Source organism: Alkalibacterium subtropicum, from assembly GCF_900112455.1.
Classification (GTDB): Bacteria; Bacillota; Bacilli; order Lactobacillales; family Carnobacteriaceae_A; genus Alkalibacterium; species Alkalibacterium subtropicum.
The window spans coordinates 1-49,895 of record NZ_FOLT01000012.1; the positions used below are offsets into that span (position 1 = coordinate 1).

Here is a 49,895-nt window from a genome sequence, read left to right on the forward strand (position 1 = left end):
GTATTGGTTGAGTGAACACTTTTGGTGCCAAGATGTCGCACTCATATAAGAAAGTTCACTCGAGTGAACACTTTCTCTACTTCCCCTGAAAAACACTCATCCAATTTCATATCAAAAAAATGTTGTCGATACTGCAGAATAATCATTACTGCTGACCAAACGTTGAGCCACATTTAAAACTTGCGTGCCCGAATGTTTAACTGCATCTTCAAATAGTTCTCATTTTTGACTTCTTGGCTGACAGTGCTTGATGTTCAGTGAGGGGGATCCCGCTGGCACCAAAATAAAACAGGGTCTGTAGAGCCCTGTATGGGATGATCGTTCTTTCAGTTAATCTGCCGCTCTCCCGATTTTTTTGTATATCTCTAATTAGAAATAATTACATTTTTGGTAAACACTAACGAGGTAGGGGTTTTTAAAGAAATGAGCAGCATAAAAAAGACCTCAGACTGTTTACAGTCTGAGGTCTTATCTGCCTAAAGGTTTGGAGTTGAATTAGGATCGACTGGATCCGATTCATCGGAGTCTGATTCTTCTTTATTTTTACGGATCTTTTCAGAAGCGTCTTCAACTTCGATAGCTACATCAACGTAGGCATCTTCAGCTGTTTCTTTCACTTCATCTTTCAGCGTACGGGCTTCATTTTTGATTTCTTCTGAAGCGTGATGCAGCTGGTCGCGTAACTCCTTAGCTGTTTTAGTTATGGTCAGTTTGATATTTTCTGTGGCTGTACCAGCTGTCTGAGACATTTCACCCGATTTTACTTTGGCTTTGTCGGCATATTCACCAGCTGACTTTTTTGAGTCATCCATTCTTCTTCGTAAGTCTTCACGTGTTTCTTTACCGCTCTTAGGCGCCAGCAATAAACCTAAAGCCGCACCGAATAAAGCACCTTTAATAAATCCCATAATAGTTCCTCCTTGGTTGATAAATGGTTAATGTTCTGTGTTTATTATAGACCAAATATGATTTTTTTTAAATTAGAACCACTTATAGCGGGGAAGTGGCACAGTAAGCAGACAGGAAATCGTTCCAATATTGAGTGTGATCGTTTCATGTTATACTGAAAATAATGAACCGGAAAGAACTGCAGCAGAAACTGTCAATGGATGAATGCTTAGGAGGAATAGCGATGAAATTTAAAAATCGTCTAGATGCCGGGAAGCAATTAGCTGATAGACTTGATGTGACTGATGCTGAAAATACCGTTGTGCTAGCTCTACCGCGTGGTGGCATCCCTTTGGGTATCGAAATAGCAGAAAGACATCGGCTTCCTTTTGATATCATACTGTCGAAAAAAATTGGTCATCCCACCCATTCTGAATATGCTATCGGTGCGCTATCCGAACATGGCGATCCGATATTAGATGAGACATCAGCGACCCTGCTTGATCCCGAATGGCTGACGACAGAACTCAAACGCATCCGCAATGAAATGGCCCGGCGTCAGCGGACATATTCAAAAGCACTGACAAAACAGCCGCTGAAGGGGAAAACGGTCATACTCGTCGATGACGGAATCGCTACAGGTATGACGATGAAAGCCGCAATCAAAGCGGTCGAGGCACAAGAAGCTGAAAAAATCATCGTGGCTGTACCGGTCATCCCAAAAGACACGTACCACGAGCTGGAGAAACTGGTGGATGAGGTGTCAGTCGTCGAGGTCCCTGACATGTTTCGTGGGGCTGTCGGCGCCTATTATATGAGTTTTCCGCAGGTCGAGGATGAGGAAGTAATGGACATGCTCCGTTCTTTTCACGATCCGTCTGAATGAACCTGGGAAGGTAGAGTAAGCTGACTGATCGTAACAACGCGAGCATCTTTTGGATCCTTAGTTTATTTTTGCAGAAAAGCCGGCATGAGAAGCAGTAAAAAGTCACTCCTGAAGTAGAATGAGAGTGGAGTGACGGAGGCACTAAAGGAGGATAAGTGATGAAAGCGATAGTGATCGAAAGATTTGGTGGAGTCAACGAATTAAATATGAAAGAGATCGACAAACCTGAATTAAAACCCGACCGTCTGCTGGTGGAAGTATTCGCAACGAGTGTCAATCCCGTGGATACAAAACGGCGTAGCGGCTCGTTCGGTGGGAAACTTCCGATGATCGTGGGAAATGATGTGGCTGGCAAGGTCATGGAAGTCGGTGAAGAAGTCACAGGTTTTGAAGTCGGAGACCGTGTCATGGCTAACGGATCTAAAACGTATGCCGAAATCGTATCCGTCCGCCCGGACAGAACGGTAAAACTGGATGACTCTGTCTCTTTTGAAGAAGCGGCAGCAGTACCCCTGACAGGACAAACGGCATATGAAGCGCTCGTTAGACGCGGGGATATAAAAAGCGGCGAGAAAGTGCTGATCCATGCCGGGTCTGGAGGTGTCGGCTCTCTTGCCGTGCAGATCGCCAAGATCAAAGGCGCATGGGTAGCTGCCACCGCCAGCGGAAGCAATCAGGAGCTGCTGGAGTCTTTAGGTGCCGATCGTCCTGTCAACTATGAAAAGGAAGATTTTGAAACAGCCTTAGAAGATATTGACCTTGTGCTGGATACATTAGGTGGAAAAGTACTGGAGAAAAGCCTTTCGCTTATTGATAAACAAGGTCGACTGTTGTCTATTGCCGGAGATCCCAGTGAATACGTCGATACAGAGGACTATGATGCAACATCATTCTCGATGAAGCCCACGCAAGCAGCCCTCAGTCAGCTGCATGAGTGGCTGGCCGAAGGAAAGCTTGAACCGGTCATCGCTGACGTCTTACCATTTACAGAAGCAGCTGTTAGGAAAGCCCACGAAAAAAGTGAAACGGGTCATGTCCGGGGGAAGCTGATCATTAAAATGAAAGAATAAAGGATTTCTTAATTCTTTTTTAAAGAAGCTTGGGTATACTGAAAAAGAATGAATAGATGAAAGCTGCAAATAGGAGGATAAGCGATTGAATATCGGAATAGATAAAATAGGTTTTTATACACCTGATCAATATGTAGATATGGAAAAACTGGCTGAAAAAAGGGGGGTCGAACCCGCCAAATACACTATAGGGATCGGACAGGAAAGAATGGCCGTTGCTCCTCTTCATGAAGATGCAGTCAGCATGGCCGCAAATGCAGCCCTGTCGATTCTGGACGATGACGATAGGGAAAAGATCGATTTTGTGCTGTTTGGCTCGGAGTCTGGTGTCGACCATTCTAAATCTGGGGCAGTCTGGGTACACCACTTGACCGATATCCAGGAAAATGCACGTTCGATCGAACTGAAGCAGGCATGTTACGGTGCGACGGCCGGACTGAAAATGGCGATGGGTCATGTGGCTTTAAATCCCGACAGTAAAGCGCTGGTCCTCGGTTCTGATATTGCGAAATACGGACTGAATACACCCGGAGAACCTACTCAGGGTGCCGGTGCGGTCGCAATGGTCATCTCCTCAAACCCTCGGCTGATGGCCCTGGATAACGACAGTGCCGCAATGACTAAAGACATCTCAGATTTCTGGAGACCCCTGTATTCAGACTATGCCTTCGTTGACGGAAAATTTTCCAATGAATCCTACCTTTCTTTCCTGAAAGAGGTCTGGGAAAAGTATAAAGAAAAAACAGACAGAGAGTTAAACGATTTTGAAGCGATCTGTTTCCATCTGCCGTACACAAAAATGGCGAAAAAAGCACTGCTCAGTCTGACTGAAAACGCACCTGAAGAGGATGCAGAACGCTTGATGGGTCATTATCAGAACAGTATTACCTATAATAAACAAGTCGGTAACGTATATACCGGCTCCTTGTACTTGAGCATGCTGTCCCTGCTTGAACAGTCTGAGGAACTGCCTGAAGGGTCACGTATCGGCCTGTTCAGTTATGGTTCAGGCGCCGTTGGCGAGTTTTTCAGTGGCGTTATCCAGCCGGGGTACAAGGCCTATCTCAATAAAGACACACATGAATCCCTCTTGAATTCCCGTCAGGAGCTGTCGCTCGATGAATATGAAGAACTGCTGGAAAAATCTTTACCTAAAGACGGTTCCGATATTGAAACCAACAGCGAAAAAATGAACAAGGGTAAAGCCTATTTGACCGCTATCCAGGATAATATCAGAAAATACGAAGTAAAGTGACCGTGTAGAAGGAATAGCGGATCCTATGTTTTCAAGTCGCCTCTTTTTATAAGAAATACCATACAAAAAAGGTATCAGCACTGTACTGATACCTTTTTTTGTTTGAAATTAAACCTTGATGGAATACAGGCCAGTATAAGAAAATTTGAGGAGAGGCTCAACGAAAAAGTAAGATACCTTTGCCTGGTGACGCCTGATCATTCAGCTGAACAGACTATAATTCCTCCATAATGTCCAGTATCTGGTGTTTGGCAACCTCGATCATACCTAAGGCCAGTTGGGAGTCTGAAGTTTGGAAAGTGCGGATAGTACGGATAGTACTGTGTTTGTCGAAACTGAGCACCCAAAGATTTCACGCTTTACCAACTCACAATGATGGACAGCCAGCAAATTAAATCACTCATTCCGCGTCTTTTTTTCGTGCTTCTGCCCCCCATAAAAGCATTCCTTTCATCGTGATAAAACGTAATGATGATGTTTAAAAGAATACATATAAACTAAGCCTAATTAGTCCAAGTGTAATATTATTGGAATAAACCTATTGACTTAGAATGAAGTATATAGTAAAGTTGTAAAACGTAATGATTACGATTTAGATGTTTGCTGAAAAAGTGAGTATAATGGCAGTCCCTAAGAAACGCACATCAAAAGCGAAACAGAAAAAAAGACGAACGCATAAAGGATTGAATACACCGGGAGGCCTTTCGCTGGATCCTTCTTCAGGTGAATACAGAATGAGTCATCGGATATCAAAAGACGGTTATTATAATGGAATAAAGTGGTCGACAAGTAAATCGAGTAAGTTGTCAGCGCTAAAATAAAAAGGGGAGTGTGACTTTTGGCTAAAAAGAGCAAAATAGAAAAGCTGAAGCGTCAGCAGAGAACAGTAGAAAAATATGCGGCATTACGTCAGAAACTAAAAGAAGAGGGAGATTACCAGGCTTTAGCCAAACTGCCTAGGGATGCGTCGCCCACGCGTTTGCAGAACCGCGACGAAACAGACGGGAGACCACGGGGCTACATGCGTAAATTTGGGATGTCCCGCATCACGTTCCGTCAGCTGGCTCACGAAGGTAAAATCCCCGGAGTCATAAAAGCCAGCTGGTGATCCTGAAGGACAGCCTGGCAGTAACTGGAAGAGGAGAAAATGAAAATGAGTGCGAAAATACCCGTAACGATTATTACAGGCTTTTTAGGTGCCGGAAAAACAACATTGATCAATGAACTCCTCCGGCAACCCTATGATGAGAAAGTTGCAGTCATCGTCAACGAATACGGTGATGCAGGAGTGGATCACAATCTCGTCGTTAACGTGGAGGAAGAAGTTTACCAAATGAATAACGGCTGTCTGTGCTGCACATTGCGTACAGACCTGTCGGATACTCTGCGGACGATCTATAACTTAATAGAAAAGCAGACGGTTCTGATCGATCGTATCGTCATAGAGACTACCGGTTTAGCGGCACCCGGGCCCATTGTGCAGACATTTATGCGTACAGCATTCTTGCAGGATCATTTTGAGATCGATTCTGTACTGACGTTAGTGGATGCCGGAAACGGCTTGTATCAAATGGCCCATTATGAGGAGTCGATCGCTCAGATTGCCTTCGCAGATAAGCTGTTTATGACAAAAGCAGAACAGGAAGACGATCATACTGTTCACCTAGTGAAACAGAAACTGCGGTCACTCAATCCTTTTGCAGACATCGACAGATTGAATCTGGATGGTGTTTCGGTAAATGACGTCCTCGGGTTGGCTCTTTTTAAAGAGCAGACAGTTAAAGCGGATGATGGTCCGCAGGTGGAAGAAACCCATCACAGTCATGAACACCATGATGGACACCATCACGAAAACGGCGGACATGAACATCATCACGGTCCCCACTCGGAAGGTATTGTGACGCTGTCGTTGAAATCCAGAAATCCGATCCACCCGACACTTTTCGATATGTGGATGAATGAACTGATCATGACATATGGGATGGACTTGTTAAGATATAAGGGGGTACTGCAGATGTACGGGGAGGCAAATCAGGTCATCTACCAGGGCGTGAATATGACGCTGAGAACTGCACGCAGTGAACCTTGGGGTGAGAAAGAACGTGAATCTGTTTTCGTATTTATAGGGAAAAATTTACCTCTGGAAGAAATGAAAGAGTCTTTCCAAAAGTGTCTTGTAACTGAAGATTTGATGGAAGAATTGGCAATGGAAGTGAAAAATTAATATAAGGAGTGGCTGATAATGGCTGAAAAAAAAGATGTATCGACAGCACGTCGAATGATGAAAAGTCCGAATAAGAAAACGGCGCGACGCGGACTTAAAGTGATTAAACAACTTAAAAAAATCAAGCGTGGAGTAAAATAGATCATGAAAAACAGTAACTTAGGCGTGGGGCTGCAATGAACACTTTTACTTAGGGGGCATATATACATGCAAAATCCTTTCTCGGTCCCGCATAAAAATCGTGGTCGGGCACTGTAGAATAGCTTTATCAAAGAATAACAGCTCTGAAGGACAGCAGGGAACAACTGCCGTCAATGGGTGGTGACGCCTGAGATGATGATAAGGACAAGCGAATCAACACATGGCAGGAGACTGATCAGTTCTGAATATTGACTATCTTCATGTGCTGGTGTAGAATAGGTACGTTTAGATTATTATGAAATGAAAAGGTTGTGACGTATGAAAACATTCAAAGGATTGAGTGTTCTTCTGGCAGCACTAGTTGTCCTAGTGGGCTGTACCGCAGATGAAACAGAAACAAATGAAGAAACTGAAACGACGGAACCAGAGATCGACGAACTGGTTCTTGGCTTCTTCCCGTCAGCTGATGTAGAAAATATGGCTGAAACTGCGGAGCCTTTCGGGACATATCTGTCTGAAGAACTCGATATTCCCGTGTCGACAGAAGTACTGACCGATTATTCCGGTTTGATCGAAGCCATGCGCAACCAGCATGTCGACATTGCCTTCCTGCCACCCTTTGCCTATGTACAGGCAGAAGAACGGGCAGAGGCCGAAGTTCTGCTGAAAGCTATACGTAACGGTTCGGCTACTTACAGGTCCCAGTATAGTGTGCCCGCAGACTCTGATATTGAGACAGTCGATGATCTGGTGGAAACAGAGGGTTTGGTATGGGCCTTTACCGACTATGCCTCCACCTCGGGCTATCTTTTCCCGGCCCAGCAGCTGATGGATAAAGGGGTCGAGGATCTGGACGAGCATTTCATGCTGCGCGAAGTCGGGGCGCATGACCGAGCCATTCTTGCTTTAGTCGATGGGCAGGCAGACTTCGCCACAACGTTCCAGGATGCACGCGTCCGACTCGAAGAGGAGATTCCCGATATCAATGAACAGGTGAGAGTCATCGGAACGACTGACGAAATACCGAATGCGACGTTGTCAGTCAGAAGTGAACTGCCTGAAGACGTCAAAGCAGCTATCGAAGAAGCTTTCCTGGCGATCAATGATAATGAGGAGATGCTGGGAGTTCTTGATGCGGTCTACAACTGGGAAGGCTTTGCTCCAGCTGAATCAGAGGACTACGATATCGTACGAGAGGTTTACGAAGAATTCCAGGATTCGATCGAATAAAAAAGAACTGTCAGTCAATTTCTTCAGTCCCATGTAATGGGGACAAAAGAAATCTTTGACTGACAGTTTTTTAATAGAAAAGAAAGAATAAAATAGGGATGAAGATCGCCGGCACAAAATTCATGACTTTGATCCGGGTAATCTCGAGTATATTTAGTCCGAGAGCCAGAATGATCAGTGAACCGACCGCATTGATGTCATTGATCATCGGATCAGTCAGAATACTGTCGAGCCCGCTGGCGAACAGGGTGATCACGCCCTGATACACAAAGACGATAACCCCGGAAAAGAGGACCCCTATCCCCATACTTGAAGCAAGGATGATACTGGTCAACCCGTCCATAACGGATTTTGTCAAGAGGATAGTATGTGTACCCGTGAGGCCGCTTTCCAGCGGTCCGACGATCGACATGGCACCAACTGCCATGATCAGACTGCTCATGACAAAACCTTTAGATATAGAGGCGGATCCGTTCTTACCGGGGAAACGACTCTCCAGCCTGTCTCCCATCTGATTGATTTTCTTATCTAAATCAATGATCTCGCCGATCGTCACACCGATAACCATGGATAGGATGATATAGATCGTATTCTCTCCAGACGAGAGACCCGTGATCCCGATATACAGCGCAGAAAGAGCCAACGCTTTCATCAGCGCCTTTTCAATGTGCATGGGAATCCCCTTATTAACAAATAAACCGATGATACTGCCTGTAAAAATAGCCAGGGTATTGATAATTACACCGAAAAACATAACATGTACTCCTTTAGCTAAACCGATAGTCTATGTGTTTATATTATAAATGGGATGGGTGGACTATACAAATTAAAATCAAAGGTGAGCATATGAGAGAATGTTTATTATAGTAGCAGAGGAAACTGACTATGCGTCAGTTTCACCACTTTTATACATACTTTATGCACTTTGGGAACGCGGAGCTCACTCTTCTTTAATAACGTGCGTGCCTTTCGGGGAAGAGGAAGCCAGCTGGAGGACACGCAGCGATACACTTCTTCTCTGTGATAAGTAAAAAACGATCACCCCTATTAGAATAGGAAAGATCGTTTTTGTCTAAAGCATATTGTAAAAAGAATCATACTGAACTCAACAATATATGTCCTATCTCATATCTGTTTCTGACCCTTTTGTCGAGGCGTCTGACTGCTCTGCAAGTAAGTCGCGTATTTCTGCCAAGTAAGATTCGACAGTCGGGGCTTTGACTTCCGGTTCGGGCTCTGCTTCTTCTTTACGCGCCAGTTGATTGATGATTTTGATCATAATAAAGAGCACGACAGCAATGATCAGGAAATCTAAGACAGCCTGTAAAAACAAACCGTATGTCAGCGTGGCCTCGCCGACTTGAAAAGACAGCTGTTTAACTGTGGCATTACCTGAAAGAGCGACGATGATCGGTGTGATGATATTATCGACGAAGGCAGTGACGATAGCTGTGAATGCAGCCCCAATCACGATACCGACGGCAAGCTCCACCACGTTTCCGCGCATGATAAAAGCCTTGAATTCATTTAACATAAAATCATTCCTCTTAAAATATTTTTTCTTCTTACAGTATAACGTATTTTAATCTTTGAATATAGGTGATGCCTGTCTTATTCCGCTAGCTGATCGACAAGTTTAGGCGTGACAACTGATGAAATAGTTTTGTTTCATGAAAAAATATGAGAGGATTTCTAGAATGCTTTCGTCTAGAGATAACAAAGAAGGATGAATGTCCAGTCAGACATTCATCCTTCTTTGTTGGTAATTTTCCATCTATGACGATGAGTTCATAGCAGCTGAATCAGTGACGATCTGCCACTCGATACCGAAAGGATCTTTCACTTGACCATAGGCAGGACTGAAACTTGTTTCTGCTAAGGGGATGATCACTTCTCCCTCAGCTGAAAGTTTTTTGAACAGACTTTCCGCTTCTGTGACATTTTGTGCATCAAGCATGAGCGTGATAACGGAACCGGGAGCATAGGGCTGATCGGGAAACGTATCGGCTAACATTAAATGTGAATCGCCTACCGCTATGCTGGCATGCATGATTTTATCACCGTAACCTTCCGGGATCGCTCCACCCATTTCCTTCGGCCAGTCTTTGTAAAAGTCCATACTGTCAACGTTCGTGTCAAAAGCAGCTGTATAGAAGGCGATTGCTTCTCTTGCATTTCCATTTAGCATCAAGTAAGGCGATATACTAGTAGTCATAAGATAAAACTTCCTTTCCTTTTTAATCGATAATTATGTCATTTCCAATAGACATGTGGAAATCCAGGGTTTTACTCACTACAGAAACTATACCATGGGACGACTGAGATTTCTTTTCTGATGAATCCGTTCAGTTTGTTGTTGTCCACCTGTCAGAGTGGTGATTTTATAGCGTGAATCGACATGATCAGCAGCAGAAATGTGCGGGAGAGTGGGTGAAGCAGACTGGTATCTTTATAAAAAGCCAGTGAATCACACAATCGATTTTTTAAAGAAGGTTGACTTAAAGGGGCGGACTAAGTAAGCTGGTTTTTTAAGGTAAAATTTTTTGATTAGAAGGTTGAGGTCCGTCATGCAGCGAAGTGTGAAATTATTTATTAAATATGTAAGCTTGAATATGCTTGGGATGCTGGGGATTTCTTTTTATATCCTGGCAGACACCTTCTTTATTGCTCAAGCTTTGGGGCCGAACGGGATCGCCTCTTTAAATCTGAGTATTCCGGTCTTTGGCATCATGCATGGTTTTGGTCTGATGCTGGGTCTGGGAGGAGCGACGCGTTACAAGATCCTGTTATCTCAGGATAAGCAGAAGCAGGCGAAGAAAGTATATAGTCAAACGCTTATGTTCGCGCTGACGCTGGGGCTCGTGTTCTTGCTTGTAGGCCAGTTGGGTGCAGACGGAATCGCCCGTTTTTCAGGCGCCGATGCTGAAACCTTCGGCTCTACGCACGTTTACTTAACGACCATTCTGTCTTTTGCTCCTTTTTTCATTTTAAATAACAGTCTGCTTTCGTTTGTCAGGAACGACGGCGATCCGACACTGACGATGTTCGGGATGGTCATCGGCAGTGTGCTGAACGTGGTGCTGGATTATATTTTTATCTTCCCGCTTCAAATGGGGATGTTCGGCGCAGCCCTGGCGACGAGTCTGTCACCCATCATCAGTTTGAGCGTGCTGAGCATTCACTTTTTCAGACCCTTGAACAAGCTTTCCTTTGCTTTTCAGAAAGTCGAGATGCTTCTGATTCAGGATGTCATGTATCTGGGCTCTTCTGCCTTCGTAAATGAAATATCAGGATCCGTCGTCATGTTCACGTTCAATACGATCATATTTTCGCTCGAAGGAAATGAGGGTCTTGCGGCTTACGGCATTATTGCGAATATCTCTTTTGTTGTCCTGTCATTATTTGCCGGCGTGGCGCAAGGGACCCAGCCGCTGCTCAGTGAAAGCTACGGTCTGAAGGATCTCAAACAGATCAAACAGGTACTGGCTTTGTCTTTGGGGACAGCTTTTGTCTTAAGTGGCCTGATTTATGCCGGAACCCATCTCTTCAGCGACCAGCTGATCCAAGCGTTCAACAGTGAACAGAATGACCATATAGCGGACATGGCCACCACAGGACTGCTGATCTATTTTGCCGGCTTCTTTTTTGCGGGGCTTAATATCGTTTCGACCAGCTACTTTGGGGCGACCGATCAACCGAAACGCTCGCTGTTCTTTTCAATGCTCAGAGGGGGCATCATCATCGTACCTTTAGTTTTAGTGTTAAGCCAGTTCTACGGCATGGTGGGGGTTTGGCTGTCTTTTGTCCTGGCAGAAATGCTTGTTCTGGGACTGATCGCCTGGAAGATGAATCCTGGAAAACGAGTGAAGCGGAAGAAAAGGGTCGGGTAGCTCCCGGTCCTTTTTAATTTCTCTATAAAATAGAAACGGTAATGTGATATACTACGATTAAAGTTAAGCGATTACATAAATTGATGTTTTGACAACAAAAAGGAACAACTTTATTACAGGAGGACTTTAAAAAATGCCTGATAAAACACTTATTCACGTCAACGATGAAAAACTGGAATTCCACCTGACCAATCAGCATGTCAGCTATATTTTCAGAGTCTTTGAGAAAAGCCAGCAGCTGGAACATCTATACTTCGGCAAGCAAATCCATCACCGAGGATCCTTTGATTTTCTGATCGAAAGAGAGCCCCGTTCGTCGATCAATCTGAATGAACGGGACTATACCTCCTCTCTTGAGCACATCAAACAGGAATATCCGGGGTTCGGAACGACAGATTTTCGCTATCCGGCCTATGAACTGGAATATCCGGAAGGCGACCGCATCTCTCATCTGATTTATGATTCCTACACGGTCCATGAAGGGAAACCGAAACTGGACGGACTGCCGGCCACTTACACTGAGTCAGCCGAAGAAGCTCAGACGCTGGAAGTGGTTTTGAAAGATACCCATTCCGATTTAACGATCAGCCTGTTTTATACAGTGTTTGAAGGACGTGCGGTCATTACACGCAGTGCGAAATTCCATAATGCCGGAGACAAAACGATGAAGCTGAATCATGCGATGTCACTGAGCATCGATTTTCCTGACAAAGATTTCGAGATGATCCATTTGAACGGAGCCTGGGCGAGAGAGAATCACATCGAGAGACAGCCCTTGTTCAAAGGGGTCCAGTCGATCTCCAGCGCCCGCGGAGCCAGCAGTCATATGCATAATCCATTCTTTGCGCTGGCCCGGCCGGAAACGACTGAAAGGCAAGGCGAGGTCTATGGCTTCAGTCTAGTCTACAGCGGAAATCACTTGGGTCAGGTGGAAGTGGATACCTACAATGTGACGCGCGTGACGATGGGCATCAACCCTTATCAGTTCCAGTGGAAGCTGAGACCGGATGAAACCTTTCAGACGCCGGAAGTGGTCCTGGTCTATTCAGACACGGGCATCAACGGCATGAGTCAGACGTATCATGACCTGTACCACAATCGTTTGGCCAGAGAACCCTGGAAGAACCAGACCCGTCCGATCCTGATCAACAACTGGGAAGCGACGTACTTTGATTTCAATGAAGAAAAGATCATAGAACTGGCGGAAAAAGCTAAAGATGCCGGTGTGGAACTCTTTGTCCTGGATGACGGCTGGTTCGGTGAGCGAAACGATGATACGAGTTCTTTAGGTAACTGGACAGAAAACAGGTCCAAACTGCCGCGCGGCATTGAAGGTCTGTCTGAAAAGGTCCATGCGCTGGGACTGAAGTTCGGTTTATGGTTTGAACCGGAAATGATCAACAAAGACACGCCGCTTTATCAGGAACATCCTGAGTGGGTGATCCATATGCCGGCCAAGCCGATGTCACATGGACGCAATCAGTTCGTGCTGGACTTTTCCAATCCAGAAGTTGTCGATGCTATATTTAAACAGATGGATGCGGTCCTGACTAAAGGGAATATCGACTACATCAAGTGGGACATGAACCGCTACATTACTGAGCCCTTTTCGACGATCCTTCCGCATGACCAGCAGGGGGAGCTCTATCACCGCTATATTTTAGGAGTGTATGCCTTATATGAGAAACTATTGGACAAGTACCCTGACTTATTGATCGAGTCCTGTGCCGGTGGAGGCGGACGCTTCGACCCGGGCTTATTGTATTATGCACCGCAGGCCTGGACGAGTGATGACACCGATGCGGTCGAAAGGCTGAAGATCCAGTACGGCACGTCCCTGGTCTATCCGCTGTCGAGTATCGGCAGTCATGTGTCTGCCGTTCCGAACCATCAGGTGGGACGCACGACGTCTCTGGATATGCGGAGTGCAGTGGCTTACTTTGGGACATTCGGCTATGAACTGGACGTGACGCAGCTGACTGAGCGGGAAATGGATAAGGTGAAAGCACAGATCGCTTTCTTCAAAGAGAACCGAAGCCTTATCCATGAAGGGACCTTTTACCGTCTTTCGAGTCCGTTTGAAGGCAATGATGCGGCCTGGATGGTCGTTTCAGAAGACAAGAAAGAAGCGCTGGTCGGGTTCTATCAGGTCCTCGCCCAGCCGAATCCGACCTACAGCCGCCTGAAACTGGCTGGATTGGATGAAGATACCGTGTATACGACCCTACCGGACGGAGAAGAACGTTACGGGTCTGACCTAAATACGATCGGTCTGCTTTTCAGTGAAAACGAAAGACAGCGGGGCCACTTCTGGTCGAAAAACGGAAAGACCGACTTTTACAGCTGGATCGTGAAACTGTCGGCCAAAGACTAGCTGCTTTTTAAAGGTGAGCGTGTACCTGAATGCCGGGAGATTTCTGGCGTTCAGGTGTTTTTTTAATGAAACTATTCAAATGGTTTGGTTCCCGCTTGTCATGAGCCGTATAATAACAGTAAGAAGATAATGGTTGACACAGAAGCTGATGAGCGGCAAATTACAGTTAAAGATTACAGATGTAAACAAAAATCTAACCATCAAGGGGATGAGTGAAATGTCAGAGAAACAGCATACTGATCACAATGAAGAGCAAGAGACACAGAATCGCGACCCGTCCAGTCACTCCGATCACGAGGATATGAAACATGAACATCACGACAGCGAGGGTGAAGGCCATCACGGTCATGAAGCTCATGGTGGTCACGAAGGCCATCATGATCATCATGCCCACATGGTCGAGGATTTTAAGAAACGGTTCTGGATATCTCTTGCCGTATCCGTTCCTATCGCCATCCTGGCTCCGATGCTGCAGCATTTATTCGGATTTGAGGTGTCTTTCCCTGGATCTGACTTAGTCCTGTTCGCGCTCGCCACCTTTGTGTTCTTTTACGGCGGAAAACCGTTCCTTACAGGGCTGAAATCAGAAGTCTTAGACGATCATACGCCCGGGATGATGACGCTGATTTCTTTAGCCATCACGACGTCCTATGTTTACAGTACGCTGACCACCTTCTTCATTGAAGGCAGTGATTTCTATTTTGAACTGGCTACACTGATCGTTGTCATGCTTTTAGGACATTGGATCGAGATGCGCTCTCAGATGGGGGCTTCCAAGGCTCTAGAAGAACTGATAAACCTGATGCCCAATGATGCGCATAAACTGGATGAGAACGGCAATACCACAGAGGTATCCGTCGAAGAGCTACATCCGGGAGATAAGATCCTAGTCAAGTCCGGAGAAAAAGTACCTCTAGATGGTGAAATTTTGGAAGGAAATTCGTCGATCGATGAATCGATGCTGACGGGCGAATCTGTTCCGGTCGAGAAGAAGGAAGGACAGAATGTCATCGGCGGATCCATCAACGGTGAAGGGGTATTGACTGTAGAAGTCAGTAAAGTTGGAGAAGAAACCTATCTTGCACAAGTCGTTGATATGGTCAGAAACGCTCAGGCCGCGAAATCACGAGCACAGGGTTTTGCAGACACAGCAGCGAAGTGGCTCTTTTATGTGGCGCTTGGTGCAGGGCTTTTAACCATGCTTTACTGGGTTAATGTCTCCGACTTCGAGTTTGCCCTTGAGAGAACGGTCACCGTCCTGATCATTGCTTGTCCGCATGCGCTGGGTCTGGCGATGCCTCTGGTGAGTTCCGTCTCCACCTCCATTGCCGCACAAAAAGGCCTGCTGATCAGAAACCGCACGCAGTTCGAATCCGCACGCACCATCGACAAGATCGTCTTTGACAAAACCGGGACCTTGACCGAAGGGGCTTTTGGCGTCGATGCTGTGATACCGGCAGACGGTACATCAGAAGAAGACCTGCTTCAGCTGGCTTATTCCGTGGAAAGTCAATCCGACCACCCTATCGCCAAAGGGATCGTGCGCGAAGGTGAAGAGAAAAATGTTCAGCGTCTGGGTGTGACAGATTACAATAATCTGACCGGGAAAGGTCTGGAAGCGAAAATCGATGAAGACACGGTGTCAGTTTTAAGCCCGGGAGCGATGAAAGAAGAAGGGATCGCCTTTGATGAAGACCGTTATAACGAACTCTCCCAGCAGGGGAAAACCGTCATTTTTGTACTGAAAAACAAGAAACTGCAGGGCATGATCGCGCTCAGTGACATCATCCGCGAGTCGTCTTATAAAGTGATCAGGGAACTGACAGAGATGGGGATCGACACGGTCATGATCACTGGGGATAACCAGCGTGTCGCTGACGGTGTCGGGAAAGAACTAGGCTTGACTGAAGTGATCGCAGAAGTGCTGCCTGATCAGAAGTCGGAGCATATCAAACGCCTGCAGGAAGACGGCTCCAAACAAGTTGCCATGGTCGGTGACGGCATCAATGATGCGCCGGCTCTCGCTGCTGCAGACATCGGGATCGCCATCGGAGCCGGAACGGACGTTGCGATCGAAACGGCGGATGTCATTTTAGTCAACAGTGATCCCCGGGACGTGCTGAACGCCTTGAACCTCTCGAAAGCCACCCACCGGAAAAACATCCAGAATCTGTGGTGGGCCGCAGGATACAACATTATTGCGATCCCGCTGGCAGCCGGTATCCTCTACTATCAGGGCATCATCATCACACCGGCGATCGGAGCAGCCGTCATGTCCTTAAGTACGGTCATCGTAGCCATCAATGCCCGCCTGCTCAGTATGGATGATGAATCAGACGACGAGAAAGAAATGAAACCAGCAGCCGAAAGCAAGTAACCTGGATAAAGTGAAAAAGCGCGAAGGATAGGAGACGTCACTCAAAGTGATGTCTCCTATCCTTCGTGCTTTTTTCTGCAGGTTCGAAAGGAAATGACAGCTTTGTCGCTTTTTTACTATGAACCTACTCGCTCCAGGCGAGTAGGACCCTCATTTGATTATGTTGGCGGGTGTATTGCCTGCCTTTGTCTGAATTTTTGTATCAAGCCAGTCATTTTCCGCGGCCAGTTGGTAGAAGAGATTATACATGTGTCCACTGAAGGAAAAGATGATCGGAGTGGTCATTAAATGGTGGAAGTTGTGGCTGCCGGTTTCAAAAGGATACCTGAGCTGGGATAAAAATGCTTTGCTAATGACAACTCCGAGAAGAAATTTAACGGAGTGGTAAACAAATGCCCTTTCATCTTACTACTAAATAGATTCAGTGCTTGAGCAGTTACTACATGGCATTTTTAGTACCAGGCCGGCTTGGAAATCAGGATCGGTGGGTAAAAGAAGAGAGTTATTGTTACTTATCGCTAGACCTGACAAGCTCAGTGGGCACTTTAAAAATCGTTTATACCCACTCAGAGAAAAAGAGGATTTAGTGAGCAGAAATATAAAAAATCAACTGAAAAGATAGAAGAGAACCTTCGGCATGAAGGTTCTCTTCTATTAAATAGTCTTATTTTTCGAATTCTTCCAGTATGTTCAGCAGGATATTTTTGGCACGCTGCAGGTTTTTGTGTTTGGAATGTTTGAGGATGTCAGCGACCTGCTGGACATGATCGCCTTTGGCTCCGGCGCTGATAGCCAGGGAACGGGCATGGAGACCCATGTGGCCTTTTTGGATGCCTTCAGTGACGAGAGCACGGACGGCCGCAAAGTTCTGAGCCAGGCCAACTGAAACGATCACCTGTTCAAGTTTAAGTGCTTGCGGATGATCCATGATCGAGTGAGCCAGCTTGGCTGCAGGGTGGATGGAGATCGAACCGCCGACTGTTCCCACGGGCAGAGGCAAAGTCAGTTCGCCCACCAAATCGCCGGCTTCGTTTTTCGACCAGGATGTTAAAGAGCGATACTGCCCGGACCTGCTGGCATAGGCATGGACACCGGCTTCGATCGCCCGCCAGTCATTGCCAGAGGCCAAGACCACGGCATCCACTCCGTTCATGATCCCTTTGTTATGCGTCACGGCACGGTAGGGATCGATTGTTGCGACCTGTGTAGCTTCAACGATACGGTCCCTGACTTCTTCCCCTGAAAATTCACCGGTCTTCAGCTTGTGTGCCGGGATCACACACTTGGATGTCGCCAGACACTCGGTCGCATAATTCGTCAGGATGCGGAGAAGGGCTGTTCCACCGGTCAGCTCTTCGATGTAAGGCGCGATCCCTTCCATCATGGTGTTGACGATATTCGCCCCCATCGCTTCCTGTGTATCCACGTGAATATGAACGGATAAAAAAGTGGGGATGCCGATGTCCGTGTCATCGTCCAGGAGACGAACTTCCAAATTCTTCGCTCCGCCGCCGCGCTTTACTATGGAAGGATAAGCTTCATTCGCCCGGCTGAGGATCTCCTGCTTCGCTTCTTCAACGTTTTTTGTCGCTGCTTCGATATCCGGCACATTTTTAAGCGTGACCTGGCCAATCATCATTCTCTGGGTAACCGTTGTTTTAAACCCGCCGGCCGAGCCGATGATCTTTGCGGCAAAACTGGAGGCGGCAATGACGGACGGTTCTTCTATGGCCATAGGCACGACCAGTTCTTCCCCATCGATCACATAATTCATCGCCACACCCAAAGGCATGGAATAGTTACCGATATAGTTTTCAATCATATGATTGCCCGTCTCAGGGTCAAGTTCCAGTGTCCGGTCCAGGAGCTTGTCTTTTTCTTTTTTAGAAATCACCCCGGCCAAAAATAAGGAATCAATTTTATCATCATGCTTCTTTTTGTAGAATTTAGTTAAATGTGTCGTATCCATCGTATCGGTCCTTCCTTATTCTGTCTCTTCCATTATGAATGATTTCACGAAAAAAGAAAAGCAGGAGTCCGTATTCTTAAAAAAAGGTTTACTTTTTGCTCAGCCTTTAGTATAATCAAATAGTAATGAATCATAACGGTTGCTTAGCTCAGTTGGGAGAGCACTACCTCGACAAGGTAGGGGTCACTGGTTCGAGCCCAGTAGCGACCATATTTAATAAGCTTATCACTATTGACCAACCCCAATAGTGATAAGCTTATTTTTTTGTATACTATGCATGCCTTCAGCTTAAAATAACAGTGAAAATATATTATCGGTCCTTCCTGTCCGTGTACTTTTCAAGCGATAAGCCAATTATTGAACAGCTGCGGACTGCTTTGAGCTATGATTATGCGACCAGCGGCCTGGATTATTCTGAAGGGACTCTGCATAACGCTGGAGGCACGCTTGAACTACTGGGTACGGATTAAGAAGTGCAAAACTGGTTCAGCAAGTATACGATGAAAGAAATCGTATGTGTCAGTTAATAGAATTAAAATAAGGTGACGGTAGAACCAGTCTGATTCTACTGTCTTTTTCCAATTGAAAGGATCCTTATAGGGTTTGAAAAATTGATTGCATCCCCTCCGTGAGGTAAGAAAAGTTATACCGGGTGCGGAAAGTGGGATTGGGTGCCCTTCATAAGGTTGTAAGAGCTGCGAAGGGCACAAAAGCCTGTGCTTAGATCCCTAGTTATTTATCTCTAACTTCTCCATTTTTTCTAAAAGCTGAGTGATTTTAGTATTCAGTTCTTTTATTTCATTACGCTGACTTTCAATTTCTTTGTCAGGGTCATTCATGAAGAATGAAGTCATCGTACTAGTCAAAGCGCCGAACAATCCTATGCCCGTTAACATCAAAACGATAGCAGTTAACCTGCCAACATGTGTCGAAGGAGAGATATCACCGTATCCGACCGTAGTGGACGTCACGAAAGCCCACCACAATGAATCAATAAAATCCACATTCTCAGCTATCGAATAGAAAGTCGCTCCCGTCAGTAAAATTACAGCACCGATATACATCATATAGATAAATCCGTTTGTTTTGAGGAATGCTTTTACATGCTTCGTCGCTTTACCGATAACACCTAAGATCCTTGTTAAACCAAATAATCGTGACGTTCGACTGAATCGAGAAAGACGGGATGAACGGGTCAGTCTGACAAATCTGGTTATTCTGAATATAGCGAAAGCAGAATGAAAAGGAATGATTGCAACCAGATCAAAAATGTTCGTCTTAAAAAATGACTTTTTGTTCTCCGATAAATATAAGCGGACAAAGTAATCCATAGTAAATATGAGTAAAATCAGTGTATCTACCTCTTTAAAAGGAGATGTATTCAGGTTAACTAAGGATATAATATCTAGTAGAACTAAATTTACTGATATAAGTGCCAGAAATATAATGACTAAATCGTATCTTTTCTTCAGTGTTGTCACATTCATCACATTACCGCTCTCTGTTGTTTAATATTTTAACGAAAAACTCTAAAAATCCTGCGAAGTTAATTATATTTTTTTATTATATATTAATCCAATGTCAAAGGATATAGATAGAGGGAATAAAAGCAGCACCTCAAGTCATCTTAGAACGATGATTTTAAGGCGCTGCTTCTTTGTTATTGATTTCTTTTCAGGCTACTGATTCAATGAAACATCTTTCAGCATCATGATACCTGTTGGGTGGTGCCATAAGCCTTCAACATCTTCACTGACACCAAGCAGGAATTCCGAGTGGTGGATGTATGACATTGGTGCTTCATCAACAAGGATTTCTTGTGCCTGGCTGTATAATTCCTGACGTTCATCCTGATTAGGGTTCTGACGTGCTTCTTCAAGCAGTGAGTCTAACTCATCTGTGGCAAAGAAAGTACGGTTACCTGGTGTTCCGAAGTTAGCAGAATGGAACATTGGGTACATACCATAGTCGGCATCTCCTGTAACTGTTGTCCAGCCAAGAATGAACATGTCGTGTTCGCCGGCTGCGGTGTTTTCCAGATAAGCACCCCACTCAACGATCTCGATTTCAACATCGACGCCGATTTCCTGAAGTTGAGCCTGAACGTTCGTCGCGATATCGATTCGGTCCTGGTTGTCGTTTGTCCATAATGTTGTTGAGAAGCCGTCTTCGTAACCAGCTTCAGCCAGTAATGCTTTCGCTTCTTCAACATCATAGCCTAAACCTGATACATCTTCATCATAACCGAAGACATCCGGAGCAAGGGGTCCGATAGCAGGAATACCGATTCCCTGGTAGATACCATTGATGATCTGGTCTTTGTCGATGGCCAGTGAAAGTGCCTGACGTACAAGTTTGTCATTAAACGGTTCTTTTTCAGCATTGAATCCGATATAAGACAGTGAGACGGACGGCTGCTGGTTGACGCGGATGCCGTCTGTTCCTTCTACACGACTGATGTCAGACGGACTGATAGGGTCAGAAACGTGTACAGCACCAGTTTCCAAGTCAGCTAAACGTGTAGCACCTTCAGGAACGACTCGGAAAGTAACGGAATCAAGTGCAGGTGCACCACCCCAGTATTCTTCGTTCTTTGTCAGTACGATCTCTTCTCCGGAAGTCCAGCTTTCAAAGACAAAAGGTCCTGTACCTACTGGATTCTGGTTGATAACACTTCCTGGTTCTTCGCCATCTTCAAGTGCAGCGTAATCTTCTTCAATGATTTCAGCTGACATGATGCCCCCACCGTTATGCGAGATATGAGCCGGTAATGGTGAGAACGGATACTCTGTAACGAATTCGATCGTGTAATCATCCACGACATTGATCTCTTCTACCATTTCATATAAGAATGAACGGGGTGAGGCAATATCTTCATCTAAGATACGATCAAAGTTCGCTTTGACAACATCAGCATTAAATTCAGATCCGTCATGGAAAGTGACGTCTTCACGTAAAGTGAACTGCCATGTCAAGTCGTCTACAGCTTCCCATTCTGTTGCCAACCCCGGCTGCAGTTCCATATTTTCATCTGTTACAAGTAAAGACTCGTAGATGTTATAGGCTACATTACTAGATGGTGTGTCGTTAGAACCGTGTGGATCCAATGAAACAGCATCTGATAATTGAGCAATGACCAGGTCGCCGCCTTGAGCACCGTCCTGTGCCTGTTCATCGCCTGTCGTTTCAGCGTCTGCTGCTGGCTCGCTGTCATCTGTTCCACAAGCTGCCAATAATAATGCGGTGGCTGTTAATGAAGTCAGCAACAGTGATTTCTTGTTAACTTTTTTCATGTTGTAACACTCCCCTAATTTTTTAATAGTTGTTAACTCTAAAATATAATTCATAATATATATCATATAAATTTAAAAGGCAAGGCTAAAATGTGATTTTGATTAGAGCGTTTAATATAAAACTCATCTAAAATGTCTGTATAAAAGTAATGGAAACGTTTTATGTGTAAAATATTATTTTTTTATTTTTAATTAAAAAACGATGAGAATACTTATCTTTTTAAATAATTCTTACTTTATCATTATATAATAGGTTTTTTGATGTGGAAACTTTGTATTAAAATTAAAAATTACCAGAATTATATTGCAAAGTTCTAATCGATATGTAAGAATGGACCATGTAATTTAATTAGATAACTCTAATTTTCTTATAAAAAAACCGATTATAGATTTACCGGCACAGTAGATAAAAAAATCAATTAAAAGAAAGGGTAAGACTTATGCATGAAGAAATAAGTATGAATACAGTTGATCCAAAGCAAACACAGCAGTTGGATCCTAATATAGTAAGATTCAAGGAATTCTGGAAAAAGTTCTATAGGAACAAGTCCGCTCTGATTGGGCTGACTATGATTACGATTTTAATATTGATTGCTATTTTCGCCCCTTATCTGACTCCTTATGAACCCAATGCTCAAAATTATGATGCATTGCTTGAGAGTCCGTCCTTTGAGCACTGGTTTGGAACAGATCACCATGGACGAGATATTTTCACTCGAATCATTCATGGAATGGGTATTACACTAAGAGTCGGATTCTTTTCAGTACTGATTGGGATGACGATCGGAGTGACCCTGGGTGTTATTTCTGGCTATTACGGGAACTGGGTAGACACGATCATCATGCGTTTGATGGATGTTCTGCTTGCTTTCCCTGGTATCCTGCTTGCTTTGGCTATTGTCAGTGTTTTAGGTGGCAGCATCAATAACGTGATCATCTCAGTTGCCATCTTCTCTATTCCCGTTTTTGCCCGGATCTCCAGAGGATCGACGCTTGAAGTACGTGAACTTGAATATGTAGAGGCCGCACGAGCACTGGGGGCGAATGACCTGCGCATCATCGGCGGACACATTCTGCCCAACATCATGTCGCCAATCATTGTACAGGCCACATTGAATATAGCAACATCCGTACTGACGGCAAGTGGTCTGTCGTTCCTTGGGATGGGTGCACAGCCGCCTACGCCAGAATGGGGAGCTATGCTTAGTGACGGTCGAAACTACATGTGGGATGCCCCGCACGTTGCGACTATTCCCGGTCTGGCTATCGTTGTTGTTGTATTAGCATTTAACATATTCGGTGATGGTCTCCGCGACGCACTGGATCCAAAATCGAAAAATTAGGAAAGAGGGAAATCCATTGTTAAAATTTTTAGGTAAACGTTTTGTACAGATGATTCCCGTTTTAATTGGTGTCACTATTTTGACTTTTAGTATGATGCTGCTTATTCCGGGTGATCCTGCGCAGATTATGGCAGGAGAAAGTGCGTCGCCGGAACAACTTGAATTAGTCCGCGAACGTTTAGGCTTGAATGATCCTATCCCCGTTCAGTACTGGGATTATCTTAAAGGTGTTCTTACCGGAGACCTGGGAGACTCTATCAGGAGCGGACGTCCTGTAGCTGAAGAAGTATTCGGAAGGCTTGCCCCGACAGTGGAACTTGCCTTTTACAGTACATTGCTCGCAGTGTTTATCGGACTGATCGCCGGAGTTATTTCCGCCGTACGCCGTTATTCTGTGACAGATTCAGTCATTATGTTCGGTGCCTTATTCGGCTTGTCGATGCCTAACTTCTGGCTCGGTCTGATGCTGATTCAGTGGCTGGTTATCGGAGCAGGCTGGTTCCAGGCTTCAGGATGGGGAACCCACCAGCAGATGATTCTTCCGGTGATCACCCTGGGAACGGCGGGGTCGGCTATTATTGCACGGATGACCAGGTCAAGCATGCTTGAAGTGATCGATATGGACTATATTCAAACGGCTCGGGCCAAAGGGGTCAGCGAACGTGTCGTTGTTTATCGCCATGCTTTAAAGAACGCCATGATTCCTGTTGTTACAGTCGTGGGTCTGCAGTTTGGTTCACTACTCGGTGGAGCCGTGCTTACAGAAACGGTTTTTGCCATCAACGGGCTGGGAAGACTGATCATCAACGCTATTAGAGCAAGGGATTTCCCGATCGTCCAGGGGGGCGTACTCGTATTCGCATTTCTTTTCGTCTTTGTCAACATTATTGTGGATGTTCTATATCGCTTCCTGAACAAACGTATAAGTTTAAATTAATTTAAGCTTGCTAGGAAGATAAAGACAAAGGACTTATATAGAAATAAAAGATCGATATTTTGAGAGGATTGATTGAGTTGACAGAAAAACTACTTCAAGTGGAAAATTTGAAAATCTCTTTTGATACGGGCGAGTCCCTGACAGAAGTGGTTTCGGATGTTTCCTTTGAGATTTCTCATGGTCAGACCTTGGGAATCGTAGGGGAATCAGGGAGTGGAAAGAGTGTTTCTGCCCGTTCCATCATGCAGCTTTTAGATAAAAATGCTGTAGTAGATAAAAGAAGCAGTATCCGATTCAATGGTGAAGAAATTACAGAAAAATCAGAAAAAGAAATGAGAAAAATAAGAGGAAAAGACATCGGGATGATCTTCCAGGATCCGATGACCTCTTTGAATCCGACGATGAAGATCGGCAGACAGATTTCGGAATCGATTCTTATCCATGAAGAGGTGTCTAAAAAAGAAGCGGCTGTTCGTTCAAAGGAAATCATGCATCTGGTAGGGATACCGGACGTTGATGAAAGATATGAGCAGTATCCGCATGAACTGTCAGGTGGGATGCGTCAGCGTATCGTCATTGCGATCGCGCTGGCGTGCAGCCCGAAACTGCTCATCGCGGATGAGCCAACGACGGCTTTGGACGTAACGATTCAGGCTCAGATTTTAGAATTGCTACAAGAAATACAGGAGAAGACAGGGACGTCCATCCTGCTTATCACCCATGACTTTGGAGTCGTTGCCAATATGTGTGAAAACATCGTTGTCATGAATCAGGGCAGAGTCGTTGAAGCTGGGACGACTAAAGAAATCTTCAGTCATCCAAAAGAAGATTACACGAAACGTCTTCTAGCCGCTATTCCTAATCTGCACGAGGAAAAGACAGCCGAGGCTAAAGCTAAGTTGATGAAAATCTATTCTGGCACACAAGAGAAGATCCTTGAAGTCAATGGATTAGCTAAGCATTTTCCGCTGGGCAGAAAAGCAACACTGAAAGCCGTTGATGACATTTCGTTCGAAATTTATCGCGGGGAAACATTGGGTCTCGTTGGCGAGTCCGGTTCCGGAAAGTCGACCACTGGCCGAGCGATCCTGCGTCTGCATGAACCGACTTATGGTGAGACGATATTCAATGGTCTGGATATCAATAAATTCAAGAGAAGACAAATGAAGAACATGCGCAAAAAAGTCCAGTTCGTCTTCCAGGATCCGTATTCCTCACTGAATCCGCGTAAGAAAGTGGAAGACATCATCGGTGAAGCGCTGGATATTCACAAGCTGGCGAAAAGTAAATTGAAGCGCAAACAGCGCGTTGAAGAACTCCTTGATCTGGTCGGTTTAGACCGCTCGTTCAGCCAGCGGTTCCCGCATGAATTTTCCGGCGGACAGCGTCAGCGTATCGGTATCGCCCGAGCGCTCGCTGTGGAACCTGACTTTATCGTGCTGGATGAACCGTTGTCAGCGCTGGATGCCTCTGTGCAGGCGCAGATCGTTGATTTGCTTGAAGACCTGCAGAGAAAACTGAACCTGACGTATCTTTTTATCGCACACGACCTAGCAACGGTCAAAAAGATTTCCGACCGTGTAGCGGTTATGTATAAAGGAAATATCGTCGAACTGAGTGATTCCGAAGAACTGTTCGAAAACCCGGTCCACAACTATACGAAGAAACTCTTGTCAGCCATTCCGGTTCCTGACCCGCATTACGAAGCAACCGGCGGTCACATTTCTCCTGACGAAGAAGAAGAGATTTCTATCGATGGACAGAAACTCACAGAAATCAGACCGAATCACTGGGTCCTTCAGTAAACAGAAGATTATAATGTTCATACGCGCCCGCAGCGCGTATGCTCCATTTAAAAATCTTTGAATAGTAAAGAGCAACAGCTTCTGCGTCGAAAAGACCGGAAGCTGCTGCTCTTTTCTTTTGTATTCTGATTATCTGACTATGATTGGCGTGCCCGTCATGAGTTGGAAGGTGTGTGAAGGTAACGGAAAAGTGGGATTGCATGCCCTTCACGAGGAAGGAAGAGTTGTGAAGGTAACGGAAAAATGATATATGTACTCTTCACGAAACAGAAGGAGCAGCGAAGGGCACAAAAATACGCTGAGGACAAAAATCTTAAAGAGCTAGAACAAAAGGCTGACAGTAAATAAAAAAAAAACCAAATCAGAAGACTTGGTTTAATTTTGGTGATCCACATCGATAAGTATTGATTATTAATAATTTCTGTTGGTGAGGGTCATTACTTCCCTGGAATAAGTGATAGAATCCATATAGTATTTACTGATTTGTTCTTCGTTAAGATTCATTTGAAGAGATAAAGTATTTACAGAATCCCAATCACCTTTTTCGTAAGCAATAACCAATTCAAGCATAGGGCTGAATACACCTTTTTGACAGATGAGAGCTTTTCTGACATCTTCGGAGATCAAAAGGTTCTGCAAAGCTTCATTGATAGGCTGATCGAGCAAAGCATCTAAGGTTGAAAATAAAAACATGCCGTAAATATCATTACTTTGAGATTTAAATAGACTATTTTTGGCTAATAATTCACCAAAATGTGCTCGGATGAGAGTCAAGTAGAGTAATTCATCGGGTTTATTCGTGGCTAAATCTTGTAACATGAGTATATGTATCCATCTCTTTATTTGGTTCAAACCCATATAAACTAAAGACTGATGAAGCTGATCGATAATATCACCGGATTTTGCTTTGTTTTGCTTTGTACTTAGCAGTAATCTATGCGATAAATTCACATCTTTTTTTATGATGTTCGTCAAGTTGTCAAAAGAGGGTTCAGGTGCCTGGAGTTCATTCATAAGTTCTAGATAACTCAGTTTTGGTGATTTTCTATTACTGGTTTTCCCAATGATATGTGGTTTTGCAAAAAAGTAGCCCTGAAATAAATGAAAGCCCATTTTTTTGGCAGATTCGTATTCCTCTTTCGTTTCTATTTTTTCAGCAACTAATATTTTGCCATCCCTCATAGCGCGTTTCACATCTGTTTTTATAGAATCTAACGGCCTGGCCATGATGTCATATTTAATGATCGTTGAAATATTGATCACAGGTGAAGAGGTATACTTTTCTATAAAATCATCCAAAGCAATTTTATAACCCTTTTTCTTTAATGCTGTGAGCCTATTTATAAGTTTGGTATCAATCTTTGTGTTTTCTAGAACTTCAATAACCAAATTTTCAGGCGCAATCAGCTCGATCGAATCGGAAAAGAGAAAATCATAGCTGAAATTTACAAATGATTTTTTGTTTTGGGTGATGCTATCGGTACCTAGTTCAAATAGTCCACTTACTACAGCAGCAGTAGCTTGTTCGGCAGATACATGATTAAACCGCTTAGCCGTTTCACTATCTCTGTACAATAATTCATAGCCATATACTTTCATGGCTCTGTTAAAGATGGGTTGTCTTGCGATGAACATTTGAGGATTCTCCTTTTGCTAAAAAACGAATAAGGCTGATAGTTCAGAAATATGAATAACAATCAATGGACGTTACGGACATGACATCTTTGAGTGAAAGGCTAAACAGCTGCACGGCCGTCTTGTATGTATTCTCGTTTCATTAATCTTGACTTTTACCGTGCTAACAGTTTCCTTTTAGACTAGTCGGCGGGAGTATAGTTTTGAAAACATTCGATCTCATTATTTTTCTGTCCACTTAAACGCATTCAGATATTAAAAGTCGCAGGCATCTGTGCCAGTTTATAACTTAATACATTTAACTGATTGGCTGTTGGGCGTATCTTTTGCATGGCTGCCTTTTACTTAGACACAGCGGCATTATTTTTAACAGGGCCAGATCTCTATGCCGGCAATTTGTTTTCCTCAGTGGAAACATTTAGCCTGTTTGCTAAAGTTGAATTGCTTTCTGCGATTGTTTGTACTCGAAGGATAACATTTTTTATACGGCCCATAAAGCCGATTATTGCACCAGACAATACTTCTATGCATCTTTGGGTTTGATTTCTAGTGCTTTAGTTAGTTTCTTTAAAAATCTAAGCTCATTAAACTTTTTTAGAAGTGTAGTGAAGGGAGTATATATTTCAGTAGAAAATCTCCAAGTAAATATAGAAATTATAATTAGCCTAATCGATTTTTCTATAAGGTGATGAACAGAATTTACTGAAGTGACTCTGTTATAGTGCATGTGTACTTCGCAGTCATCCAAAATTCATTTATTCTTTCTGCTTCACCAAAAAAATCCTCACTAATCCGTTACGGATCTCTGGTCCTGCTTCTATGTATAAACTAGCTATGTCCTTACCCGTCAAAACCCGGCAACTATAACAGAGATTAACTCTCTCATTCTCCCGTTTAGTTTATATGCTAAATATAATTATCAGCTAGAATCTGGTGAAAATCAAGATATAAATTAATTTAAATAAAAAATATATATTATTATAGATAAGGTGCGTACGGATTGAGGCATGTGTGAAAATACTAACTGATAATCTCTAGATGATTTAGTCTTAAAAATAAGCTGCAATAATAGAAACGAGTTTGCCTTTTTCAAATATAAGAAAAGTTGAAGGGAACGGAAAAAATCTAGTGTGCTATCCAGTACGACACCAGTGATTAAGGTTACGAAATAGTGAATGATATGCCCTTTGCGAGGTGGGCAGAGCTGCGAAGGTAACGGGAAAGCGGATTGTGTGCCCTTCATGACGCTACGAGAACTATGAAGGTCACAAAAAGTCCAAAAATAAAGAATAACTATCTAGAAAGAGCGTTATAAAATATGAAAAAACCAAGTCCCAAGACTTGGTTTTTCTTTATGCAAGCAGGAGAGCATCTTCCGATACGTCGCTGCCGCTATTCTTCTTGAATAAGTTGAGTAAGTCTGGAACGGTCAGGTTTTCTTTCTCTTTACCGGAGACGTCCACGACGATGCGGCCGTTGTTCATCATGATCAGACGGTTGCCGTAGTGAATCGCTTGCTCCATATTATGCGTGATCATTAAGGCGGTCAGTTTCTTCTCTTTAATGATCTGATCCGTCAAGTCCAAAACCATCTGACTGGTTTTTGGATCGAGTGCTGCCGTATGTTCGTCTAAAAGTAACAGTTTAGGAGTGACGAGTGCAGCCATGAGCAGGGTAAGGGCCTGGCGCTGGCCACCGGAAAGGAGTCCCACGTCCATTTTCAAGCGGTCTTCAAGCCCAAGACCCAGTTTTTTCAGCTCATCCCGGTAAACTTCACGATCTTTTTTGCAGATGCCTCGACCGAGTCCGCGTTTTTTTCCGCGCTTCCAAGCGATAGCCAGGTTCTCTTCGATACTCAAGCGGGAAGCCGTCCCCAGCTTGGAATCCTGAAACACGCGGCTGATGTGAGACGCCCGTTTATAGGCAGATTCTTTCGTGATATCTGATCCACCCAGCAGGATCTGTCCTTCATCGACAGGGAAACTTCCGGCGATACTATTTAAGAAGGTGGATTTACCTGCACCGTTCCCCCCGATGACTGTAATAAAGTCACCTTCGTTTACAGTGAAATCGATACCTTTCAGGACATGGTTCTCATTGACCGATCCTGCTTCAAACGTCTTATGAATATTCTTCAGTTCTAACGCTGTAGCCATGATAGAGCGCCGCCTTTCTTATTAATCATTTTTGTCGATTTAACTTTGCTTTTTGGTTTAGACAGGCGATTTTGAACAGCCGGCAAACGTAATGCCAGTGCCAGTAAAATCGCGGAGAATACTTTCAAGTCCTGAGGGTTCACGTTCATTTGTAAAACAATCAGGATGAGCAGGCGGTAAATGACCGAACCTAAAACGACCGTCATCAATCGTTTTGCGATCGACAAGTTACGGAAGAACACTTCCCCGATAATGATGGAAGCCAGCCCGATAACGATGGTTCCGATTCCCATGCTGATGTCCGCGTAGCCGTTATTCTGAGCCAAAAGCGCACCGGACATCGCGATCAGGCCGTTACTCAGCATATAGCCGATCACTTTCATCACATTGGTGCGGATGCCGTTTGCTTCACTCATTTCGTTGTTGTCACCGGTCGAACGAATCGCCAAGCCCACTTCAGTGTGAAAGAACATATGAAGGGCAAGGATAACGAGTCCGACAGCGATCGAGCCGACAAGCAGGACGGCGTTCGTTTTGTTCAGACCGAAACTTTCGACCGTGCGGATAAGAGTTCCTTCTCCGAGCAGTGAGATATTGGCCTGACCCATAATGCGTAAGTTGATAGAGTAGAGACCGGTCATCGTAATGATACCGGAAAGCAGCGCTGGTATTTTCCATTTCGTATACAGTAATCCGGAAATGAGCCCGGCCGCCATGCCACCCAGCAAAGCGATCAGAACGGACAGCCAGGGGGCTACACCGGTTACGATCAGACTGGTGCTGACGGCAGCGCCTAAAGGAAAACTGCCTTCAGCCGTTAAGTCGGCAACGTTCAAAATTCTAAATGTCAGGTAGACCCCGATCGCCATAATGGCCCAGAGCAGGCCTTGCGAGATACTTGATAATAGTAAAGCCATGAATAGTTCCTCCTTATTCCTCTGAAAGTGAGATGCTGTCTGAATCGATACCTAAAGCATCCGCCATGTTTTCATTGACGTAGAGTTCCAGTTCGTCAGACATTTCTACAGCCAAAGTTTCAGGTGACGCATCATTTTCAATGATTTCCAACGCCATCTGGGCTGTTTGACGGCCAAGGGATTCGTAATCGATGCCGTAAGTGGCTAGTCCACCGGCTTCGACCTGATCAGTCGATCCTGCAACGACAGGCAACTGGTATTCCATGGCGATTTCACCTACAGTCTCCGCTGTACTTGCCAATGTGTTGTCGGTCGGGATGTAAAGGCCGTCGACGTCCGATGCCAGACTGGTCAGCACCTGCTGCACATCATTGGTCGTTGTGACTGTTGACACTTGAGCCGTTACACCGGCGGCTTCCAGTTCTTCAATGGCCATGTTGGCCTGGATCTCCGAGTTCGGTTCGCTTGAATTATAGATGATTCCGATCGTTTCGGCGTCTGGAACAATCGATAGCAGTAATTGGATCTGTTCTTCGATCGGAACCATATCGCTTGTGCCGGTGGAGTTAGCTCCGGGTGCCTCATTGCTTTCGACTAAGCCGGCGTCCACTGGATCTGTGACAGCGGTGAATAAGAGCGGCTTCTCCTGTTCGGCGGTAGCCAAGGCCTGAGCCGCCGGTGTCGCAATGGATAGCATTAGATCATTGTTTCCAGACAACTGTTCACTCATACTCTGAAGATTGGACTGGTCACCCTGGGCGTTCATCACGTCGAAGGTGATCGATTCCCCGTCAACGTAGCCGGCATCTTTCAGTTCAGCGATGAAACCATCTTTGGCGGCGGTCAGGGAATTGTGTTCCATGAACTGCAGGATTCCGACGTTCACTGTTTCCTGTTCTTCTGCGGCACTTTCTCTCGTATCATCGGACCCGCAGGCTGCTAAAGTCAAGCCAACCAGTCCTGTTATTGCCATACCCATTGCTTTCTTTGTCATTAATTTTCTCATCTTTTTCTCCCCCTATGATTTTCCTTCTTTTTGTCTAGCTGTTTAATCCTGACATCTCATGAAAAAAGATGAATTAGCTACCAACTAACGCATACTGTACAACTTCTACGCTACGCTTCGCATACCATGCTAAAGCAGGAAGTCTTTCAGCAATTGCGCAGTATGCTCATTCGGGATTAAACAGCTTTTCTAAAAATAAAAACACCCATCTAGATATAAATAATCTAAATGGGTGCCCCAAAAATTCACGCATATATTAGCCACTTAGATTATTTCATCCATGTGGCTAAATTTGATCAACTCAAATTTCTTTAGCCATCACAGATACAAAATCAGTTTTTATGCTGATGTTTGCATCCATGATGTCAGTCATGTCTACAAACAGTATCTAAAATAGCTAAAGTAGAAGTGATTTAATTGTTTGCTATGAAGCTCTGTCGTTAACATGGGCGTCACTCCTGTAAAAGTTGATGTTCCTAGAATACGAGATAAATGAGAGTAAGTCAAGATGAATATTAAAATATTTTAATTTAATTGATTTTCACTCACTAAATCAGTCCATTAAGTCTTCGTACACATCTCTGTCGATTTCTCTGGCATGCTTGATCTGCAGCTGTCCGTCAACCAAGCCAGGAGTCGTTTCGACTAATAAGACAGTGTCGTCTCCGCTGTCCAATGTAAAGAACTGGCTGATTTGTGAGTCATCTTCTATCGGAAGGTAGTTTGAGATAATGTCCACAGTCTGTTCGTTATCCGTGTCTTCGCTGAAAGCCAAGTCTCCGGCCAAGTCCTCTGATATCATCATTTCATCCAGCAGTTCCGCACTCGTTTGTGGTCTTGAATTCTCAAAAATGATCCATGCACCCAATCCGATAATACTGATTACAAGCAATGCAATTCCTATTGTTTTTCTTTGATTATTAGTCACCATAATGTAGCCATCCTTTGGAATCAATAAATTTACTGATGGTATAAAATAAACGCTCAGTATTTGATCTGTGTCTTTACATTACTATAATAGCGGTTACATTTAAACCCTTATTTTATAATAGAAGAGATGAATTTTGCCGACTAAAAAATCCTTTAAAGCTAAAAGTTGCCCTAAAGGATTTATTAGTTATGTATCATTGAACAAAGTGCGTATGTTTGGCTTTCCAGTCTTCCAGCTTAATATTGACCCAGAAGCCATATATGCCAAGAGTAATCACGGTCAGTGCCCACCATTTGATCCAGTTGCCGAACAACCCCAAAGCTGAACCGGAAAAAGTCATGCGTCTACCGTCAATGACCGTATGATTGATTTTCCAGGCAAAGAGCCGGCAAAGTACCCACGGATATAAGAGTCCCAACGAGAATATAGTAAGGATCGCTCCTAACACCGACCAGGCGATCAGATCAAATAATCCTCCGTCAAAAAATGACGTTCTTCCATACTTTTGTTCCATGCCTGCTTGTGAAACTGTGGCCATGCTTATCTCTCCTTCTCCTATTTTATTCCTGCATACTATAAAACATATTATGTATATTTACAATAATAAAGGATTAAAATCTTTTTGCAATAGATGTTAAGAATATCCTAGTATATGTTAGGGCAAGTAGAATCTGACATCTAATAAAGGCTGTGACTCGATTAAATGTAGAAAAGTCCCTCCGGCTCGATCATCGAAGAGACTTTCTCACATTAAGTCTTCCTTCACGCTAAAGACTTCTATTCATCCACTTTCTTCAACGGTTTAACTGCCGGACCGTTCAGCACATCGCCCGAGTAGGAGAAGCGGGACCCGTGGCATGGGCAGTCCCAGGAGCGTTCGCTGTTGTTCCAGTTCAGACCGCACCCCATATGCGAGCAGGTCGTCTTGACCAGGTGCAGCTCGCCGTTTTCATCGCGGTAGCCACCCATTTTTTTACCGCCGACGGATACCAGTCCGCCTTCATCCAAGTCCAAATCTTCCGGCGACTTGTCAGGCCGCTGCAGTTTCGTTTCCAGCAGATCCTTACCAACTGATGTGTTCTTTTTGGAGAAGCGCTGGATGTCTTTTCCTTTCAGCTTATTCCGTGTCGGATCGAATAAGTCCACGTAGTCATTTTCTTCTCCGCTTAAGATATCAGTCAATATCTTGGCGGCAGAAACACCCATCGCCATGCCCCATTTATTGAAGCCGGTTGCGACCAAGACATTTTCTGATGTGCGGGTCATTTTTCCTATATAAGGCACTTTATCCAGTGTAGTCATATCCTGAGCGGACCAGTGATATTCGACCTCTTCAAGGTCAAACCATTCTTTGCCAAAGGCCAAAAGATTTTCAAAATGGACCTGATTCGGCGGATTGCTTTTACCGGTCTGGTGACTGTCTCCACCGATTAGGAACAAATCTTCTCCGCTATTAGTAGGAATAGACCGCAGCGAACGGATAGGGGACTCGGCGCTGATATACATACCATTTGGGATCGGTTTATTGATTCTTCCGGCGATGGCATAAGACCGGTTGATGGACAGTTTTGAAAAGTAAAGGCCATTAAAATCATTGAAGGGGTAGTGTGAAGCGACAATGACCTTGTTATAGGATAACACAGCCCCGTTTTCCATCGTCACTGTGTTGTCGCTCTTAGAAAGCTTGACGGCACGCGTACGGTCATAGATCTGTCCGCCTAGACGCTCCACTTCATCCAGGAGTCCTTCCAAGTATTTAACAGGATGAAACTGAGCCTGATAGGGCATAGTCAAAGCAGCTAATGTGTCAAAAGGCAGGTCCCTCAACTGACCATGTGTCAGTGTCCCGTTAATACCCAAAGTCTCGTAGGCACGGGCTTCTTTTTCGATCTGCTTCAGCCCTTTAGCACTGGATGCAAAGACGACCGCATCTTTTTCTTCAAAGTCACAGGCGATGTCCAACTCTTTTGACGTCTCACGGATGAAGTCGAGCCCATCCCGGTTGGCTTCATAATAGAGTCGGGCTTTTTCTTTGCCGAAAGTCTGGATCAGTTCATTGTAAATAAGCGCATGCTGGGCAGTGATCTTTGCGGTCGTGTGTCCGGTCACACCATGGAAAAAGGCTCTTGCTTCGATTAACGTTACTTTTTTCCCGGCTTTAGCGAGTAAATAAGCCGTGACGATCCCGACGATTCCGCCGCCGACAACTGCGACTTCTGTCGATTCATCTTGAGTTAAAGGAGAGAAGTGAGGGGTCTGATGTGAATGCCAGTAGGAATTAGGAAACTGCGAGATTTGTGAATCTGTTTGTTTATTATCCATAAAGATCCTCCCTATTCTGTAAAAACGTTAACTTTTCTTGAGTATAGCACGCTCCTTTTCAGAATAAAAAAGATACCCTTTCCCAAAGGCTCTATAGGACGTTATGAGTCGCTCTTTCCCGCGGTTTTTGATACGATAAAGGGGAGAAAAGGAGTGAGTGAAATGTGCGGAAGATACGGATTGACGGCTTCTTATAAAGAACTGAGAGAACGCTATGACTTGGAAGATGACAGCTATTCATTTGAGGAAAGCGAAGAGATTTTTCCGACGACTGAAAATATCGTATTGTTGCCCAATCAGCGCCTGCATCCTGTGAAGTGGGGATTCGAGCCGAGCTTTGCCAAACGCCCGCTGATCAATGCACGGTCGGAAAGTGTGCTGGAGAAAAAGACCTTTAAAGAACCCTTTGCCAAAAAGCGCTGCATCGTTCCGGCGACCTACTTTTTCGAGTGGCAGCCGGTCGAAGGGCAAAAGAAGAAGGACAAGAAAAAGATCGCGGTCAAAGACGTCCCGATTTTTTCCATGGCCGGTATCTGCGAACGCTACACCGACGAAAACGGCGACAGTTACCTGACTTACGCGATCCTCACCACTGAGGCCAACGATCAGATGAGCCCCATCCATGACCGCATGCCCGTGATTCTGAATCCTGAAGACGAAAAACGGTATCTCGATTTGGATGCTGACCCCGAAGACGTTCAGACCCTGTTGAAACCGACAGAGAAGGCATTGAATATAAAATAAAAGATTTAGCAATAAAAAAATAGAGAAGTACAGAAAATTGTCTGTGCTTTTCTATTTTTATATATTAATAATTACGTCAAATGCATGACTATGTAAACCGAATCCCTTTTCTAAATTTAACAAATTAATTACTTTATTTTTCTTTTTACAAACTCTTGAATGAATCGCTTTCATATGATAAAGTATACACATATTGATGAAAGGGATGATTTTAAATACATATGAACAGAAAAAAAGTAACTGCATTATTGGCTATGTCTTTATTTTCTTTTGGTCTAATTACTTCTAACGGCTCTGATACTGTTAGTGCTGATGACCCTAACATTGTAACAACTATGTCAGCGCTAAGAGGTGGATGGGAAGGGAATTATCTTGGCCCAAATGGTAAGCACTGGACAAGCTATAGTCAAAGAAACGTCGGAAAATACTTATATGCAACTATACGCATCGCAGGACAATCTCAAGAGATCAATTCTGGATCTACCACTTATGCTAAGGTTACCTCTAGACATAACGTTGGACCTTATGTTTCTCATACGCATAATGGGAGTCACTACAAATAAATGAAAATTTATATATTATTATTCAGCACAGTTTTGTTACTCTCATCTTGTAGCACAACCGATGATTCGACGGAAGCACCCTCTGGAGAAGTTATTGTTGAACAAACAGAAACAGTCATCGATCTAGGTGAAAAAGAAGCGGTCAATAACGAAGTTAAGGAAAAATATTTCTTTGATTTGTCAGAATTCCCTACAGAAAAGGGAAGCTCAGAAGGAAATAAAGAAGACAATACTTACTGGATTCGTGCAAATGGTTTTCCAGTACGCGGTGAGGAGTACTTCTCATCTGTTGGTTTAGTTTACGCTGAGTACGACGCCGGTACTGATAAAATAGAGATTGCTCATATCCTAAACGAAGAATCGATGATTCAAGATATTCCAATAGAAGAGGATTTGTATGTGAGTTGGGTCTATGACTTTACAAATGGAGAATTACAAGACCTTGTTCAAGTCAATGCTGAAGACGAACCGCAAGATGTGATCCCTTTCTCAAAAGAAGAATGGTCAGATTTTTCGAATGGATATAAAGAGAATCTATTACAAATGCTAAAATAAAGAGATAAAGGAGACCAGACAATGAAAAAATTATTTAACGTAATTTTTATCTCACTGTTTAGTCTTCTTTTTTTTATGATTTTTTTAATTTATCGCGAACAAGATATTTCTAATATGCATAATCTATTCGGTTTTACAGATCAATACGAAAATGGCGATATTTATTTTCAAAATCCGCTATCGGAAGAAGAACAAAATCAAGTTATTCAAAAAGTTGAGACGATTGCAAATAACGAAGATGTTACGATCATGTTTGCTCATTACGAAGGATCAACTGGAGAAACAAGCCACTTTCACTATTATGTGAGTGGTAAGGATAACTTCATACAACAAATGGTGCCTTCATCAGTCAGTATCCCTAGAAACTTTTCAAAAGGGTCCACTTATTTAACGACTGATCTAAACGATTCAAACACAGAATCGATACCTTTTTTCTCTTTTTATCAAGAGGCCACGTATTCTGTTTATCCGATATCTCATCTGATGGAAAACCAAGAAGCCATGCGATTCGGTTTTACATATTTCTATGAAGATAAAGAAGATAGTTCTTATTTTGAAAATGTCTTTTCAACAACATTCAGAGAGTTTAATATAGATCATCAAATGGTTCACCATGAAGTTTATAATAGTGACCAAGCCTTGTTAGAAAATACAATTTATATTTCATTAATTATGTTGGCCTTTTCAATTACCTTTGTTTTATTCCAAATTTCTAACACACTAAAAGAAGTGGCTATTTTGAAGTTGAATGGTTACCGGCTCAAAGATATTCTCCTTTATTTATTTAAAGAAAATATTATCTTGGCTGCTCTTTTCGCAATGACTATTCCTCTTGCTCTGACACTCATTTCTTTTCGATCAATCAATGCACGTGTTTTAAACTTTCTAACGCAAGTCCTTTCAGTTAGTTTTCTTTTAGTTGGTTTTTATGCTTTGATCGTTTTATTAAGCATGTTTATTATTTGGCATGTTCGTCTCAGTGATTTGTTGAAAAATAAAAATATTAATCAGCTGCTTACTCACTTTATATACGGAACATTGATTTTAACGAGTATTTTAGTTTTGCCTATCATCAATGCTTCTGTTGAAAAGTTGGTTGCGGTTGCTCCATATTATCTCGAACAACAGTACACTTTAAAAGGCGCAGGCGATCTATACACCATTCAAGAAGTGAATGACCCTAAGCGCGAGTGGGAATTTAATCAAATGGACTATGCACAAGGAAAAGAAAATATTCAAAATGAAAAGCACATTGAAATCTATAACACCTTAGACAGTATGGATGCATTATATCAACTATCGCCCAATGTCATCGGTGGTAGTCAGTGGGATAGCGATGCGACGTATTTACTCTATCAGATCAATGAAAAGTCCTTTGAAGACCAAGTCTTTTATGTTGATGATGAAAAGATCAGTGTCACAGATAAACACGTCATTAATGTTTTTATGGATCAAGCGACCGCTCGAAAAGAAGAGTGGCAAGTCGAACAGTTTACGCAGCTAGAAAATGTAGAAGTTACTATCTATTTATTCGATCAAGTAGATTATATTGCCTATGATCAAGAAGATTATCGCAATTATGACAATGAACATGCCCCTATATTTGTTTATACAACTCATCCTGATGCGTTCAGACCTGATATTACAGCAGGAGGTCTTTATTTTGACGGAGAAAAAATAAATGAGACAAAAGAATACTTGAATACAATGGGAATAGGCGAACACTTGACTTTCCGTTCATCTAAAGAAGAACAAGAAAAATTATTTAAAGATTTCCTTTATACTGTTCGTGTGGACCTAATGACTTTTTTACCAGGAGCTCTTTGCTTAATTGTTTTATTCATTGCCTTCCAAAAATTTATTTTACTTGGCAATCAAAAAGAATGGCGTATCTTAAAAGGTGTAGGTTTTAAAACCTTCGATTTAACCAAACCGTATTTTATGGAGCTTATTCTGTTGAATTTATTAATTATTGCCATCCAATATGTGTTTTTAAGAACCATTTTATGGGGAAGCATGAGTTTACTTGTATTCCTTTCATTAGTTAGTTACCTCTTAATGAATAGGGAAAGTAATAAAATAAAGATTAATTGATTGAGGAGAAACGTATGAATGTAAAAGCAGAAGGCATCCGAAAAAAATATAGTAACAAAATTCTTTTTAAAGAGTTTAGCTTAACGATTCATGAGGGTGATAGTATCGTTATCGTGGGTAAATCGGGGTGTGGTAAAACAACTCTTTTGAATTTACTCAGTCTGATTGAAAAGCCAGATGATGGAAAAGTTCTTTGGCGAGATAAAGAAATAAAAAAAGTAAATACCCGTGAAACAAGTAAGATTATTCGCGAAGAAATCGGCTATCTTTTTCAGAATTATGCCTTAATCGACAATGCAACAGTTGAAGAAAATATAAAAATCGGTTTAAAATACCGAAAGGATAAAAAAAATAAACAACAATTAGTTGAACAAGCCTTAATACAAGTTGGTTTAGAGGGTTATCAAAAACGAAAAATTTATTCTCTATCAGGAGGAGAACAACAGCGTGTTGCTTTAGCTAGAACGATAGTTAAACCGGGTTGGATCATCTTTGCCGATGAACCAACAGGAAACCTAGATGAAGAGAATTCAAAAAAAATAATGGATATTTTATTTAAACTAAACCAAGATGGCAAGACAATCGTTGTGGTCACGCATGACTTAGAACACATAAACAATTTTAATCAAAAGATTGTTTTATAATACTTAAAAAAGTAGTCCCGAACGAAAATCAAAAAGATTTTCGTTCAGGACTTTTCTATTTGAAATCGGGATTTTTGTCCCTGCCTTTTTCTTTCGTTCTAAAATCCGGCACTTATAATAAGCGGTAATACAATCATCATTATTATGATAAACGAAACTGCATAATATATAGTATTCGCTATAGCGGATTTACTTTTAATTTGACTTTCATTTGAATGATCGTTGTTTTTTATTGCTCTAATAATATTTTTCTTAACAATGTAGCTTGATATCAACAAAATTAAAAGTACTGCAAAATAGAGCAAATCGAATAATGCTGTGGTGGTCATATTTAAGTCATCACCTTTATTAAAATGCTTCAGTATACAGCGTATTAATATTTTGACTAGTACCAGCGCTAACTATTCTTGCTCTGATTCCAGCTGTCCATGAAGGTCCGGTAAACCAAGCAAACTCAAAAGCAGTTCGTACAGTATAAATGGCTAACCTACCATTAACAAGTTCTAAAGTATCTGAGTTTACTGCAGACAAGAAGAAATAATCAGGACTATACACTGTATCAATTAAACCACTTCTAGTCGTTAAATAAAATGAAACTCTTGAAACACCATAATCCGCTTCAACTTTAAAGGAAGCTGTGCCAGATACCGGAACCGTTTGCGGCCCAGATACTTGATCAGCCATTATAGATACACTATTACTTAGACTTCTAGGTACGTTCTCGTCAGTCTTTGTTACAGTATATGTTATATCTTCATCTCCACTAACATCAACAATTTCTTCGTGAATATCCCCAGTTTTCATATCGCTTGGTAATTTGATCCCTTTACTGCTTTCTTTTGGCAAGTTATTTTCAACCAGAGTCTCACTTGCAGAAGCAGTAGTAGTTATAAAACCACTAGCCAATAATAGAGCAGCAGTAGATCCAATTAACATTTTATTGATTGACAAAATAACACTCCTATTTATTAGTATATATAAGGTAACACAAATGTTATCATTATAATAGCGATATCAAGTAAGTTAATTGAAAAAGAGGGAGTATTGGAAATATGAGTATTTAAAAAAAGGCAAATCGAGGATCATAATTCCTATTTTTAACGGTTTCTCCCTTTTTAGGCAGTTTTTTCCCCAGCCCCTTTTTAAATTTTAAACTTTTCTTTATATCCTGAATAATTCATAGCTCTACATTCAAGCTATTTTCTTGAACACATTGCCTATTTTAAAATAACCCAGATACTCTGTAAGCGATGAATAGCTAGGACTCACAGGTACCTAACTATTCATCGCTTACTTCTTAACTTTCTGTGAGGCTCGAGTTATAAATGTTTACGTTCTGCTTTCTCACTCTCCGTCATTAGTGACTCGGGCTTGTCATGCCATTCCAGAAACTCCATGCGGTGTCCGAAAAAGGCATAGGTGTAGAACCGTCTGGCTCCGGGCATGTTGAAGTCTTCTTCGTAGGGAATATTATGCCCATCCAGTCTGTCCATCAGTCCCTGCAGGTTTTTGACGTCAAAGGCTGGATGGCCCCGTTTTTCACTATGGTGGTTTTCGTCCAGTCCCACGTGGATGATGTGGCGTCCCATATCGAACCAGATACTTTCAAAGTGACTCAGTGAGTCCGGTTTTTCTACTTCAGGGCATCCCAGCACGTCTGTAAAGAAGTGATGCACCTCCTTTTCCTTACCCAGCGGGGCAGTCATCTGATAATGATCTAATCCGTTAAATGAAAATGTCATTGTTTTTCTCCTTTCACACTCTTTCTAATAGTCTAGCATAGAAATGAAAGAACAGTAATAGTGTCAGACTATGGATGCCGTAAAAACGAATGCTAGATCCTTGTCATTACAGTAGCTATTCGTGGAGCAAGCTAGCTGGTTTATGCTAAAGTTTAAGTGTGAAGGTAACAAAGACGGCAGAATAATAAACAGGAAAGGACATACGATAATGACTAATGAAAGAGAGTATTCATCAGCCCAGTATTTACAAAAAGTGGATGCCTGGTGGCGTGCGGCGAACTATTTATCTATCGGTCAGATTTACCTGAAAGACAACCCGCTGCTTAAACGTCCGTTGGAAGAAGAAGACGTAAAAGTCAACCCGATCGGTCACTGGGGGACGGTACCGGGACAGAACTTTGTCTATGCCCACTTGAACCGGGTCATCAATAAGTATGATCTGGATATGTTCTTTATCGAAGGACCGGGTCACGGCGGACAGGTCATGGTCTCCAATGCCTACCTGGACGGCAGTTATACTGAAATTTATCCGGATATTACGGAGGACGAAGAAGGCATGAAAAAACTGTTCACGCAGTTCTCTTTCCCGGGAGGCATCGGGTCACACGCCGAACCTTCCGTACCCGGCTCGATTCATGAAGGCGGCGAACTGGGCTATGCCTTGTCTCATGCGACAGGCGCAGTGCTCGACACGCCGGATACGATCGCGGCTGTGGTGATCGGGGACGGGGAAGCGGAAACAGGAGCCCTTGCGACATCCTGGTTCTCCAATGTCTTCATCAATCCTGTCACGGATGGGGCGGTCCTGCCGATCCTGCATTTGAATGACTACAAGATCGCCAATCCGACGATCCTGGCCCGAAAATCCAACGAAGAACTGCAGCATTACTTTGATGGTTTAGGATGGGACCCGCTGTTTATTGAAGGCGAGAACCCAAATGACATGCATCCCGAAATGGCGGAAGTGATGGATGAAGCCATTGAAACGATTCATAACATTCAAAAATATGCCAGAAAGAAATCCGCCCAGACTGTGGGGATGCCCAAGTGGCCCGTGGTCATCTTAAGAAGTCCAAAAGGCTGGACGGGGCCTGAAGAATGGAATGATGAGCCGGTCGAAGGGACCTTCCGTTCGCATCAGGTGCCGATCCCGGCTGAACAGGAGAAGATGCAGCACAGTGATGCCTTGACCAACTGGATGAAATCCTACCGCCCGGATGAGCTGTTTGACAAAAACGGACGGCTGCAAGAAGAAATCAGAGACATTGCACCCAAAGGGAATAAGCGGATGGCAATGAATCCGATCACTAATGGCGGCAGAGACCGAAAAGAACTGAAACTGCCGGACTGGCGTCAGTACACGCTGGATATCAACACGCCCGGGGCAGAAAAAGGGAAAGACATGACGGCGTTCGGTAAATTTGCCCGTGATATCGTGGATGCGAATCCGGACAACTTCCGCATCATCAGTACGGATGAACTGAAGTCGAACCGCCTGAATGCGGTCCTTCAAACGACGAATCGCCAGTGGATGGAAGATATCGATGAACCGGAAGACGAAGCGCAGTCCAGAAGCGGCCGTGTGATCGACTCCCAGCTTTCCGAGCATCAGGCAGAAGGATGGATGGAAGGTTATACCTTGACCGGACGCCACGGCTTCTTTGTCAGTTATGAAGGCTTCCTGCGGATCGTGGATTCCATGCTGACGCAGCATTTCAAGTGGATGCGCAAGGCGGATGAACGCGACTGGCGCAAAAAGTACCCGTCGCTTAACGTGATCGCATCATCAACCGTTTTCCAGCAGGATCATAACGGCTACACGCATCAGGACCCGGGGATCAGTACACATCTGGCAGATAAAAAACTGGAGTATATCAGAGAGTATTTCCCGGCAGACGCCAACACTCTGATGGCAGTGATGAATAAAGTGCTGAAATCCCAGCAGAAAATCAACCTGATCGTTTCCAGCAAGCATCCGCGCCCGCAGTTCTATACGGCATTGGAAGCAGAGACGCTGGTAGAAAAAGGGGTGATGGTCATCGACTGGGCCAGTACCGATCAGGACCTTGATCCGGACATCGTGATCGCAGCCGCCGGAACGGAACCGAATCTGGAAGCGTTGGCCGCTGTATCGATCCTGAACGAGGAATATCCGGACCTTAAGATCCGCTTCATCAATGTGGTGGATCTGCTTAAACTCAACAGTCCCAAAAATGATAAACGCGGGCTCAGTGACGAGGCATTCAATGAACTGTTTACGACAGACAAGCCGGTCCTCTTTGCCTTCCACGGCTATGAAGGACTGTTGAAGAATCTATTCTTTGACCGTCAGAACAGAAACCTGATTCCGCATGGTTACAGGGAGAACGGAACGGTGACGACGCCTTTTGATATGCGCGTGGTGAACGAGATCGACCGCTTCCACCTGGTCAAAGATGCCGCCCGTGCGGTTTATGGTGATAAAGCCCGTGACCTGGAAGAGAAAATGGATGCTTTACTTAAAAAACATCACGACTACATCCGCGAATATGGAAACGATACGCCGGAAGTCAAAGAGTGGAAATGGCGGGCCTTGAAATAAGGATCATGCAAGGTTAGATGTTGATTAAACAGCTTAGATAGCGCTTGCATTTATTAGGTATTGAGTTTACGATTAATGTGTAACTGAAGTAACAGTCGTTAGATGGAGGTTGCTATGACTAATCATAAAAAAGAGACAGGCGTCAGACTTTTTGCTTTGAATTCGAATCCGAAACTGGCTGAGGAAATTGCTGAAGTGGTGGGCGTCGAGCTGAGTAAAGTGAAAATCGACCGGTTTGCTGATAAAGAAATATCTGTTCATATCGAAGAAAGTGTCAGAGGAGATGATGTCTATCTGATCCAGTCGACCAATGAACCGAGCAATGAGCATTTAATGGAACTGCTTATTATGATTGATGCCCTGAGGCGGGCAAGTGCAGGCTCCATAAACGTCGTCATGCCCTATTATGGGTATGCCAGACAGGACCGCAAACCTGGACCGCGTGAAGCCATTACGGCTAAAGTGGTCGCGAACATGCTGGAAAATGCAGGAATCGACCGCATCGTTACGATGGAACTTCATGCCCCTCAAATCCAGGGTTTTTTCGATATTCCTGTGGATCACTTATCGGCAACAGCTCTGCTGGCCAATCACTTTCTGATGAATGAGCTCGGTGGAGACGAGACCGTTGTTGTTTCTCCGGATCATGACGGCGTCAAACGGGCACGTGAAATGGCGGAACTTCTGGATTCACCGCTGGCCATCATCGACCGGCGATTATATGAATCTGAAAAACCGAACACGTATGACCTGGTTGGTGAAGTCGAGGGTAAAACCTGCATTCTATTCGATGATATACTCGACACAGCAAAAACAGTCTCTAAAGCCAATCAGACATTGAAAAAAGCTGGAGCCAAAGATGTATACGTCTGTGTGACTCACGCAGTGCTTTCCGGAAAAGCGATGGAGCGCCTGATGCAGTCTGGTGTGAAAAAAGTAATTATCACCAACACCATCAAACTGGCTGAAAAGAACAACACAGAATTGATCGAAGAATTGAGCATAGCGCCGATACTTGGAGATGCCATCAAGCGCATCGCCACTGAAGTGTCCATCAAACCGTTATTCAACAAGAAATATGTGGAAAAACTGATGCATGAAGCAAAATAGTCAAGACCTGAAGGAATAGCCTTCGACTGCCGAGTCGAAGGCTTCTTTTTTATACGAAAAGGAAGAAATTGACTGAAGTCAGTTTCAACAGACATGACAGTTAAGTGGTGCACCCTTGCTTGGCAGCAAGGATAGTCTTGCCTCACTTAAGCTGTGTGCTGGCTGGTTCCGCATTGGAGTGGGAGGTTGGTGCTTGGGTCCGCGTTCGACAAGTAGCACTGGAAGTGGTGAGTGTAACTGTCGAAAATACCTTTCTTCGGCAGTTAGAGGTCGAAGCTGGACCGCTAATTACCAAACTTGTAACCGGTTCAGCTATTACGAGGGAAAAATGTCTGCTAATTACCGAAGAAGCCTCTATTCGGTAATTAGCGTCGCTTTCAATCGTTCAATCACCCGAACCAGCACACCCTTCGACACTTTGAGCTCGAAAATCTCTATCACCTTACCGAACTTCTTCAAGTTCAGCAAGATGATAGAGTACTTTGCTGTCTATCTGCCGAAAAAGTAAGAATCAGTAGGTGAAAAGTTATTTATTTAAAAATCATAGAATCGTCCAGTCGTTTTAGTTTACCTCTTTTGATCATCGCGCTAAAATAAGAATGAAGGAAAGCGAATCACTTCACAAAACTGACTATTGGAAAGGGGTAAAGAGCAATGAACAACATGTTTCCTTCGAGACGTGATTTCAGAGATCTGCGCAGACAATTTTTCGACGATACCTTCGACCAGGTGCTGGGAGAGACAGGAAGCTTCAAGACCGATATCATAGAAGACGACAAAGAATATACCGTGGAAGCCGAACTGCCCGGCATGGATAAGGAAAATATTGAACTCGACTACCATGACAATATCCTGTCCATCTCAGGCAAGCAGGAATCAGAAACCAAAGAAGAAGATAAAGAACGCAACTATATCAGACGGGAACGCTCCACTCGCTCATTCAGCCGTCAATTCCTCATTCGAGACGTTGATGAGGACAATATTTCAGCTCGCTTTAACAATGGCATCCTGGAAGTGAAGCTGCCGAAAAAAGAATCGGACAAACCGGAAAACAAACGCATCGATATACAATAATAAATTAAAAGTTAAAGGATCTCGACGACTTATACCTGGTATAAATCGTCGAGATTTCATTTTGCCCAAGTAAATATGATAAACTATAAGAGTGAAGTTTAGAATCAAAAAATAAACGGAGAGTTCAAGAAAAATAGGAAAGGAAGTATTTGAATGAAAAGAGTTGAATCAGTCACAGAGTTGATCGGAGCGACCCCCTTGCTGAAACTGAATCGCGTGGTTCCCGAAGGAGCAGCTGACGTGTATGCAAAATTGGAGCTGGCCAATATCGGTGGAAGTGTGAAGGACCGCATTGCTTTAAATATGATCGAAACAGCCGAAAGTGAAGGCAAACTTAAAGAAGGCGATACGATCGTTGAAGCAACGAGCGGGAATACAGGTGTCGGTCTGGCTATGGTGGCTGCAGCCAAGGGATATAAAGCTGTCTTTGTCATGCCTGATACACTTAGCGTTGAACGCCGCTCACTGATGAAAGCTTACGGGGCCGATTTGGAGCTGACACCAGGGGATAATGGGATGCCGGGCGCCATGGCTCGCGCACGTGAGCTGGCTGAACAGGATGATTTCTTCATGCCCTCACAATTTACCAATCCGGCTAATCCGGCGATTCATATCGAGACAACAGGGCCGGAAATTATTGAAGCGCTGGATGGAAAGACACCGGATGCTTTCGTCGCAGGTGTAGGTACAGGCGGCACAGTGACAGGTGTAGGGAAAGCTCTGAAACTGGAGGATCCTTCGACACGAGTCATTGCTGTAGAACCCGAGGAATCAGCTGTATTAAGTGGACGTGAAAAAGGGAAACACAAGATCCAGGGCATAGGTGCCGGTTTTATTCCAGAGATTCTGGATACCACGATCTATGATGAGATCATCACGATCACGAGTGAAGAAGCGATGGCAATGACTCGGCGATTAGCAAAAGAAGAAGGCCTGCTGACTGGCATTTCCGCTGGGGCAAACATTGCGGCTGCAGTACGTGTGGCAGAAAAGTTAGGCAGCGGCAAAAAGGTAGTCACTGTAGCCTGCGATACAGGTGAACGATACTTGTCTACGCCTGTTTTTTCTGCCGAATAAAATAATTGAACATAAAGAACCGGAGGACGAGTGGATGACTCGCTCCTCCGGTTCTTTTTTTGATTATTAAGTTATTCTTCTTGAGATGACTTGTCAGAAGAAGACAAGCCCATGTCCTGTTTCATACGTTCGAGCTCTTCTTCGACAGCGGCGGAGCCTGTTTCTTCCGCATACTTCTCTTCGAGTGCCTGAGCAGAGTCTTTCGGCTGCTTGTTCAGTTCTTCCATGGCATTCGCTTCATCCAAGCGGCGTGTCGCTTTTTCTTCCATGCGCTCAAAGTTACTCATTGCGCCCTTCGATTTGCCGAGAGATGAATCTGCTTTATTCAGTTTCTCCTGAGTATCTGCAACTGACATCTGTGCTTTGATCATCGAACGGCGGTTTCTCAGTTTCTCGATATCCGAAGCCAGCTTGTCATGCATCTGACGCATTTTCATGGCATTCTCGTGTGCTTTTGCGTAGGCATTGGCCAAGCCGGTACCGACATCTTCCAGTTCCTGTTTTTTGGTCAGGAAGACGCGCGCATCCGCATCGTTTCCGGCCTCCAGGGCTTTTTTAGCGTAGCGTTCATATTTCGATACTTCTGCTTCGTTTTCATCCACTAAACGTTTGGCACGGGTTTCTTCAGCCATGACGCTTGCGGTATTCTTTTTCACTTCTGCCAGGTCATCCATCATGTCACGCAGATACTGATCGATCATTTTCTCAGGATCTTCCATACGGTCGATGATCGCGTTCACGTTTGCACTGATGATATCTGAAAAGCGGTCTAAAATTGCCATGTTGATTCCTCCTAATTGTGAGTGGTTCATTTTTTTAAAAGTTAATTACTTCTTGTCGTCATCGTATTTTTTCGCCAGTTCATCGGCTTCGCTGCTTCCAAAGGTTTCGATCGGCCGGTTGAGCATTTCCTCTGTCCGTCTGGCTTCGCGTTCCTTGCTGGCTTGTCGCGATTTCCACCATCTGAATAGAAGATACAATAAGGCGAGGACGCCGAAGATCACAAGCACCGGTATCCACGGTGATGTAGTGACTTCCATGATGCGGTCAGCTGCTTCTCTGAAAGACTGGCTGAAGTATTCTTCATCGCTTAAATCGCTGTCGTAGTAATTCCTGTCCAGATAATCAAGCAGGATGTCTCCGGCTTCAGTATCGATGACAGACCGTGCCTGAGATCCTGTGACATAATAAGTCATGTATTCGTTTGGTTGGGGTTCATAGAAAACGAGCAGCAGATGTGCTTCATCTGTAAAGAGTTCATCGTACAGATTGTTGGCATAAGTCTCGATCTCATCCAGTGTCGGCTCGCCCGAGGCATTGATGTCACCGGTAATATGGACATGGGGCTGGACACCTGTTTCATTATAAAAGTACTGCAGGCCATCCACCATCTGCGTGTGGTTGCCGATCCACCCCAGTTCATCCGTATAGTAATCTGTCTCATTAACTGCGCCGGTCGGTAAGGGTTCACGCTCAACTGTTGAAGAAGTGATGTTCGTCGGACCACCATTCCCGCCACCTAAGAAGTTTCCCACGTTTGAGAAAAGTGTGAAAATAATGAACATGAATATCAGAACAGTGAAAATGCTCCCACAGCCTAGAAAACCACAACCACCCCCACCGGGAGAATAGCGTCTGCGACCATAACCGCCGCCGAACCATATCGGGCCCATCCCCGGTCGTCTGTTGTAGCCGCCTGAACGTTTGCTGCTTCCACCACCGAACAAGCCGCCGCCACGGCCGCTGCCGAAACCGCCGCCCATACGGCCACCGCCGCCTCGACTACCGCCGAATCCTCCCCCACGGGAACCGCCGCCGAATCCGCCACCGCCCCCGCGGCCGCCTCCTCTACCCATATGTATCATCTCCTTTAGAAGTTAGATTGTTTGATGTTTAGTGTTCAACAAGTATTGATTAGTATAGCCACGTATTTATACGTACCATAGCTACATTATAGCTTAAAGACACAGTAAATCATAAAAATATCACTTGATGGCAGTGTGACAAATCTGCTTCTTAAATAAAAAATCAGTTATTCAAAAAACAGACAATATAATAGTTAGACTGAAAAAAATTGGAGTGTGATCGGATGATAATTAAAGAACGAGATCTGTCTGTACCGCTGGAGATTTTGCTGGCATTGGATAGACGCAGTAATCTGCTGAATCCCCAGACGAATAGTATCCGGCAAATGGTAAAAGGGTACGAAGGGGAGTGCCGGTTTGATGCGTTACTTAAAGAACTGACATGCGAGTGTCTGATCGTGAACGACTTGACGCTGAAAATTAGTGGCCAGACCTGTCAGATCGATTCACTTTTAATCACGGGTACAGGCGTCACGATTTACGAAGTAAAAAATTATGAGGGGCAGTTTATCTATACTGAAGATAAACTGAAAATTCTGTCCACGAATAAAGAAATATCAAATCCGGTTTATCAGTTGAGCAGAACGACGAATCTGTTTCGTCAATTGATGGAAGAACAGCATGCGAATTTTCAGCTGCATTCATCTGTCGTTTTCATAAATGAGCGGTTTACGCTGTTCAATGCCCCGGTCAATAGTCAGTATATTTTACCGACGATGCTGCCTTATCATCTGAAGAAACTGACGAATGAGCGAAAAGCGTTGAATAAAAGTCACTATACGTTTGCTGAAACACTCAAACAGATGGATCAGACGGATCTTTCCTTTTACTCATTTCCGGAATATGACTGGACGGGACTGAAAAAAGGGGCTTTCTGCCGTGTATGCCAGACAGCACTTGGAAAACCGTCTGGAAGGATATGCAGATGCGAGATTTGCGGGTTCAATGAACTGGCCACTGCCGTCATTTTAAGAGAAATCAGCGAGTACAGACTGCTCTTTCCTGAAAAGAAACTCACCACACATGATGGTTATGACTGGACAGGGAGGCTTTTTTCCAAAAAAAGCATACGATCAGTGTTGAAAAAGAATTTCGAGCTGAAAGGTCAGAGTACAGGCTGTTATTACGAATGAATTTTAAATGGGAAGACCGGCGCGTGCCCTCCAGAGCAGAAAAGAGGAAGCGAAGGTCACGCAA

Annotated in this window: 43 protein-coding genes, 1 tRNA gene and 1 pseudogene; 27 read left to right on the forward strand and 18 right to left on the reverse strand. The window is 43.9% G+C overall.

What is annotated here, in order from left to right; genetic code table 11:
* Positions 1 to 476 precede the first annotated feature (476 nt).
* Entirely contained in the window at positions 477 to 908 is a 432-nt protein-coding gene (locus tag BM049_RS09580; protein ID WP_091531019.1) for a YtxH domain-containing protein, read from the reverse strand.
* 224 nt (positions 909 to 1,132) lie between these two features.
* Here BM049_RS09580 and BM049_RS09585 point away from each other — a divergent pair, with 224 nt between their 5' ends.
* The 8 genes from BM049_RS09585 to BM049_RS09615 all read left to right on the forward strand — a co-directional run bounded on the left by BM049_RS09585 (position 1,133) and on the right by BM049_RS09615 (position 7,694).
* Positions 1,133 to 1,774 (forward strand): phosphoribosyltransferase, encoded by a 642-nt coding sequence (locus tag BM049_RS09585; RefSeq protein WP_177188673.1) that lies wholly within the window; start codon positions 1,133 to 1,135, stop codon positions 1,772 to 1,774.
* A 158-nt stretch (positions 1,775 to 1,932) separates the two neighbouring features.
* Complete coding sequence (locus tag BM049_RS09590; RefSeq protein WP_091531023.1) at positions 1,933 to 2,844, forward strand: NADP-dependent oxidoreductase; 912 nt, start codon at positions 1,933 to 1,935, stop codon at positions 2,842 to 2,844.
* 85 nt (positions 2,845 to 2,929) lie between these two features.
* A complete protein-coding gene (locus BM049_RS09595) occupies positions 2,930 to 4,099 on the forward strand; it encodes a hydroxymethylglutaryl-CoA synthase (RefSeq protein ID WP_091531025.1) in 1,170 nt (389 codons plus the stop codon).
* A 620-nt stretch (positions 4,100 to 4,719) separates the two neighbouring features.
* The gene (gene rpmF / locus BM049_RS09600; RefSeq protein WP_091531026.1) at positions 4,720 to 4,920 is read left to right on the forward strand and encodes a 50S ribosomal protein L32; all 201 of its coding nucleotides are present in this window, start codon (positions 4,720 to 4,722) and stop codon (positions 4,918 to 4,920) included.
* A gap of 17 nt (positions 4,921 to 4,937) precedes the next feature.
* The gene (rpsN, locus tag BM049_RS09605; RefSeq protein WP_091531029.1) at positions 4,938 to 5,207 is read left to right on the forward strand and encodes a 30S ribosomal protein S14; all 270 of its coding nucleotides are present in this window, start codon (positions 4,938 to 4,940) and stop codon (positions 5,205 to 5,207) included.
* 45 nt (positions 5,208 to 5,252) lie between these two features.
* Entirely contained in the window at positions 5,253 to 6,323 is a 1,071-nt protein-coding gene (locus BM049_RS09610) for a CobW family GTP-binding protein (RefSeq protein WP_177188674.1), read from the forward strand.
* Between the two features lie 18 nt (positions 6,324 to 6,341).
* On the forward strand, positions 6,342 to 6,464 hold the full coding sequence (locus BM049_RS11875) for a putative metal homeostasis protein (protein ID WP_177188675.1): 123 nt from the start codon (positions 6,342 to 6,344) through the stop codon (positions 6,462 to 6,464).
* Between the two features lie 318 nt (positions 6,465 to 6,782).
* Positions 6,783 to 7,694: a phosphate/phosphite/phosphonate ABC transporter substrate-binding protein gene (locus tag BM049_RS09615; RefSeq protein WP_091531034.1), complete on the forward strand. Its 912-nt coding sequence runs from the start codon at positions 6,783 to 6,785 to the stop codon at positions 7,692 to 7,694.
* Between the two features lie 70 nt (positions 7,695 to 7,764).
* On the opposite strand, the gene BM049_RS09620 is transcribed toward BM049_RS09615, so the two are convergent.
* From BM049_RS09620 to BM049_RS09630, 3 genes are all read right to left on the reverse strand, one after another.
* Positions 7,765 to 8,448 carry a DUF554 domain-containing protein gene (locus tag BM049_RS09620; RefSeq protein WP_091531037.1) on the reverse strand — a complete coding sequence of 228 codons (684 nt, stop codon included), beginning with the start codon at positions 8,446 to 8,448 and terminating at the stop codon, positions 7,765 to 7,767.
* Between the two features lie 366 nt (positions 8,449 to 8,814).
* On the reverse strand, positions 8,815 to 9,228 hold the full coding sequence (mscL, locus tag BM049_RS09625; RefSeq protein ID WP_091531039.1) for a large-conductance mechanosensitive channel protein MscL: 414 nt from the start codon (positions 9,226 to 9,228) through the stop codon (positions 8,815 to 8,817).
* Positions 9,229 to 9,468: 240 nt separating this feature from the next.
* Complete coding sequence (locus BM049_RS09630; protein WP_091531042.1) at positions 9,469 to 9,909, reverse strand: VOC family protein; 441 nt, start codon at positions 9,907 to 9,909, stop codon at positions 9,469 to 9,471.
* 352 nt (positions 9,910 to 10,261) lie between these two features.
* On the opposite strand from BM049_RS09630, the gene BM049_RS09635 reads away from it, so the two are divergent.
* The 3 genes from BM049_RS09635 (at position 10,262) to BM049_RS09645 (ending at position 16,335) form a co-directional block, all read left to right on the forward strand.
* Positions 10,262 to 11,584, forward strand: a complete 1,323-nt coding sequence (locus tag BM049_RS09635; protein WP_091531045.1) for an MATE family efflux transporter — start codon at positions 10,262 to 10,264, stop codon at positions 11,582 to 11,584.
* A gap of 133 nt (positions 11,585 to 11,717) precedes the next feature.
* Positions 11,718 to 13,958: an alpha-galactosidase gene (locus tag BM049_RS09640; RefSeq protein WP_091531048.1), complete on the forward strand. Its 2,241-nt coding sequence runs from the start codon at positions 11,718 to 11,720 to the stop codon at positions 13,956 to 13,958.
* A 217-nt stretch (positions 13,959 to 14,175) separates the two neighbouring features.
* Positions 14,176 to 16,335, forward strand: coding sequence for a heavy metal translocating P-type ATPase (locus tag BM049_RS09645; protein WP_091531113.1), 2,160 nt, complete (start codon positions 14,176 to 14,178; stop codon positions 16,333 to 16,335).
* A 664-nt stretch (positions 16,336 to 16,999) separates the two neighbouring features.
* Here BM049_RS09645 and BM049_RS09650 read toward each other — a convergent pair.
* A complete protein-coding gene (locus tag BM049_RS09650) occupies positions 17,000 to 18,304 on the reverse strand; it encodes a hydroxymethylglutaryl-CoA reductase, degradative (protein ID WP_091531050.1) in 1,305 nt (434 codons plus the stop codon).
* A 137-nt stretch (positions 18,305 to 18,441) separates the two neighbouring features.
* Here BM049_RS09650 and BM049_RS09655 point away from each other — a divergent pair.
* A tRNA-Val gene (locus BM049_RS09655) sits at positions 18,442 to 18,514 on the forward strand.
* Between the two features lie 89 nt (positions 18,515 to 18,603).
* Positions 18,604 to 18,774 (forward strand): hypothetical protein, encoded by a 171-nt coding sequence (locus tag BM049_RS11880; protein WP_177188676.1) that lies wholly within the window; start codon positions 18,604 to 18,606, stop codon positions 18,772 to 18,774.
* A gap of 258 nt (positions 18,775 to 19,032) precedes the next feature.
* Here BM049_RS11880 and BM049_RS09660 read toward each other — a convergent pair whose 3' ends face one another.
* Complete coding sequence (locus BM049_RS09660; RefSeq protein ID WP_245751915.1) at positions 19,033 to 19,791, reverse strand: potassium channel family protein; 759 nt, start codon at positions 19,789 to 19,791, stop codon at positions 19,033 to 19,035.
* A 192-nt stretch (positions 19,792 to 19,983) separates the two neighbouring features.
* Positions 19,984 to 21,597, reverse strand: a complete 1,614-nt coding sequence (locus BM049_RS09665; RefSeq protein ID WP_091531053.1) for a glutathione ABC transporter substrate-binding protein — start codon at positions 21,595 to 21,597, stop codon at positions 19,984 to 19,986.
* 440 nt (positions 21,598 to 22,037) lie between these two features.
* On the opposite strand from BM049_RS09665, the gene BM049_RS09670 reads away from it, so the two are divergent.
* From BM049_RS09670 to BM049_RS12215, 4 genes and pseudogenes are all read left to right on the forward strand, one after another.
* Positions 22,038 to 22,940 (forward strand): ABC transporter permease, encoded by a 903-nt coding sequence (locus tag BM049_RS09670; RefSeq protein WP_091531056.1) that lies wholly within the window; start codon positions 22,038 to 22,040, stop codon positions 22,938 to 22,940.
* Positions 22,941 to 22,956: 16 nt separating this feature from the next.
* Positions 22,957 to 23,877, forward strand: a complete 921-nt coding sequence (locus BM049_RS09675) for an ABC transporter permease (protein ID WP_091531058.1) — start codon at positions 22,957 to 22,959, stop codon at positions 23,875 to 23,877.
* Between the two features lie 98 nt (positions 23,878 to 23,975).
* Positions 23,976 to 24,752, forward strand: a pseudogene (locus tag BM049_RS12210) (ABC transporter ATP-binding protein); the annotation flags it as partial.
* A gap of 27 nt (positions 24,753 to 24,779) precedes the next feature.
* The gene (locus BM049_RS12215; protein ID WP_245751917.1) at positions 24,780 to 25,682 is read left to right on the forward strand and encodes an ABC transporter ATP-binding protein; all 903 of its coding nucleotides are present in this window, start codon (positions 24,780 to 24,782) and stop codon (positions 25,680 to 25,682) included.
* Between the two features lie 411 nt (positions 25,683 to 26,093).
* Here BM049_RS12215 and BM049_RS09685 read toward each other — a convergent pair whose 3' ends face one another.
* The 7 genes from BM049_RS09685 to BM049_RS09715 all read right to left on the reverse strand — a co-directional run bounded on the left by BM049_RS09685 (position 26,094) and on the right by BM049_RS09715 (position 34,649).
* Positions 26,094 to 27,317, reverse strand: a complete 1,224-nt coding sequence (locus BM049_RS09685) for an EAL and HDOD domain-containing protein (RefSeq protein ID WP_091531064.1) — start codon at positions 27,315 to 27,317, stop codon at positions 26,094 to 26,096.
* A gap of 1,352 nt (positions 27,318 to 28,669) precedes the next feature.
* Positions 28,670 to 29,473: an ABC transporter ATP-binding protein gene (locus BM049_RS09690; protein ID WP_091531066.1), complete on the reverse strand. Its 804-nt coding sequence runs from the start codon at positions 29,471 to 29,473 to the stop codon at positions 28,670 to 28,672.
* A complete protein-coding gene (locus BM049_RS09695) occupies positions 29,458 to 30,390 on the reverse strand; it encodes an ABC transporter permease (RefSeq protein WP_091531068.1) in 933 nt (310 codons plus the stop codon). The genes BM049_RS09690 and BM049_RS09695 overlap by 16 nt, the downstream gene beginning before the upstream one ends.
* A 13-nt stretch (positions 30,391 to 30,403) precedes the next feature.
* Entirely contained in the window at positions 30,404 to 31,396 is a 993-nt protein-coding gene (locus BM049_RS09700; protein WP_091531070.1) for an ABC transporter substrate-binding protein, read from the reverse strand.
* Positions 31,397 to 31,949: 553 nt separating this feature from the next.
* Positions 31,950 to 32,327: a hypothetical protein gene (locus BM049_RS09705; RefSeq protein WP_091531073.1), complete on the reverse strand. Its 378-nt coding sequence runs from the start codon at positions 32,325 to 32,327 to the stop codon at positions 31,950 to 31,952.
* 193 nt (positions 32,328 to 32,520) lie between these two features.
* Positions 32,521 to 32,841 carry a YjgN family protein gene (locus BM049_RS09710; RefSeq protein WP_091531117.1) on the reverse strand — a complete coding sequence of 107 codons (321 nt, stop codon included), beginning with the start codon at positions 32,839 to 32,841 and terminating at the stop codon, positions 32,521 to 32,523.
* Between the two features lie 263 nt (positions 32,842 to 33,104).
* Positions 33,105 to 34,649 (reverse strand): FAD-dependent oxidoreductase, encoded by a 1,545-nt coding sequence (locus BM049_RS09715; protein ID WP_091531074.1) that lies wholly within the window; start codon positions 34,647 to 34,649, stop codon positions 33,105 to 33,107.
* 162 nt (positions 34,650 to 34,811) lie between these two features.
* Between BM049_RS09715 and BM049_RS09720 the strand changes: the two genes are divergently transcribed.
* From BM049_RS09720 to BM049_RS09740, 5 genes are all read left to right on the forward strand, one after another.
* On the forward strand, positions 34,812 to 35,393 hold the full coding sequence (locus BM049_RS09720; protein ID WP_091531077.1) for an SOS response-associated peptidase: 582 nt from the start codon (positions 34,812 to 34,814) through the stop codon (positions 35,391 to 35,393).
* A 221-nt stretch (positions 35,394 to 35,614) separates the two neighbouring features.
* On the forward strand, positions 35,615 to 35,956 hold the full coding sequence (locus BM049_RS11740) for a hypothetical protein (protein WP_143079482.1): 342 nt from the start codon (positions 35,615 to 35,617) through the stop codon (positions 35,954 to 35,956).
* Entirely contained in the window at positions 35,957 to 36,511 is a 555-nt protein-coding gene (locus BM049_RS09730; RefSeq protein WP_091531081.1) for a hypothetical protein, read from the forward strand.
* A 21-nt stretch (positions 36,512 to 36,532) separates the two neighbouring features.
* A complete protein-coding gene (locus BM049_RS09735) occupies positions 36,533 to 38,605 on the forward strand; it encodes an ABC transporter permease (RefSeq protein WP_091531082.1) in 2,073 nt (690 codons plus the stop codon).
* A 14-nt stretch (positions 38,606 to 38,619) separates the two neighbouring features.
* Positions 38,620 to 39,249 (forward strand): putative bacteriocin export ABC transporter, encoded by a 630-nt coding sequence (locus tag BM049_RS09740; RefSeq protein ID WP_091531085.1) that lies wholly within the window; start codon positions 38,620 to 38,622, stop codon positions 39,247 to 39,249.
* Between the two features lie 348 nt (positions 39,250 to 39,597).
* On the opposite strand, the gene BM049_RS09750 is transcribed toward BM049_RS09740, so the two are convergent.
* Together BM049_RS09750 and BM049_RS09755 are read right to left on the reverse strand one after the other, a co-directional pair.
* Positions 39,598 to 40,200 (reverse strand): hypothetical protein, encoded by a 603-nt coding sequence (locus tag BM049_RS09750; protein WP_091531089.1) that lies wholly within the window; start codon positions 40,198 to 40,200, stop codon positions 39,598 to 39,600.
* 368 nt (positions 40,201 to 40,568) lie between these two features.
* Positions 40,569 to 40,991 carry a VOC family protein gene (locus BM049_RS09755; RefSeq protein WP_091531092.1) on the reverse strand — a complete coding sequence of 141 codons (423 nt, stop codon included), beginning with the start codon at positions 40,989 to 40,991 and terminating at the stop codon, positions 40,569 to 40,571.
* 208 nt (positions 40,992 to 41,199) lie between these two features.
* Between BM049_RS09755 and BM049_RS09760 the strand changes: the two genes are divergently transcribed.
* From BM049_RS09760 to cysK, 4 genes are all read left to right on the forward strand, one after another.
* Positions 41,200 to 43,572, forward strand: coding sequence for a phosphoketolase family protein (locus BM049_RS09760; RefSeq protein WP_091531095.1), 2,373 nt, complete (start codon positions 41,200 to 41,202; stop codon positions 43,570 to 43,572).
* A 114-nt stretch (positions 43,573 to 43,686) separates the two neighbouring features.
* Positions 43,687 to 44,682, forward strand: coding sequence for a ribose-phosphate diphosphokinase (locus BM049_RS09765; protein WP_091531097.1), 996 nt, complete (start codon positions 43,687 to 43,689; stop codon positions 44,680 to 44,682).
* A 654-nt stretch (positions 44,683 to 45,336) separates the two neighbouring features.
* Positions 45,337 to 45,756: an Hsp20/alpha crystallin family protein gene (locus tag BM049_RS09775; protein WP_091531102.1), complete on the forward strand. Its 420-nt coding sequence runs from the start codon at positions 45,337 to 45,339 to the stop codon at positions 45,754 to 45,756.
* A gap of 153 nt (positions 45,757 to 45,909) precedes the next feature.
* Entirely contained in the window at positions 45,910 to 46,833 is a 924-nt protein-coding gene (gene cysK, locus BM049_RS09780) for a cysteine synthase A (RefSeq protein ID WP_091531104.1), read from the forward strand.
* Positions 46,834 to 46,904: 71 nt separating this feature from the next.
* Here cysK and BM049_RS09785 read toward each other — a convergent pair whose 3' ends face one another.
* Both BM049_RS09785 and BM049_RS09790 read right to left on the reverse strand, forming a co-directional pair.
* Positions 46,905 to 47,615: a PspA/IM30 family protein gene (locus tag BM049_RS09785; RefSeq protein ID WP_091531106.1), complete on the reverse strand. Its 711-nt coding sequence runs from the start codon at positions 47,613 to 47,615 to the stop codon at positions 46,905 to 46,907.
* 45 nt (positions 47,616 to 47,660) lie between these two features.
* Entirely contained in the window at positions 47,661 to 48,689 is a 1,029-nt protein-coding gene (locus BM049_RS09790; protein ID WP_177188677.1) for a hypothetical protein, read from the reverse strand.
* Between the two features lie 233 nt (positions 48,690 to 48,922).
* Here BM049_RS09790 and BM049_RS09795 point away from each other — a divergent pair, with 233 nt between their 5' ends.
* Entirely contained in the window at positions 48,923 to 49,831 is a 909-nt protein-coding gene (locus BM049_RS09795; protein WP_091531112.1) for a nuclease-related domain-containing protein, read from the forward strand.
* Positions 49,832 to 49,895: the final 64 nt, after the last annotated feature.

What these genes read in the sequence shown, in the direction of transcription:
- BM049_RS09580 (WP_091531019.1), bottom strand. Translation starts at nt 908, where the DNA reads ATGGGATTTATTAAAGGTGCTTTATTCGGTGCGGCTTTAGGTTTATTG.
- BM049_RS09585 (WP_177188673.1), top strand. Translation starts at nt 1,133, where the DNA reads ATGAAATTTAAAAATCGTCTAGATGCCGGGAAGCAATTAGCTGATAGA.
- BM049_RS09590 (WP_091531023.1), top strand. Translation starts at nt 1,933, where the DNA reads ATGAAAGCGATAGTGATCGAAAGATTTGGTGGAGTCAACGAATTAAAT.
- rpmF (WP_091531026.1), top strand. Translation starts at nt 4,720, where the DNA reads ATGGCAGTCCCTAAGAAACGCACATCAAAAGCGAAACAGAAAAAAAGA.
- BM049_RS09610 (WP_177188674.1), top strand. Translation starts at nt 5,253, where the DNA reads ATGAGTGCGAAAATACCCGTAACGATTATTACAGGCTTTTTAGGTGCC.
- BM049_RS11875 (WP_177188675.1), top strand. Translation starts at nt 6,342, where the DNA reads ATGGCTGAAAAAAAAGATGTATCGACAGCACGTCGAATGATGAAAAGT.
- BM049_RS09615 (WP_091531034.1), top strand. Translation starts at nt 6,783, where the DNA reads ATGAAAACATTCAAAGGATTGAGTGTTCTTCTGGCAGCACTAGTTGTC.
- BM049_RS09620 (WP_091531037.1), bottom strand. Translation starts at nt 8,448, where the DNA reads ATGTTTTTCGGTGTAATTATCAATACCCTGGCTATTTTTACAGGCAGT.
- mscL (WP_091531039.1), bottom strand. Translation starts at nt 9,228, where the DNA reads ATGTTAAATGAATTCAAGGCTTTTATCATGCGCGGAAACGTGGTGGAG.
- BM049_RS09630 (WP_091531042.1), bottom strand. Translation starts at nt 9,909, where the DNA reads ATGACTACTAGTATATCGCCTTACTTGATGCTAAATGGAAATGCAAGA.
- BM049_RS09635 (WP_091531045.1), top strand. Translation starts at nt 10,262, where the DNA reads ATGCAGCGAAGTGTGAAATTATTTATTAAATATGTAAGCTTGAATATG.
- BM049_RS09640 (WP_091531048.1), top strand. Translation starts at nt 11,718, where the DNA reads ATGCCTGATAAAACACTTATTCACGTCAACGATGAAAAACTGGAATTC.
- BM049_RS09645 (WP_091531113.1), top strand. Translation starts at nt 14,176, where the DNA reads ATGTCAGAGAAACAGCATACTGATCACAATGAAGAGCAAGAGACACAG.
- BM049_RS09650 (WP_091531050.1), bottom strand. Translation starts at nt 18,304, where the DNA reads ATGGATACGACACATTTAACTAAATTCTACAAAAAGAAGCATGATGAT.
- BM049_RS09660 (WP_245751915.1), bottom strand. Translation starts at nt 19,791, where the DNA reads ATGAATGTGACAACACTGAAGAAAAGATACGATTTAGTCATTATATTT.
- BM049_RS09665 (WP_091531053.1), bottom strand. Translation starts at nt 21,597, where the DNA reads ATGAAAAAAGTTAACAAGAAATCACTGTTGCTGACTTCATTAACAGCC.
- BM049_RS09670 (WP_091531056.1), top strand. Translation starts at nt 22,038, where the DNA reads ATGCATGAAGAAATAAGTATGAATACAGTTGATCCAAAGCAAACACAG.
- BM049_RS12215 (WP_245751917.1), top strand. Translation starts at nt 24,780, where the DNA reads ATGAAAATCTATTCTGGCACACAAGAGAAGATCCTTGAAGTCAATGGA.
- BM049_RS09685 (WP_091531064.1), bottom strand. Translation starts at nt 27,317, where the DNA reads ATGTTCATCGCAAGACAACCCATCTTTAACAGAGCCATGAAAGTATAT.
- BM049_RS09690 (WP_091531066.1), bottom strand. Translation starts at nt 29,473, where the DNA reads ATGGCTACAGCGTTAGAACTGAAGAATATTCATAAGACGTTTGAAGCA.
- BM049_RS09695 (WP_091531068.1), bottom strand. Translation starts at nt 30,390, where the DNA reads ATGGCTTTACTATTATCAAGTATCTCGCAAGGCCTGCTCTGGGCCATT.
- BM049_RS09700 (WP_091531070.1), bottom strand. Translation starts at nt 31,396, where the DNA reads ATGAGAAAATTAATGACAAAGAAAGCAATGGGTATGGCAATAACAGGA.
- BM049_RS09705 (WP_091531073.1), bottom strand. Translation starts at nt 32,327, where the DNA reads ATGGTGACTAATAATCAAAGAAAAACAATAGGAATTGCATTGCTTGTA.
- BM049_RS09710 (WP_091531117.1), bottom strand. Translation starts at nt 32,841, where the DNA reads ATGGAACAAAAGTATGGAAGAACGTCATTTTTTGACGGAGGATTATTT.
- BM049_RS09715 (WP_091531074.1), bottom strand. Translation starts at nt 34,649, where the DNA reads ATGGATAATAAACAAACAGATTCACAAATCTCGCAGTTTCCTAATTCC.
- BM049_RS09720 (WP_091531077.1), top strand. Translation starts at nt 34,812, where the DNA reads ATGTGCGGAAGATACGGATTGACGGCTTCTTATAAAGAACTGAGAGAA.
- BM049_RS11740 (WP_143079482.1), top strand. Translation starts at nt 35,615, where the DNA reads ATGAACAGAAAAAAAGTAACTGCATTATTGGCTATGTCTTTATTTTCT.
- BM049_RS09730 (WP_091531081.1), top strand. Translation starts at nt 35,957, where the DNA reads ATGAAAATTTATATATTATTATTCAGCACAGTTTTGTTACTCTCATCT.
- BM049_RS09735 (WP_091531082.1), top strand. Translation starts at nt 36,533, where the DNA reads ATGAAAAAATTATTTAACGTAATTTTTATCTCACTGTTTAGTCTTCTT.
- BM049_RS09740 (WP_091531085.1), top strand. Translation starts at nt 38,620, where the DNA reads ATGAATGTAAAAGCAGAAGGCATCCGAAAAAAATATAGTAACAAAATT.
- BM049_RS09755 (WP_091531092.1), bottom strand. Translation starts at nt 40,991, where the DNA reads ATGACATTTTCATTTAACGGATTAGATCATTATCAGATGACTGCCCCG.
- BM049_RS09760 (WP_091531095.1), top strand. Translation starts at nt 41,200, where the DNA reads ATGACTAATGAAAGAGAGTATTCATCAGCCCAGTATTTACAAAAAGTG.
- BM049_RS09765 (WP_091531097.1), top strand. Translation starts at nt 43,687, where the DNA reads ATGACTAATCATAAAAAAGAGACAGGCGTCAGACTTTTTGCTTTGAAT.
- BM049_RS09775 (WP_091531102.1), top strand. Translation starts at nt 45,337, where the DNA reads ATGAACAACATGTTTCCTTCGAGACGTGATTTCAGAGATCTGCGCAGA.
- cysK (WP_091531104.1), top strand. Translation starts at nt 45,910, where the DNA reads ATGAAAAGAGTTGAATCAGTCACAGAGTTGATCGGAGCGACCCCCTTG.
- BM049_RS09785 (WP_091531106.1), bottom strand. Translation starts at nt 47,615, where the DNA reads ATGGCAATTTTAGACCGCTTTTCAGATATCATCAGTGCAAACGTGAAC.
- BM049_RS09790 (WP_177188677.1), bottom strand. Translation starts at nt 48,689, where the DNA reads ATGGGTAGAGGAGGCGGCCGCGGGGGCGGTGGCGGATTCGGCGGCGGT.
- BM049_RS09795 (WP_091531112.1), top strand. Translation starts at nt 48,923, where the DNA reads ATGATAATTAAAGAACGAGATCTGTCTGTACCGCTGGAGATTTTGCTG.